The organism is Promicromonospora sp. NPDC050249 (genome assembly GCF_040656015.1).
Classification (GTDB): domain Bacteria; phylum Actinomycetota; class Actinomycetes; order Actinomycetales; family Cellulomonadaceae; genus Promicromonospora.
In genome coordinates this window covers 115,344-169,155 of the sequence record NZ_JBFAKY010000012.1, presented here as the reverse complement: position 1 = coordinate 169,155, position 53,812 = coordinate 115,344, and the positions used below count along the sequence as shown (strand labels likewise).

Genomic DNA, 53,812 nt, shown 5'->3' with positions numbered 1-53,812 from the left:
TACCCTGGACCGCCTGGTCCACCGCCTGCCCGTCACTCACTCGGACAGGCGCTCTACCTCGCGGTCCTGCTTCGGGGTCAGGCGGGGAAGAGTGCCACGAGGTCGTACCAGACGGCCATGGTGTCGAAGCCCATCTGGTCCAGCAGCGCCCAGACGATGCCGACGACCGCGTACAGCGACATCGGGATGAGCAGGATCCACTCGCGCACCGACCCGGCGCTGCCGAGGATCGGGATCGAGAGGTTGCCGCCGGTGCGCCACATCCAGTCGAGCTCGATGCCGCGCTTGTTGCGCATCCAGTACGGGGAGCGGAACTTCAGCGGCCACAGCAGCGGCACCCCGGCGGTCGTGATCAGGTCGCCCAGGATGTGCACGACGCAGCCGAGCGCCACGCTGAACGGCATCCAGTACCACTCCTCGGGCGCGAAGATCGCGATGAGGACCGCCAGCGTCACCGACATCGTCCACGGGAAGATCTTCGTGTCGCGCGTGATCTTCAGCGCCTTCAGGGCGAAGGCGACGAGCAGCACGCACATGATGCCCGGGCCGATCAGGATCGCCCCGAACTCCGCGGTGCCCGTGTCGATGCTCAGGAAGCTCAGCGCCCAGGCGATCGCCGTGAACACGGCGACGCCGAGGATCGAGTGGGTGCCCTTGCGGTGCCCGCCCGACACCGCCTCGATGCCCTTGACCACCACGTTCGACACGGGCTTCAGCGAGTTCGCGATGGTGCCGGAGTGATGGTCGGCGTCGGGCAGCAGCGCCGCGCCCGCGCAGACGAGGGCTCCGGTGAACACGCTCGCGTCCGACACGGGGTACCAGCCGAAGGCGATCGGCGTCGAGGCGGTCACAGCGATCCAGGCCGCGGCTCCCGACGCGGCGTGGTGGCCTCCCATCATGGTGGTGTGCGCTCCAGTTCCCGGGTCTCCCCGAATCGACAGATAGATGTGGCAGCGGGCCCGCCGGCACCCGGCCGGGCAGGCCGAAGTCCCTGGTGGCAGGGCCGAGCCAGGGCATTGAAGCAGGTGAGAGCGGTGGAGCGGGGGACGGCGCGCCGATCCGGCGGTCAGGCGCCCGTCACGTACGCGTAGTGGTGGAAGTGCTGGTCGCGGACGAAGCCCTCGGACTCGTACAGACCCTGTGCCGCGACGTTGTCCCACGCCGTGGCCAGGGAGACCCGGATGGCGCCGGCCTCCTTGGCCCGGCGACACGTCTCCCGCACGAGAGCACGGGCCGCGCCCGTCCCGCGGGCGTCGGGAGCGACGAACAGGTCGTTGAGGACCCAGGAGCGGCTCAGGCTCACGGACGACCAGGTGGGGTAGCTCTGGGTGAAGCCGACCACCTCTTCGGCGGCCGAGCCCTCCGGCCTCGCGCCCTCCGGCCCCGCGCCCTCCGGCCTCAGCACGGCGATCAGGAGCACGCAGTCGCCCGCGTCGCGGCGGGCGGTCAGATAGGCGCGCGCTTCGGCGTCGGGCACCTCCTGGTCGTAGAACCTGAGGTACTGACGGAATAGGTCGACCACGGCATCGACGTCGTCGTCGGTCGCGGGGCGCACATCAACAGACACCTCGCGATCATGTCAGGCCCAAGGGGGTGGGCGCCATGACCTTCGGCGATACCGCGACGATCCCGCGGGTGATAGATGCGCGCGGCGCGCGAGCCCGCCGCTGGCGAATACGGCGCCCCGCTCCGGAACACGCCGGACCCCCTGACGGTTGACAGAGGCGATGAATACCCAGCCACGCTTGTCCGTCCTTGACCTCGTGCCCGTCCGTTCGGGCCAGACCAGCGCCCAGGCCCTGTCGGCGTCCCTCGAGCTGGTGGCGCTCGCCGACCGCCTCGGTTACGAGCGCTACTGGTTCGCGGAGCACCACAACATGGCAGCCGTCGCGGCCTCGTCGCCGCCGGTCATGATCGCCGCAGCGGCCGCACGCACCTCCCGGATCAGGGTCGGGTCGGGCGGTGTGATGCTGCCGAACCACGCCCCGCTCGTGGTCGCCGAGCAGTTCGCGGCGCTGGAGGCCATCGCGCCCGGCCGGATCGACCTCGGCATCGGCCGCGCCCCGGGCAGCGACCCCGTGGTCACGTCCCTGCTGCGCGCCACGGGACCGACGGCGGACGTCGACCGGTTCCCGCAGCACGTCACCGACATCCTGAGCCTGATGGGGCCCGACGGCGCCCGCCTGCGCCTGGTCTCCGGCGACATCTACGACGTGCGGGCCACGCCCGCCGCCGGGAGCGTCCCGACCGTGTGGCTGCTGGGCTCCAGCGACTACTCCGCGCGGCTCGCCGCCGAGCTCGGCCTGCCCTACGTGTTCGCCAACCACTTCTCCGGCCAGGGCATGGACCAGATCCTCGCCCTGTACCGGGACGGCTACCGGCCGTCCGAGGAGCATCCGGAGCCGCGCACGTTCATCACGTCCAACGCGGTGGTCGCGCCGACGTCGGACGAGGCGCGCGACCGCGCCCTGCCGCAGCTGCGGCAGATGGCGAGGCTGCGGTCGGGTCAGAAGCTGGGCCCGCTGGAGACGGTCGAGGACGCGGTGCGCGCCACCGCCGACGAGCCCGCCGGCGGGCTGCTCGCCCAGTCGATCGAGGCGATGCGGGAGCGCTGGCTGATCGGCGACGCCGAGCACGTGGCCGCCGAGGTGCGCGGCCTGGCCGAACGGCACGGCGTCGAGGAGGTCATGCTCGTCCCGGTCGCCGGGTCGCGGGCCGACGAGCCACTGGACGCGACGCCCGGCCGGGCGCAGACCCTTGAGCTCCTGGCCGCCGCGCTGGCCTCCTGAGACACGACCCCCTGACACACGAGCAAAGGGTCAGGTGATCGGCACTTCGCAGTTGCCGATCACCTGACCCTTTGCCTACCTCACCGTGCCCGGGCTACGCCGCTCGGGCTGCCCGGTGCCGGATGGCGCGCGCGTACTCCGCCCGCGGGACGTGTGGCGTCACGTAGAGGACCATGCCGGCCTCGGCCGGCGTACGGTCCGCCTTGAGCGAGTTGCACTCGTAGCAGGCGGCCACGAGGTTCATCCACGTCGAGGGGCCCCCGCGCGACCGCGGCAGGATGTGGTCCACCGTCTCGGCAGGACCGCCGCAGTAGGCGCAGATGCCGTCGCGCCGCTTGACGCCCAGCTTGGTGCAGGCTGGCGCCCCGTCCGACTTGTAGAGCCACCGCATCGTGACGTACCGGACCAGCCGTAGCACGCGCGGTAAGGGGAACGGCCCGAAGGAGCGGCCGTCGACCGCCTCCTCCACTACCGCGACCTCGCGCACGAGCATGTGGATGGCGTGCCGGACCGATACCCGGTGCAGCGGCTCGTAGCCGGCATTGAGGACTAGGACGTCGGCCACGGGCCTGCTCCTTCCGGTGAGCTTGTCGTTCTCGTTCTTCTCGTTCTTCTCGTGATCGTCGGTGGTGCTGTTGTCTCGTGCCGTTCTTCCAACTGCCCCCGGGACGACAAGAGCCGCCCGGGAAAAGGCATCCCGAGGCGGCTCACGTTCGCTGGTCCGGCAGAACCGGATCAGCGGCGTATGGCGCCTCGTATGGCCTCACGGCCGTCTCGCAGGTGCGTCGCGGTGGTCGGGTAGGACGAAGCGGTGGTCGCACTGACCTTGCACAGGCCTGAGGCCTGGAGCGCGATGCTGATGCGGGCCATCGTGGGTTTCGTCCTTCCGTCTCGTTCTGATCTGACCGTATGAATTTGGCTTGAGCTGATACCCCGGCAGGTAGCAAAGGCACATGACCTGCCGCCACGGCGCGAGTCCGTGTGTGAAGAAAGGTACAACGAGGACTTGGTAGCGTCTATGGCTTTTCCGGAACTGCAACCCAAGGATGCATCAAGTCTTCGGCGTGGCGCCGCAGCACGGCGTGTCGTACCTACCAGCTCACGGGCTCCCGGATGATCGGGCACGTCATGCAGTGGCCGCCGCCTCGGCCGCGGCCCAGCTCGCCGCCCGCGATCTCGATGACCTCGACGCCCGCCTTGCGCAGGAGGTCGTTGGTGGTGGTGTTGCGGTCGTAGGTGAACACAACGCCCGGCTCGACGGCGACGGAGTTGTTGCCGCTGTCCCACTGCTGGCGCTCCGACTCGTAGACGTCGCCCCCGGTCTCGATGACCCGCAGCTCGCCCAGCCCGGACGCCTGACCCACGACGTCGAGGAAGGACGACCCACCGGCGTCCGTGACGGACACGCCGAGCGGTCCGGAGTCCGGGCGCAGCACGAACGGGTGCACCCGGTCGACGATCCGCGGGTAGACGGTGACGGTGTCGACGTCGACGAACGTCATGACCGTGTCCAGGTGCATGGCCGCGCGCAGGCGCGGCATGCCGGCCACCACTATCTGCTCGGCCGCGCCCTGCTCGAACAGCGACGCCGCGACCTGCGTGATCGCCTGGCGCGAGGTGCGCTCGCTCATGCCCATGAGGACCGTGCCGTTGCCGATCGGCATGATGTCGCCGCCCTCGAACGTCGCCTCGCCGTGGCTGGTCTCGGGGTCGCCCCACCACACGCGGCTGCCGACGAAGTCGGGGTGGAACGCGTAGACCGCCTTCATGAGCAGGGTCTCGTCGCGGCGGGCCTGCCAGTACAGCGGGTTGAGCGTGAGGCCGCCGTAGATCCAGCAGGTCGTGTCCCGCGTGAAGAGGGTGTTCGGCAGCGGCGGCATGAGGTACTCGCGGGCGTCCGGGCTCATGTCCGCGAGGGCGCGGAAGCCCGGCGGCAGCTCGGGCACGTCGGCGACCGCGAGGCCGCCGATGAGGTACCGGGCCAGCTCGTGCTCGGGCAGCGACTCCAGGTACTCCCGCGTCGCGTCGACCAGGCCGTTGCCCACGATCTCCGGGACGATCTTGCGGTCCAGGAGCCAGTCGCGCGCGCCGGGTACGCGCAGCGTCTCGGCGAGCAGGGCGTGCAGCTCGACGACGTCGACGTCGCGGCTGCGCAGCTCGCTCACGAAGTCGGCGTGGTCCTGCTGGGCGCGTTCCACCCACAGGACGTCGTCGAACAGCAGGCCCGCCGAGTTGGACGGGGTGAGGCGCTGGTGTGCCAGGCCCGGCGCGCAGACCAGGACCTTGCGCAGGCGGCCGACCTCGGAGTGGACGCCGTACGCCGACGAGGGTGAGCCGGCAGGGGGCGGTGTGATGTCGATGGTGTTCATCGGGCGCTAACGGTACGCTCACCGACCGGGACCTCGACGTCGAGCGTGTTGCCCGGCTGTGCGAGCGGGCACGTCCACGCCGGGTCGTAGGCGCAGGACGGGTTGTAGGCGAAGTTGAGGTCGAGCACCAGGTCGCCGACGCCGTCGTCGTCCGGCCCGCCGCCCGCGCCGCCGTCGGACCCGCCGGCGTGGCCGAGCCAGGCACCCTTGATCGTGTCCAGGAGGTAGCGGCCGCCGCCGTAGGTGCCGCCGGGTGGCCCGGCGAGGGCGTCCTTGATCGGCACGAACAGGCCGCCGCCGTACGAGGCGAGGCGCCAGACGTCGAGCGTGCCGAGGTCACCGAGGGTCTCGTGCCGGAGGGCGACCGTACCGAGCAGCTCGAACGGTACGACGCCGTCGGTACCGGTGGGGACGTCGAGGCGGCGCGGGGCGCCGTCTGGCCCGGGCTCGGCGGGCACCACCGGGGCGGTCAGGCGCCAGGCCGGGTCGTACGGGGTGACGGACAGGCCGGTGAAGCCGGGCTTGTCCTCGGGCAGGATGGGCGACGCCGGATGGGTCGCGAAGAGCTCGTCCCGGGCCGCGACCCACCCTGCGTGCGCGGCCGCCGGGTTCACCACGGCGCGGGCACGGACATCGGCGTACAGCGCGAAGACGCGCCGCCGCCAGTCCGCGGTCTGGAGGGCTGTGGTGACCGGGGACGTGGTGGCAGCGTGCGTCATGCCTCCGACACTACCCAGGCACACCGACATCCACCCGGGCGCACCGGCACTCACACGGGCACACGGAGCGTGGCCGTGTAGCCCTGGCCCACCGAGCCCGACGTCTTCGCCATCTGCAGCGCGAACCCGTCCGAGAACACCATGTCGGAGTCGAGGGTCACGCCCTGCAGGTTCGCGACGCTCTGCTCGTAGCCCGCCGTCGCGTACACGGCCTCGCTGACGGCCTGGGGGAGGGCGAGCTGCGACGTGCGCATCCGGTTCGTGGCGCTGGTGGCGTCCTCCAGCGAGGGGTAGACCTCGAAGTGGATGTGCGGCCAGCGGCCCGGGTAGCAGGCGGGGAAGATCGACGTGAAGGTGACCGTGCCGTCGGCGTCGGCCTCCTGGACCCCGCGCAGGTAGTTCTGGTCCGTGATGTCGTACATCGAGTACCTGCCCTCGCGGTCGCAGTGCCACGCGTAGACGGCGGCGCCCGCGACGGGGGTGCCGGCGTCGCCCTCGCCGGAGACGTCCACGACCGTCAGCGAGAAGGTGAGCGGGATGCCTTCCGCGGTGCCGGACGAGTCGCCGAAGCTGGTGGTGATGTCGCTGCGCACCACGCCCGTCGTCGTCAGGATGTTGGGGCCGTTGGTGCCGTCGGCGGGGAAGGGGCCGCCCGTCTCCTCGGGGATCTCGCCGGAGCCGACGTCGGCCTGGCTGTCGCCACGGTCGCCCGACGACGGGCCGCCGGTCGGCGCTCCGGTGGATGCGTCGCCGTTCACGCCGGAGGTGGGGGCGCATGCGGCGAGCGCCGCCACCAGACCGCCGACGCTCAGCAGGCCGATGGCGTGCCGCCGGTTCAAGAGGGTGGGCAGGTCGTGGGAGAGCCCGAGGTCGTGCGGCTCGGGGGCCTCGGGTGTGGGTTCGGTGCTGGATTCTGTGCCGGGCGACGTCATGGCCCGAACGTAGGTCGCACTGCTGGAGCGCGCCCGAGGGAAGGCTGGGAGTGTCCTGGGGCGGCCGGAGAGCTCAGCCGACCGAGCCCGGAGATGGTGACGGCGTGCGTCATGCGTTCGACACTTCCGACCGCGGCGGTGACCGGCGCTCGAACACCTCATAGACCCGCTCGAGGCGGTGATAGGCGTCGTCGAACCACTCGTCGGACACCGGCACGGCGGTCGTCACCTCGGTGAGCAGGCCCATCCGGTCGCGGACGGAGACGATGAGGAGGTCGTCGCCCTCCCAGCGGAGGTGCACCTCGTCCGCCCTCAGGTTCTCGCGCCAGGCGACGTCGTATCCCATGTCCAGTGAGTCGAGCACCTTCTGCCAGGCGTCCACGTCCTCGCTGCTGACGAAGGTCGGCAGAATGCCCCGGACGCCTCGCCCGGCGGACAGGCTCCCGCAGTCGATCTCGAACGTGCCCCGTGCCTGAACGGCGGTGCCGTCGTGCCGGTGGTCCAGCGAGTCGAGGCGGAGCGACACGGTGTTCCCGTCGCCCTCGAAACGGAAGAGCTCGCACGGGAGCTTCGCGAGCCGGACCGCATCCTGTGATGTCACGCGCGCGAGTCAACCACGGTCGGGCCGGACACGGTTCAGGTGGTGGGCGTCAGCTTGATGACGGGGAGCTTCCGGTCAGTGGTCTGCTCGTACTTGCGGAAGTTGTCCGCCGCGGCCTTGATCTGCTGCCAGGCCTGCTCGCGCTCGGCACCCTGCAGCTCCTCGGCGGTCACGGCCACCTTGCGGCCGGCCTGCTCGACGGTCACCTGGTCGGGGTGGGCGGCGAGGTTGAGGTACCAGGCGGGGTTGGCCGGTGCGCCGTTGGCCGACGCGACGACGAGCCAGCTGCCGTCGGGGCCCGGGAACCACGCGAGCGGCGTCTGGCGCTCCTGCCCGCTCTTGCGGCCGACGGTGGTCAGGACCAGGAGGTTCATCCCCATGGTCTTTCCCTCGGTGCGCCGGGCGCGGCCCATGATCAGCCGGTTCATCCAGCGGAACGAGCGGCCGGGCTGCTTGGCGCCGCGGGTGCCAGTGGGGTGCGTGAAGCTCATGGTGGGTGCCTTCCCGGCAGACGACTGTCGTGGCCACAGATGGTTCGCACCACCGACTATAGGGGCGTGCGCGGGGCCTGGGGTGCGGCACGGCCTAGGATCTTCGGGTGCTGCGACTCTCCGATGTCACCTACCTCGTCCTCGACCACGACGAGGCGATCACGTTCTTCGTCGACGCCCTCGGGTTCGCCGTCCGGGAGGACGCGACCAACGAGTCCGGCCGACGCCGGGTCGTCGTCGGCCCGGTGGACGGCGGGACCGGGTTCGTGCTCGCCGTGACGGACTCCGTTGACGCTGCGGGCGCCGTCGGGCGGCAGGCCGGCGGGAAGGTCGCGTTCTTCCTGGAGACCGACGACTTCGCCGCGCAGCACGCGCGGATGACGGCGGCCGGCGTGCGCTTCCGCGAGGAGCCCCGCCACGAGGTCTACGGGACGGTGGCGGTCTTCGAGGACCTGTACGGCATGCCGTGGGACCTGATCCAGCCGCCTGCGCAGGGCTGACGCGCGCCCTGCGCAGGCGGAAGGGTCGGTGCGGGCGGAGCGGGCGCAAGGATCAGTCGCAGTGCTCGAACGGGCTGGTGTAGCTGGTGCTGCCCACCGAGCCGCCCCACTTGACGCAGGTGCCGGGTGCGGACCGCTTGACCGGGCCCGCGTAGTACGAGTAGCTGCCGGAGTCGGTGGTGCGTGACGAGCCCTCCGGCTCCAGGAAGGCCGATACCGCGCTCGGTGTGCCGAGGTTCGTCGACTTCAGGGTGGCCACGCAGTTGGCGCCGGTGCCGGAGTTGTACAGCAGGTAGGTCCGGCCGACGGTGCCGAGCGCTGCCTGGTCGATCACCGAGAAGCCGCTGCCACAGACCTCGGTGGGGGTGTACGGGTTGGTCGCGCCGCCGCATGCGCTGGTGCTCGTGACCGCCTTCTTCTGGCCGACGGAGACGGTCACGCCCTCCACGGTCGGGGTGGTGTCGACGACGCCGGACGAGTTGCGCTGCTCGTAGTGCAGGTGCGGTGCCTCCGAGCCGCCGGTGGACCCGACCGTCCCGATGACCGTGCCCTGGCTGACCGACATGGTCTGGCCGGGGTTGCGGACCATCGTGGCCAGGTGCGCGTAGCGGGTGCGGGTGCCGTCGCCGTGCACGATCTGCACCCACTTGCCGTAGCTGGTGCTGCCCTCGTCGTCGAAGGTCGCGGTGCCTGCGGCGGTGGCCCGGACGGTCTCGCCGTTGATGGCGTCGCCGGCGTAGCTCTGCCAGTCGATGGAGCCGTTGGGGTTGTGGCCACCGCTCCAGTTGTTGGCGTAGAAGGTCTTGCCGCAGCTGAACGGTGACTTGTGCGCGGTCGCGAGCAGGCCGGCGTCGGATGCCGCCGGTGCCGCCGCTGCCGCGGGTGCGGTGACGAGTGTGAACGCGGCCAGGGCGGCGAGCGCCCAGCGCCTGGTACGTCCGAGGGAGGTGGTTCGGCGGAACGGGGAGGTGACTGACATGGTGCTCTCCATCCAGGTGGTCCGACTCTTGGTCTGACGCTGGAAGGCTGGCACGTCCGGTATGCGCTGCCCATGGGTAGGGCTCCCCTGGACGGCGCCCGTTCCGGTCTGCTGTGCGCGGCGGCGAGTCAGGCGGCGGTGACTCGCCCGGCCCCGCCGTCGACGGTGACGGTGGCGCCGTCGCGCAGGGTGGTCATGGCACCGGGGACCGCGAGCACCGCCGGGATGCCGTACTCGCGGGCCACTATCGCCGCGTGCGAGAGCACGCCGCCGGTCTCGGTGACGACGGCGGCGACGACGCCGAACAGGGCGGTCCAGGCCGGCTCCGTGAACCGGCACACGAGGACGTCGCCAGGCAGGACCCGCCCGAAGTCGTCAGGGCCGTGCACCACGCGTGCCGGGCCGGACGCGCGCCCCGGGCTACCCGGTGTCCCCGTGATGGTCGTGGGGGCGGAACTGTCCGACATGTCTTCCTCCCTGGGCGTACCTGCCTGCGTTGACATCGGCCACCAGGAGGATGCACGGTGAAAAATATGACGCACAACCCGGTGCTCGGCCGATCCTCTCAGCCCGAGCTGCTCGTCCTCCACTCGGTCCGGATCCAGGGCATGGCCGACGACGACGCCGTCGCCGTGCGGTTCGGCCTCGACGAGGCGGACACCCGCGAGACGCTGCTCGACGACGAGGCCTACGGCTGGATCAGGAAGGCCGCGTTCGGCGCCACCGCGGGCTGGTCCATGACCGACCGTGGCCGGGCCGAGGACGACCGCCGGCTGGCCGAGGAGCTCGCCGACTCGGGCGGCCGACCCGTCGTCGAGCAGGTGCACGAGGCGTTCGGGCCGCTGAACGCTCGCCTGCTGCAGGCATGCACGGACTGGCAGCTGCGCCCGGAGGACGGCGACCGGCTCAGCGTGAACACCCACACCGACCCGGCGTGGGACGCGGCGGTGCTCGCGGAGCTCGAGGCGCTGGACGACGAGCTGGCCCCGCTGGTGCGTGAGCTGAGCTCGCGGCTCGCGCGGTTCGAGGGGTACGACGAGCGCTTCTCCACGGCGCTCGCGCACGCCCGGTCCGGGCGCGGCGAGTGGGTGGCCGGGACCGGCATCGAGTCGTGCCACGTCGTGTGGATGGAGCTGCACGAGGACCTGATCTCGACCCTCGGGATCCAGCGGGACGCGTGACAGCATCGGCCGGGCGATAGGTTCGTGCGCATGGCGACCAGACATCTCTACCTGGCCAGGCACGGCGCGGCGGACGCGTTCGGCGAGCTCACCGACGTCGGGCGTCGGCAGGCAGGCCTCCTGGGCGAGCGGCTCGCCGGGCTGCCGGTCGACGCCGTCTGGCACTCGCCGCTGCCCCGGGCGGCGGCGAGCGCACGGGTGATCGGCGAGCACCTGCCGGGCGTTCCCGTCGCGGAGGCCGCTGAGCTCGTCGACCACGTCCCGTACGTCCCCGCCGCCGCCGACCTGCCGCCGGCCTGGGCCGGGTTCTTCGACGGGTTCGACGACGCCGAGCGCGCCCCGGGGGAGCGGCTCGCCGCGGCGCTCGTCGACCGGTTCGCGAGGCCCGCCGAGTCCGAGACGCACGAGGTGCTGGTGACCCACGCGTTCCAGGTGGCCTGGCTGCTGCGGCACGCGCTGGACGCGCCGCCCGCCCGGTGGCTCGGGCTGAACAGCGGCAACACGGCGCTGACGGTCATCGAGTACCGGGAGAGCCTGCCGCCGGGGGTGGTGCTGTTCAACGACATGGGTCACCTCCCGCAGGACCTGCGCTGGACGGGGTTCCCGCCGTCGGCCCGGCCCTGACGGGCAGGCCGCCTAGCTGATGAGGCCCGCCCAGCGGCGGGACAGGTCGACCAGCGGGACTCGGTCCAGCGCGTCGATCTCCTCGGGCGTGTGCCAGGCGACGCCGTCGGTGGAGCCGTCCTCCTCGACGCGCAGCTCGCCGCCGATGATGTGCGCGCGGTACACGATCCGCAGGGCCTGCACGGGGCGTTCCGACGGGCGCACGCGTTCTGCCGCAGGGATCACGAAGCTGTCGACGCCGAGCAGGCCGTCCAGCTCGACGTGGTAGCCGGTCTCCTCGAAGACCTCCCGGACGGCCGCGTCGGCGGGGTCCTCGCCCGGGTCGAGGCCGCCGCCGGGCATGGTCCAGCCGCTGTGCGCGTGCTCGCTCCAGTGGGGCAGGAGCATGCGGCCCTCGTTGTCGGTGATGACGGCATAGGCGGCGACCCGCAGGTCGATCGAGGCATCGATGCTGGTGAACATGCCCCCATCCTCCCGCCCGCCGCCCGTTGAGTGCTGGGTATCTGTCCTCCGAAACCGATTCAGCAGAACAAATATCCAGCACTCAGCGGGACGGGGGTGGGGGATGGGTGGGTCAGTCGATCTTTTCGCCGTTCAGGGCCTTCGCGGCCAGGCGTTCCTCCTCGCTGACCTCCCACACCTCGTGCGCCGCGTGCAGCGCCAGCAGGATGATCGCGCAGCCGAGGACCAGGTCGGGCCACCCGGAGCCGGTCCGGACGGTGACCAGGCCCATGGCGATCACCGCGACGTTGACCAGCACGTCGTTCCGGGCGGAGAGGAACGCCGCGCGCCCGAGCGCGCCGCCGCCGTGGTGCACCCGGGCCAGCAGCCAGGCGCTGGTCCCGTTGACGGCGATCGCCCCGAGGGAGGCCAGGACGAGCGGCACGACGTCGGGCGCCGTCGGACCCGCGAACCGCTGCGCCGCCTCCCAGGCCGCCACCGCGGCCGGGACCAGGATGATCAGCGCCATGGCCTTGCCCATCACCGCCCGCCGCGCCAGCGGCCAGCTGAGCGCGACGAGGATGAGCACGTTGATCGCCGTGTCCTCGAGGAAGTCGACGCTGTCGGCCAGCAGCGAGACCGATCCGGCGGCGAGCGCCACGGAGAACTCGACGAAGAAGTAGGCGAGGTTGAGCGCCGCGACGACGGCCACGGTCCGGCGCAGCCGGGCGGCGTGCGGATCTGTGGCGGGGCGGGCGTCCTGGCTGTCGGTCACGGTCACCCATTGTCCGTGCCGGAACACCCGCCCCGTGCGCTCAGTCCGCCGAGCGGATCATCGCGCGGACGCCCACCACCAGGCCCAGCGCGGCCGTCGCGAGCGCAGCCACCCAGCCCCAGGCGACCGTCGAGGACAGGAGGTCGCCGGCGAAGGCGGCCCGGCCCGAGTCGACGACGTAGCGCAGCGGGTTCAGGGCCGACGCCGCCCGCATCCACGCCGGGCCGTTCTCCAGGGGCAGCAGCATCCCCGACAGCATCATGACCGGGAACAGGAACGTCTGCTGCACGACCCAGAACATCCACTCCTGCTTGCGCACCGCGAGCGCCAGCGCGTATGACAGCGAGCCGACGCCGATGCCGAGCACCGCGAGCTGTACCAGCGTGAGCACCGTCCCGAGTCCGTCCGGGCGCAGGCCGAACGGCAGCATGACCAGCACGACGATCGCCGACTGGACGACGATCGGCACCATCTCCTTCAGGGCCCGCCCCACGAGCTGCGCCGGGCGGGACAGCGGGGTGACGAGCATGCGCTCGTGCACGCCCGACGAGAGGTCGAGCTGGAGGTTGGAGCCCGTCACCGACGTGCCGAACAGCGTGGTCATCGCCAGCACGGCGGGCACGAACCACAGCCAGACGTCGCCGCCGAGCGCCTCACCGGCCGACCCGGCAAGGAGCGGTCCGAACAGCCCGAGGAAGACCAGCGGCTGCACGAGGCCGAAGACCAGCGAGAACGGGTCGCGCACCACGGGCTGGAGCTCGCGGACCAGCACGATCCGGGTGTCGCGCAGGAAGCTGCGGCGGGGGAGCGGCCGGGCGGTGCCGGAGGCGGTGGTGCCGGGGGTCAGGGTCGCGGCGCTCATGCCAGGACCTCCTTCTTGTTGATGCTGGCCGAGGGGGTGGTTTCGACGGTCTCGGCCAGCGGGGTGTCGGCGGGCTCGCCCGTCGAGCTCTCCCGGAGGCTGCGGCCGGTGAGGTTCAGGAAGACGTCGTCGAGCGTGGGCCGTGTGACGTCCACGCGGCTGACCGAGACGCCAGCGGCGTCCGCCGCGCGGAGCAGACCCGGTGTGGCACCGGGTCCGTCGGCGGTGCGGATCTCGACCGTCCTCGCCCCGCCCGCCGCGCCGGCCTCGACCCGTACCGAACGTGTGCCGGGCGCCCGCTCCGCGATGGCGGCCAGCGCCGCCGCGTGCTCGGCCGCCACACCGAGGGTGACGAGGTCGCCCGCGAGCTCGGCCTTCAGCGCGTCGGCGGTCGCGTCAGCGATGACCTGCCCGTGGTCCACCACGATCACGCGCTCGGCGAACGTGTCCGCCTCGTCGAGATAGTGCGTGGTGAGCACGATGGTCATGGGCTCGGCCGCAGCGGTGCGCATGCGGAGGATGTGCTCCCACAGGTTCGCGCGGTTGTGCGGGTCCAGGCCCGTCGACGGCTCGTCGAGGAACAGCAGCGACGGCTGGTGGACCAGACCGACGGCCACGTCGAGGCGGCGCTTCTGCCCGCCCGACAGGCTCTCGATCTTGCGGTCCGCCTGCTCGGTCAGGTCCAGGGCCTCGACCAGCTCCGCGGCGCGGCTCCGGGCCGTCCGCCGGTCCAGGCCGTAGATCTCGCCCTGGGTGACCAGCTCGTCGCGGACGAGCTGGGACGCCCCGCCGGCACCGCCCTGACCGACGTAGCCGATGGCGGCGCGGACGCGGTCGGGCCGGGTGGCGACGTCGTACCCGGCGACCTGTGCGGTGCCCGACGTCGGCGGGATGAGCGTCGTCAGCATGCGCAGCGTGGTGGTCTTGCCCGCGCCGTTGGGGCCGAGCACGGCCACCAGCTCGCCGGGCTCGACGTCGAGCGAGATGCCGCGCACGGCGTGCACTGTGCGAGTACGGCTCACCACGAAGTCCTTGGTGAGCGCTTGGGTGCGGATCACGATGTCTCCTTCTTGCTCTCTGGCGTGCGGTCTGGTTCTTCCTGCCTGGCTACGTGTCCCACTCTCTCGGTAGTAGCGGTCAGGTTCTGACCTCTACCCCGTGCGATGCTGAACTCATGCTCGAGACCTCCGGACGCCTCCTCGCCCTCCTGTCGCTCCTCCAGGCCCGCCGGGACTGGCCGGGTGCGCTCCTGGCCGACCGGCTGAACGTGAGTCCGCGCACCGTGCGGCGCGACGTCGACCGCCTGCGCGAGCTGGGCTACCCCGTCAACGCCACCAAGGGGCCGGACGGCGGCTACCGCCTGGACGCGGGCGCCGAGCTCCCGCCGCTGCTCTTCGACGACGACCAGGCGGTCGCCGTCGCGATCGCGCTCCGCACCGGAACCATCCCCGGGGCCGAGGAGGGAGCGATGAGGGCCCTGGCCACCATCCGGCAGGTCATGCCCGCGCGGCTCCGGGCCCGGCTGGACGCGCTGGAGGTGACCACCGTGCGGCGTCGGCGGGCCGGAGCGGCCGGGGATGCCGAGCCGGTGGTCGACCCCGACCTGCTCCTCTCCCTGGGCTCGGCGTGCCAGGCCCGCGAGGTGGTGCGCTTCGACTACGAGGGCGGCACGATGGCCGCGATCGGTGAGGGGGACAACGCGTTCCGGCCCCCGCGCCGGGTCGAGCCGCACCACCTCGTGACGTCCGACGGGCGCTGGTACCTCGTGGCGTTCGACCTCGACCGCGACGACTGGCGCATGTTCCGGGTGGACCGGATGCGGCTCCGCACCGGGACCGGGCCGCGGTTCACGTTCCGGGAGGTGCCCGGCGGGGACGTGGCGACCTTCGTCGGCTCCCGGATCAGCGGGTCGCCGTCACCGATCCACGGCGAGGCGGTGCTCCACGCACGGGCCACCGACATCGCTCAGTGGGTGGGCGGCCAGGGCCTGTGCGAACCCCTGCCGGACGTCGACGGCGAGCCTCGCTGCCGCGTGGGACTGGGTTCGTGGTCGTGGGGCGGTCTGGCCGCGCGGTTCGGCGCCTTCGACGTGCCGTTCGAGGTGGAGGGTCCGCCCGAGCTGGTGGCGGCGACCCGCGAGCTGGCCGGCCGGTACCGCGCCTCGCTGCCGGACGACGTCCACAGCCAGTAGGTTGTGCGGGTTCCCAGAAACGGACACAGCAGACACAGACCAGCAGACAAGAGAGCGTGCGCATGACGAATCTGTCCGACTTCAGCGACGACGAGCTGGGCCAGATCCTGGACGCCCCCGGCGCGGTGCTGAAGGGTGCCACCCTGGCGGACGGCCGGCCCGGAGCGATCCGGTTCATCCGGGAGACCGCTACCGGCGCCAAGGTGTTCCGGGAGGCGCAGCAGCACGAGAACGACTTCATCCAGTCGGTGGCGCTCGCGCTGCGGGACAGGATCAAGGACGAGGAGGAGGCGGCCGAGCAGTCCCCGGCCGCCAAGGTGGGCACGCCGGAGGGCGTCGCCGTGCCGGAGGACCCGCGCCCGGACCCGGAGCGCGACACGGCGAAGGCCGTCGAGCTGACCGCGGCCTCGATAGCGGTGCTGCGGGAGCGGGCGGACCGCGAGGACCTCGTCGCGTACGGCGACTGGCTGCTCCGGATCGCCACGGAGGTCGTCAAGGCCACCAAGTCGAAGGAGGGCGGCTTCTTCAGCAAGCGCCTCGCGGTCAGCGAGGGCGAGCAGGACTACCTCGACCGGCTGACGGCGGCGATCGGCCGCTGAGCAGCGCCCGGGGCGGCGCCCGGCCGGCTCAGGCCGGGCGCTCCCGGGCGTACTCGAGCTCGGGCCGCCCGCGTGCCCCGTACCGGGGCGCCCGGGACGCGACACCGGCGTCGGCGAGGAACTCCAGGTAGCGACGTGCGGTGATGCGCGCGAGGTGGAGCTCGTCCGCCACCTCGCTCGCCGACAGCGCGCCGGGCCGCCGGGCCAGCAGGTCGGACACCGCGTCCAGGGTGTCCTGCGACAGCCCCTTCGGCAGCCCCGCGGCGTTGGAGGTCCGCAGTGCCGCGAACGCCGTGTCCACCTCACGCTGGCTGAGCGTGGAGACCGGCGAGCGCATCTGCTCGAAGTACTTGCGGTACGCGCCGAGCTTCTCGGCGAACAGCCCGAACACGAACGGCTTGATCAGGTACTGCACGACGCCGATGGCGACCGCCTCGCGCACCGTCTCGAGCTCGCGGGCCGCCGTCACCGCGATGACGTCCACGACGAGGCCCGCCGCGCGCAGCTGCCGGCACAGGACCAGGCCGTGCAGGTCCGGCAGGTTCATGTCGAGCAGGAGCAGGTGCACCTCCTCGCCCGTGGCCTGGGCGTCGCGCAGCGCGCGCACGGTCTCGCTCGCGGTGTGCACCACGCCGGCCAGCTCGAAGCCCTCGACCCGGCGCACGTACTCGCCGTGCGCCTCCGCCGTGCGGTGGTCGTCCTCCACCACCAGTACCCGGATCATGCGCCGCCCACCTGTGCCCCGGCGGTGCCCGTCGCCCGTACCCGCGGCGCGACGGCGGCCGGACGGGGCAGCGTGACCGTGAAGACCGCCCCGGCGCTCGTGCCGGTGCTGGTGCCAGTGCCCTGCGAGACCTCGATGTCGCCGCCGAGGCTCTCCACCACCTGGCGCACGAGCGCGAGCCCGTAGCCCCGCCCGCCCGCCGTCGTGTCCTTGGTGCTCCAGCCGCGCTCGAAGATGCGGTCGCGGTCCGCGTCGGCGATCCCGCTCCCGCTGTCGGAGACCTGGAAGACCAGCGAACCGTCGTCGCCGTTGGCGAGGTACACCTCGACCCACGCCTCGGGGGCCGGCTCCGTGGTGTCGTCCAGGGCGCGGGCCGCCGCGGCGTCTATGGCGTTGTCGATCAGGTTGCCCAGGATCGTGACGACGTCGACCGGCTCCAGCCAGTGCGTACCCGGTGCGAGGTGCGTCTCGAAGTGCATCTCCACCGCCCGTTCGCGCGCCTGCGCCGCCTTGCCCAGCACGAGCGCGGCGATGACGGGCTCCTCGATCGCCTGCACCACGCGGTCCGTGAGCCGCTGGCCGAGGTCGCGCTCGCTCGCGACGAAGCGCAGCGCCTCGTCGCTGCGGCCCAGCTCGATGAGGGTGGCGATGGTGTGCAGGCGGTTGCTGAAGTCGTGGGTCTGGGCGCGCAGCGCGTCCGAGATGGTGCGTACCGACGACAGCTCGCCGGTGATCCGCTGCAGCTCCGTGCGGTCGCGCAGGGAGATGACCTCGCCGACGTTCCGGCCCGACGCCGCCGCGGTGTCGCGGCCCACCAGCAGCACCCGGTCGCCCACCCGGACCGGCCCTTCCGGCGTGCCGCCGCAGAGCACGTCGCGGACGGCGGGGGACAGCCGGGGATCGGCGACGGCGAACGGGGCGGCGAGGTCGGGCACGCCGAGCAGGCGCAGCGCCTCGTCGTTGGCGAGCACCACCGTGCCGTCCTCGACGAGCAGCATGCCCTCCTCCACCGAGTGCAGCACCGCCTCGTGCGCGGTGAAGAGATGGGCCAGCTCGTCCGGGCCCTTGCTCTCCGTGATCCGGTCCAGGCGCCGCGCGAGCAGTGCCGCGGCGACGGCACCCGCGCCGAACGCCAGGAGCGTCCCGATACCGACGATCACCAGGCGCGGGACGATGCTGTCCCACAGCCGGTCGAGCGTCACCCCTGCCGACACCATGCCGACGACCTCGCCGTCGGCCGTCAGCACCGGGACGACCGCGCGGACCGACGGGCCGAGCGTGCCGTCGTAGACCTCCGTGAACGTCTTGCCGCGCAGGGCCGGAGCGGTGCTGCCCACGAACGCGCGGCCGATCTGCCACTCGTTGCGGTGGGTGTACCGGGTCCGGTCGGTGTCCATGACGGTGAGGTAGTCGATCTCCGTCGCCTCCATCACCCGTTCGGCATACGGCTGCAGCACGCCCGACGCCTCGGCCACCGAGCCCGCCCGGTCGGTGGCGGCGTCCGCGTGCGCCTCGGCGACCGTGTCGATCACCAGCGACTCCGCGGCCACCGTGGCCGCGAGGTCGGTGCTCTCCTTCGCCGCGTGCGTCTGCGCCGTGGACCGGGCGTCGAGCACCAGGAGCCCGAAGACGACTATCGCGCCGACGAACAGCAGCGTCGTGTGCACCGCGAGGAACCACCTCGCGATACTCGCACCCCGTCGCTGCGCCACGGACCCATTGTGGCCCCCGGGAGCCCCGAGCCCGACCAGGTGAGAACACTATGTACGCAATGGCGGGATTCACCGTTCCTCCCAGCACTCTTGCAGCTGACCACACAGCGTTGTGAGAGGAAAAACCATGGCGGTAACGAAGCCCGCCGGCACCGGGAGCACCCCGCGCCGCCGGCTCGACAAGAGTCACTACCTGTACATCGCGGTGATCGTCGCCGTCGTGGCCGGCGTCATCGTGGGCCTTGCGTCCCCCGACACCGGAGTGGCGCTGAAGCCGCTCGGCACCGGGTTCGTGTCCCTGATCAAGATGATGATCTCGCCGGTGATCTTCTGCACCATCGTGCTGGGCATCGGATCCATCGCGAAGGCCGCGACGGTCGGCCGGGTCGGCGGCCTCGCGCTCCTCTACTTCCTCGCCATGTCGACCTTCGCGCTCGTGATCGGCCTCGTCGTCGGCAACCTGCTGCACCCCGGCGAGGGCCTGTCCATCGCCGGCACCACCTACGAGGCGGAGGGCGAGGCGTCGACCCTCACCGAGTTCGTGCTCGGCATCATCCCCACCACGCTCGTCTCGCCGCTCAGCGGCGAGTCCGTGCTGCAGACCCTGTTCGTGGCGCTGCTCGTCGGGTTCGCCATCCAGCAGCTCGGCGCTCGCGGCAAGCCCGCCCTCGACGCGGTCCGGCTGATCCAGGGGATCGTCTTCCGGGTCCTGACGATGATCCTGTGGGTCGCGCCGGTCGGCGCGTTCGGCGCCATCGCGGCGGTCGTCGGCGAGACCGGCTGGGGCGCCGTCGTCCAGCTCGGCACGCTGATGCTCGGGTTCTACGTGACCTGCATCCTGTTCATCGTGCTCGTGCTCGGCACCGTGCTGCGGCTCGTGTCCGGCGTGAACATCTTCCTGCTCATGAAGTACCTGGCGCGCGAGTACCTGCTGATCGTCAGCACCTCCTCGTCCGAGGCGGCCCTGCCGCGCCTGATCTCCAAGATGGAGCACCTCGGCGTGTCCAAGCCGGTGGTCGGCATCACGGTGCCGACCGGGTACTCGTTCAACCTGGACGGCACCGCGATCTACCTGACCATGGCGTCGCTGTTCATCGCCTCCGCCATGGGGACGCCGCTGTCGATCCCCGAGCAGGTCGGCATGCTCGCCTTCATGATCATCGCGTCCAAGGGCGCCGCTGGTGTCACCGGCGCGGGTCTGGCGACCCTCGCCGGCGGTCTGCAGACCTACCGCCCCGACCTGGTCGACGGCGTGGGGATCATCGTCGGCATCGACCGCTTCATGTCCGAGGCCCGTGCCCTGACCAACTTCACCGGCAACGCCGTCGCGACGGTGGTCATCGGCACCTGGACCAAGGAGATCGACCGCGAGCGGGTTTCCCAGGTGCTCGCGGGCGACCTCCCGTTCGACGAGAGCGCCATGGACGACCCGCACGGCGCCCCGGCCGACAGCGACTCCGACAACGACTCCGCCGGCGACAACGCCGACGGGCGAGCGAACGGCTCCCGGCAGAAGGCGGTCGAGCCGGCCACGGTCTGAGACCGCGGACATGACCGACGGCGGTCCGGGCACTCTGGGGGTGCCTGGACCGCCGTCAGCTTTTTCGCACTGACGGCGGCGGCGGGGAGCAGCAGACTGGTCGCATGCCTCGGAACCTGCGACGGCCGGCGCTCCTGTTCGCCTCGGCCGCACTCGTCCTGACCGCCTGCACGCCTGGTGACGTCGAGCCCGCGGCGAGCCCGACGCCCTCTGGCCCGACCATGAGCGAGAAGACGGTCGCGCCGTCGCCTGTGGCCGACCCGGCCGGCGGACCGGACGTCGCCGCGGAGATCGGCCGCCTCGAGAAGAAGTACGACGCGGTGGTGGGGCTGTACGCGGTGGACACCGGCAACGGCGCGGAGGTGGCCCACCGCGCGGACGACCGGTTCGCGTACGCCTCGACGTTCAAGGCGCTGGCGGCGGCCGCTGTGCTGGAGCGCAGCAGCCCTGAAGAGCTCGAGCAGGTCGTCATGTACGACGCCGACGACCTCCAGGCGCACTCGCCGGTGGCGGAGCGGCACCTCGGCGAGGGCATGACGATGCACCAGATCATCGACGCAGCGATACGGGAGAGCGACAACACGGCGGGCAACCTGCTCCTCGACGCGCTGGGCGGTCCGCCCGGCCTCGCGGACGCGCTGCGCGCGATCGGCGACGAGACCACGAAGCCTGCGCGCTACGAGCCCGAGCTCAACGACGTCGCCCCCGGGGAGGAGCGCGACACCAGCACGGCCCGGGCGCTCGCCCACGACCTGCGTGCCTACGGCCTGGGCGACGTGCTCGACGACGACGCCAGGGCGATCCTCGTCGAGGCGCTGCGCGGCAGCGTCACCGGCCCCGGGACCATCCGCGCCGGGGTGTCGGACGGCTGGGCGGTCGGCAACAAGACCGGCACCTCGGGGCGCGGCGGCCGGAACGACATCGGCCTGCTCTGGCCGCCCGATCGCGAGCCGGTGGTGCTCGCGGTCCTGACCCGGACCGAGGACCCCGAGGCGGAGCCCGACGACGCCCTCCTGGCGGAGGTGACGACGGTGGCCGTCGAGGCCCTCGGCGGCTGAGCCCTCGGGCGGTCTGTGGTCTGCGCCACACTCTGCGCACAGATATGGACGCGGCGTACACATCTGTGGTTATATGAACGCACAGTCCACATCGGAACCTCAGGAGGATGCCATGAGCACCACCAGCACCACTCGGGTCGCCCTCGTCACCGGCGGCTCCGGCGGCATCGGCCGCGCCGTCGTCGAGCGGCTCGCTGCGGACGGCTTCGCCGTCGCCGTCCACTACGCGGGCAACCAGGCCAGGGCCGAGGAGGTCGTCGCGGGCGTCACCGCGTCGGGCGGGCAGGCGATCGCCGTCGGCGGCGACGTCGCGGACGAGGAGGCCATGGCCGCCGCGTTCGACGCGACGGAGGTGGCGTTCGGCGGGATCGACGTGGTGGTGAACACCGCCGGGATCATGATCCTCGGCCCGGTCGCGAGCTTCGACCTGGCCGACCTCGACCGGATGCACCGCACCAACATCCGCGGCTCGTTCGTCGTCGCGCAGCAGGCGGCCCGCCGGGTCCGGCCGGGCGGCGCGATCATCGGCTTCTCCACGAGCCAGACCCGCCTGCAGCACCCCACCTACGCGCCGTACGCGGCGTCCAAGGCTGCCGTCGAGGCCCTGACCCTGGTGCTCGCGCGCGAGCTGCGGGGCAAGGACATCACCGTGAACGCCGTCGCCCCCGGGCCGACCGCCACGCCGCTGTTCCTCGACGGCAAGGACGAGGAGACCATCGGCAGGCTCGCGGGCCTCGCGCCCCTGGAGCGGCTCGGCACCCCGTACGACGTCGCCGAGACCGTCGCATTCCTGGCCGGCCCCGCCCGCTGGGTCAACGGGCAGACCGTCTACGTCAACGGAGGCATCGCATGAGCAACGTCGTCAGCAACGTCATCGTCATCACCGGGGCGTCCTCCGGATTCGGCGCCCTCACCGCCCGCGCGCTGGCGGACGCGGGCGACACCGTCTACGCGGGCATGCGCCAGACCGAGGGCCGTAACGCGCCGCAGGCCGAAGCCGCGCAGGCCTACGCCGCCGAGCACGGGGTGGACCTGCGGGCCGTCGAGCTCGACGTGAACTCCCAGGACTCCATCGACCGCGCTGTGGAGCGGATCCAGGCGGAGCACGGCCGCATCGACGTGCTGGTCCACAACGCGGGGCACATGGTCGTCGGGCCGGCCGAGGCGTTCACGCCCGAGCAGCTCGCGGAGCTGTACGACATCAACGTGCTCTCCACCCAGCGCGTGAACCGGGCGGTCCTGCCCGGCATGCGCAACCGCGGGCAGGGGCTCGTGGTCTGGGTGTCGAGCTCCAGCGTCAAGGGCGGCACCCCGCCCTACCTCGCCCCGTACTTCGCCGCGAAGGCGGGTATGGACTCCCTCGCGGTCTCGTACGCCGCCGAGCTGGCCCGCTGGGGCGTCGAGACGTCGATAGTGGTGCCCGGCTCGTTCACCAGCGGCACCAACCACTTCGCGCACGCCGGCCACCCGGCCGACGCCGACGTCGAGGCCGCGTACGAGACCCGGTACGCCGGCCTCATGGACCAGGTGGCCGAGAAGCTCGCGGCCCTGGCGCCCGAGGGTGCGGACGCCTCGCTGGTCTCCGACGAGATCGCCCGCATCGTCGCCCTGCCCGTCGGGCAGCGGCCGTACCGGGTGCACATCGACCCGGTCGACGACGGCTCGGAGGCCGTCTCCGACCTCGCCGACCGCACCCGCCGCGACTTCCTCGGCCGGGTCGGCCTGGACGACCTGCTCACGGTCGGCGCCGGGCCGGGCAGCGAGCGCCCGTAGTGGTCGCCAGACCTAGACTGGCTGGCGCTGACCAGGACCCGGTCGTCCAGCCAGGAGGAGCACACGTGGAGAACGAGGCGACGGCGACCGCCGTCGAGGAGCCTGGTGCACGCAGCCGGCGGCGGGGGCGGCGGCCGGCCGACGAGGTACGGGGCGACGTGCTGCGGACCGTGGGGGAGCTGCTGCTCAGCGAGGGCATCGCCGACCTGACGTTCGAGCGGGTCGCGCGGCTGTCCGGCGTCAGCAAGACCACGCTGTACAAGTGGTGGCCCTCCAGGGGGGCGCTGGCGCTCGACGGATACTTCCACGCGGTCCAGGAGACGCTCGCCTTCCCGGACACGGGCGACATCCGCGCCGACCTCCTGGACCAGCTCCACGCGTTCGTCCGCCTGATGACCACGACGCCGGGGGGCCGGATCCTCGCGGAGCTGGTCGGCGAGTCCCAGACGGACAAGGACCTCGCGACCGCGTACCGGACCCTCTACTCCTCCGGGCGGCGCACGCTGGCGGGGGAGCGGCTGGCGCGGGCCCAGGAGCAGGGGCAGCTGCGGGACGACGTCGACGTGCAGGTGGTCGTCGACCAGCTCTGGGGCGCCGTCTACCACCGCCTCCTGATCCCGGACGAGCCGATCACGGACAGCTTCGTCGAGGCGCTGGTCAGCAACCTGCTGGGCGGGATCGCCACGAGGTAGCGATCCCGCCCAGCCGGTTACCGCCGTCCGGACAGCAGCACGACCAGGGACGTGGCCAGCACGCGGTCGACCGGCTCGGGCACGGCGGACACCCCCGCCGGCCCGGCCTGTCCGGCCACGATCGCGGCCAGGCTGCGGGCCTGGAGCGCGAAGCCGAGGTCCATCGCCTGGATCGGGTTGCCCGACGCCGCGGTGAGGTTGAGCATGTGCGTGTCGTGCAGGAGCACGATCTCGCGCCCGTCCCGCAGGCGGTACAGGACGCGGGCGTCCCGGTCCTGTCCGGCGGCGGAGAGCCGGGCGGTCTCGGCCGTCGCGGCGGCCAGCGCCGCTCGGTCGATCTCCCGGCCCTCGTGGCCGACGCCGGCCAGCACCGCGCCGTCGCGCAGGTGCTCGAGCTCCGCGGTGCCGATCACGTCGCGCGCGCCGGTCGCGAGGAACACGATGTCGCAGGCTGCGAGCAGGTCCGGCAGGTCCGCGACCTCGTGACCCCGCAGGAGGGCGTCGAGCGCGCGGAACGGGTCGAGCTCGGCGACCGTGACCCGGGCGCCGAGTGCGCGGAGCGTGTCCGCGACACCCTTGCCGCACGGACCGTAGCCGACGACGCCGGCGCGGGCGCCGGGCACCATGAGGTTGGTGGCGTTCATGAAGCCCTGCACGATGCTCTGGCCTACGCCGAACTCGTTCTCGACCAGCAGCTTGAGCCTGCTGTCGTTGATGACGACCACCGGGAAGCCGGGCGGTGAGGGGAGCTGCCGCAGGCGGAGGCCGCCCGTCGTCGTCTCCTCCGTGGCCCCGAGGAACCGGGGCGAGCGCGGGGCGCCCTGGGTCAGGCGGGTGATGAGGTCGCCGCCGTTGTCGAGGATCAGGTCAGGTTCTGCCGCGAGGATCTGCTCCAGGTGCCCGGCGCGCTGGGCCGGGGTGTCGTCCCGGGCGCCCAGGACGGTGGCGCCGAGGTCCCGGAGCGCCTCGACGGTGTCCGGCACGGTGGTGCCGATGTTGCCCGTGATCGTGACGCGTGCACCCGCAGCGAGCAGCCGACGGCACAGCACGGCGGTCTTGGGCTCCACGTGGATGGAGACGCCCAGATGGAGGCCGTCGAACAGGTGCCCGACGTCGGCGAAGCTCGCGTCGAGCAGCGGCATGTGCCGCGCGGCCCAGTCGATCGCCGGGTGGCCGGTCTGGGGCAGGACAGATGGCAGGACGGAGGACAGGTCGGAAGAGCGCATGGTGGTTCCCTGGTGGTCGTGACGGGCGGACGGCGGTGCGCCGGCACGACGATGTGCGGGCGCGGGCGTTCCGTCACTCAGGGATGCAGCTCGCGGCGGTCCTCGTCCGCGCCGTACAGCGGGGCGCGACGACGCGAGCACGTCGTCTCCATGCTGTCGCTCTCGGCTGCGGTCCGGGGCACCCCTCGAATCTAGCAGTGCTGAGTGCTGGGTACTTGTGGGTCTCGGGCCCGAAAGTGCACAAATACCCAGCACTCAACGGGGCAGTCAACGGACCAGGCACGGGCGTTTCGGGTCGAACTCCCATCCTGGGACCAGGTACTGCATGGCCAGCGCGTCGTCGCGGGCGCCCAAGCCGTGCTCCAGGTACAGCTCGTGCGCGGCGGCCAGGCGCTCGCGGTCGAGCTCGACGCCGAGGCCCGGCGTCGTCGGCACCGCGATGGCGCCGTCGCGGATCTGGGGCGGCGCCGTCGTCAGGCCCTGCCCGTCCTGCCAGATCCAGTGGGTGTCCAGCGCGGTGATCGTGCCGGGCGCGGCCGCGCCGACGTGCGTGAACATCGCCAGCGACACGTCGAAGTGGTTGTTCGAGTGCGACCCCCAGGTCAGGCCGAACTCGTGGCAGAGCTGCGCTACGCGCACGGAGCCGGCCATGGTCCAGAAGTGTGGGTCGGCCAGCGGGATGTCGACGGCGCCCGCGCGCACGGCGTGCGCCATCTCGCGCCAGTCCGTCGCGATCATGTTGGTCGCGGTCGGCAGGCCGGTGGCCCGGCGGAACTCCGCCATGACCTCCCGGCCGGAGAACCGGCCCTCGGCGCCGCACGGGTCCTCCGCGTAGGCGACGACGCCGCGCATGCGCCTGCCCAGCCGGATCGCCTCGGCGAGCGGCCAGCCGCCGTTCGGGTCGAGCGTGATCCGGGCGTCGGGGAACCGCTCCTTGAGCGCCACGACGGCGTCGACCTCCAGGTCGCCCGCCTGCACGCCGCCCTTGAGCTTGAAGTCGGTGAAGCCGTACCGCTCCTGGGCAGCCTCGGCCAGCCGCACGACGGCGTCGGGCGTCAGGGCCTGCTCCCGGCGCAGCCGGCCCCACGCGTCCAACTCGTCGTCCCCGCGCAGGTACGGCAGGTCGGTGGCACCCGGGTCGCCCACGTAGAAGAGGTAGCCGAGCATCGGCACGTTATCGCGCTGGACGCCGTCACCCAGCAGCTCGGCGACCGGCACACCGAGGTCCTGGCCGTGCAGGTCCAGCAGCGCGGACTCCAGGGCCGTGACGGCGTGCACGGTGGTGCGCAGGTCGAACGTCTGCAGGCCGCGCCCGCTCGCGTCGCGGTCGGCGAACGCGGCGGAGACGGTGCGCAGCAGGCTGCGGTACCGGGCCACCGGCTGCCCGGCGACGAGCCGCCCCGCCTCCTCGATGGTCGCCCGGATCTTCTCCCCGCCGGGCACCTCGCCCAGCCCGGTGCGGCCGTCGGAGTCGGTGACGATCGCGAGGTTCCGCGTGAAGAACGGGGCGTGTGCGCCGGACAGGTTGAGCAGCATCGAGTCGTGGCCCGCGACGGGCACCACCTCGACGCGGGCGATGGTGGGGTGGGCGCTCACTGCGCAGCCTCCAGCACGCCGTCGACCCGCCGCGTCAGGTGCCACGGGTTGTCCGGCCGGACCGGCTCGGGCAGCAGGTACTCCGGCAGGTTCTGGTAGGCGACGGGGCGCAGGAACCGTTCGATCGCGAGCGTCCCCACGGACGTGCTGCGGGAGTCCGACGTCGCGGGGAACGGCCCGCCGTGCACCATCGCGTGCCCCACCTCGACGCCGGTCGGCCAGCCGTTGGCGAGGATGCGGCCCGCCTTCCGCTCCAGGACGGGCAGCAGCGCCGTGGCGGTCTCCCGGTCGTCCTCGGTCAGGTGCAGCGTCACGGTGAGCTGACCCTCCAGCCGCTCGACGGCGGCGAGCAGCTCGCCGGCGTCGGCGTACCGGACCACCAGCGACGCGGCGCCGAAGATCTCGGCCTGCAGCACCGGGTTGCTCAGCAGCGTCGGGACGGCGCTCGCGAACACGGCCGGTGCGGGCGCGTTCTGGGTGCCGCCCGGAGAGCCCGCCCCGACCAGGCGTACGCCGTCCTGCGCGGCCAGCGTGTCCACGCCCTGCTGCCAGGCCTCGGCGATGCCGGCCGTCAGCATGGTCTGCCCGGCGGCAGCGGCGGCGGCGCGCCCCGCGGCCTCGACGAACGCGTCGCCGCGCTCGCCGTCCGGCACGAAGACGAGCCCGGGCGCGGTGCAGAGCTGGCCCGACGAACCCGTCACCGACGTGAGGTACGCGGCGGCGAGAGAGTCGACGTCGCCGGCCAGGGCGCCGTCGAGCAGGATCGTCGGGTTGATCGAGCTCATCTCGGCGTAGACGGGGATCGGCACGGGTCGGGCCGCGGCCGCCGCGACGAGCGCGAGGCCGCCGCCGCGGGAGCCGGTGAAGCCGACGGCCTGGATCGCGGGGTCCGTCACGAGAGCCTTGCCCACGGCGTTGCCCGGCCCGTAGACCAGCGAGAACACGCCCGGGTGCAGGCCGCACGCCGCGACGGCGTCGGCCACCGCGCGGCCCACGAGCTCCGCGGTGCCGGGGTGCGCGTTGTGCGCCTTGACGACCACCGGGCAGCCCGCGGCGAGCGCCGAGGCGGTGTCGCCGCCCGCGGTCGAGAAGGCGAGCGGGAAGTTGCTCGCGCCGAACACGGCGACGGGGCCGAGCGGCACCTTGCGCTGCCGGATGTCGGCGCGGGGCAGGGGAGTGCGGTCGGGCAGGGCCGGGTCGATCCGCACGCCTCGGTGGTCGCCCTGGCGCACCACCTGCGCGAACAGGCGGAGCTGGCCGGTGGTCCGGGCGACCTCCCCGGTCAGGCGGGCCGCCGGGAGGCCGGTCTCCTGCATGGCGCGCGCGACGACGTCGGGCCCGACGGCGTCGATGTTGTCCGCGATCTGCTCCAGGAACCGGGCGTGCGGCTCCGGGGCGAGCGTGGAGAAGGAGGCGAAGGCCTCCTGCGCGGCGGCGGTCGCCCGGGCGACCTGGGCGTCGTCGAGCAGCGAGTAGGCGGGCTCGAGGGCCTGCGCCGTCGCCGGGTCCTGGCCGGCGAAGGTGCCGGCAGCGCCCGCCAGGGGTGCGCCGGCGACTATCGAGTGTCCGGTGAGCTCGGTGGTGGTCATGGTTTCTCTCCCGTGCTGTTTCAGCTGACTGTGCGTCAGCGGACGCCGGCGTCGTCGATCAGGGTGCCCAGGTCCTTCAGGTCCCGGTCGGTCAGGTCCTGCAGGGGCGGGCGGACGCTGCCCATGTCCCGGCCGACCGCCTTCAGGCCACCCTTGACTATCGATACCCCGTACCCCTTGGCGCGGTCGCGGATGTCGAGGTAGGGCAGCACGAACCGGCGCAGCTTCTCGGTCACGGCCGCGTGGTCCTGGGCCCGCACGTCCCGGTAGAAGTCCAGGGCGAACTCGGGCACGAAGTTGTACATCGCCGAGGAGTAGGTGCTCATGCCGAGCTGGAGCAGCGGCAGCGCGAAGGTCTCCGCGGTGGGCAGCCCGCCGAGGTAGAAGAGCCGGTCACCGTTCGTGGCGTAGACACGGGTGAGCTGCTCGATGTCGCCGATCGCATCCTTGAAACCGATGAAGTTGGGGTGCCGCTCGGCCAGCCGGGCGACGGTCTGCGCGGAGTACACGGCGTTGCCGCGGTTGTAGACGATCACGCCGAGGCTCGTCGAGGCGCACACCGCGGAGGCATGCTCCAGGAGCCCGTCCTGGTCGCACTCGGTCAGGTACGGCGGCAGGAGCAGGATCCCCTCCGCGCCGGCGGCCTCGGCGGCCCGCGAGTTCTGGATCGCCTGGGCGGTGTTGCCGCCCGCGCTGCCGAGCACGGGGGTGCGTCCGGCCGCGGTCTCGACGGCGAGCCGCACCACGCGGGCCGTCTCCTCGGGGGTCAGGCTGAAGCCCTCACCCGTGCCGCCGGCGGCGAACAGGCCGCCGATCTCGAAGCTCGACTGCCAGTCGATGTGCTCGCGGTACCGCTCCTCGTCGATCTCCCCGGACCCGGTGAACGGGGTGACGGGGAACGAGAGCAGCCCGTCCTTGAGGGCGACGGCGAGCTCCTGGGGTGCGTACGTGGCCAAGGGGGCCCCTCCTGATGACAGACGTCGGCGATGGCGTGCTGGTCGCCAACCTAGGAATCTCGAACGATGCCTGTCCAAGCCCCATCGTGCATCGGCTGATACCCCAACAACATCACTCACCCTCTCAGCACTGGGCGAGGGGTCAGTCGTGGGGCGGGTGGAGGAAGGTCAGGAAGCTGTGGAGGGCCGGGTTCTTCGAGGTTCGGTTCCAGATGGCGTGCAGCTCGACGACGCCGTGCGGCACGTCGCCCAGCTCGACGAACGTGACCCCCGACAGGCCGAGGAGCCGGGCCGACTCGGGGACGAAGGCGACCCCGCGGCCCGCGGCGACCAGGGAGCACATGGTCAGGATCTGGCTGACGACGTGCACGACGTTCGCGTGCTCGACGTCGATGTACCGCACCACCATGTCGTAGAAGTAGCGGGCCTTGGTGGGGTGGTGCCCGATCAGCGCCTGGTCGCGCAGGTCGCCGACGACGACGGGCCGGTCCAGCCGGGTGAACGGGTGCCCGTGCGGCACGGCCAGGACGAGGTCCTCCGAGAGGAGCAGGCGCGAGTCGAAGCTCTCCTGGTCGAACGGTGGCCGGCCGAGGGCGAGGTCCAGCTCGCCGCGCCGGATCGCCTCGATCTGCTCGATCGTGACCAGCTCCTGGAGGTCGAGGTCGACGTCGGGCATGAACTCGGCGATCTCCTGGACGAGGGTGCCGAGCAGGCTGAACCCGGACGCCGCGGTGAATCCAAGGCGCAGCACGCCCGCCCTGCCCGCGGCGATCTTCCGGGCGAGCGCGGGGGCGGCGTCGGCGGCGGTGAGGAGGCGGCGGGCCTCCTCCAGGAAGACGGCGCCCGCCGTCGTCAGCTCGACGTGCCGGTTGTCCCGCTCCAGGAGCGGCACCCCCACCGCGCGTTCGAGCTTCTGGATCTGGCGGCTCAGCGGGGGCTGGGTCATGTTCAGCCGCTCCGCGGCGCGGCCGAAGTGGAGCTCCTCCGCGACGGCCTGGAAGCAGCGGACCTGATCGAGGGTGTACACGATGCCTTCCGAGAATCAAGCAATGCAGTAAGAGGCTTAGACAGGCATCGTAGGGCGTTCCTATGCTCGACGACCGACCGGGATATGCCTTTTCGATCTGATCCCTGTACCCATCTCAATGAGGAGAGAGCTGCGATGACAACTCCTGCCCACAGGACCCCGCGCACCCGCAGGGCCGTCCTCGGAGCCGGCGCGGCGTTCGCCGCCCTGACCCTCGCCGCCTGCGGCGGGAACGTGGGCGGCGGGGGAGACGCCGACGGCGCCGACTTCCCGACCGGGCCCGTGACCATCACCGTGGGCCAGGATGCCGGGGGCTCGACCGACCTGATCGCCCGCGCCGTGGCCGAGGGCATGGCCGAGGACCTCGGCGTCTCCGTGCCCGTGGTCAACCGGGCCGGCGCCAACGGCGCGCTCGCGACCGAGGAGGTCGCGGCCAAGCCTGCCGACGGCCACGAGCTGATCCTGCTCAACGCCTCCCTCATCACGATCACGCCGCTGGCGGTGTCCGAGGACGAGGCGGTGAGCCTGGACGACCTCGAGGTGCTCAAGGGCCTGTCGCAGGACGACTACGTGCTGCTCGCCAGTGCCGAGTCCGGCTTCGAGACCTTCGACGACCTGAAGGAGGCCTCCGGCGACGTCACCTACGGCACCACGGGTGTGGGCACCGGCTCGCAGCTCGCGCAGGCGGTCCTGTTCGCGCAGGCCGAGGTCGAAGGCACCGCCGTCCCGTTCGACTCCGGCTCGCCCGCGCTGACCGCCGTCGTCGGAGACCAGGTCCAGGTGGCCACCGTGCAGCTCGGCGAGGCCAAGCCGCAGATCGACGCCGGCAAGGTGGTGCCGCTGCTGGCCTTCTCGGCCGAGCGCAACCAGTTCCTCCCGGACGTGCCCACCGCCGTCGAGGAGGGGTACGACGTGCCCGTCTCGCAGTACCGTGCCGTCGCCGCCCCGAAGGGCCTGCCCGAGGACGTCAAGACCCGGCTCGTGGAGTCGATAGACGCCGCCATCGCGACCGACACATACCAGGAGTTCAACGAGAACAACCTGCTCACGCCGCACGAGATCTCGGGCGAAGAGGTCACCGCGGAGTGGACGGAGCTCGCCGAGAAGTACAAGGCGCTCACCGACGAGTACGACATCAGCCTCGCGGAAGGCTGACCGGTCGTGGAGAGTCCAGCCGTGACGGCCGCCGAGCCGGTCGAGCCCTTCGAGCCCGTGGACGACGTCGCGCCGCCCGCTGCCGGCCCGGTCGCCAACCTGGCCGCGTGCCTGGTGACCGCCGGCGTCGGCGTGGCGGGAGCCGTGGCGGCGGTGGCCCTGGGACTCGGCACGCCGTCGCGGCCCGGTGCCGGGCTCTGGCCGCTCGCGGTCAGTGTCGCGATCGTCGTGCTGTCTCTCGCCCAGATCGTCGTCGGACGGCGGGGCGGCGACGGCGAGAAGTTCTCCCGGTACTCGTGGCTCTCGCTGGCCGGCCTCGCGACGCTCCTGGGGCTCGTGGCCCTGCTGCCGGTGATCGGGTTCGAGATCCCCGCGCTGCTGCTGAGCCTCGTCTGGATGAAGTTCCTCGGCGGCGAGTCCTGGCGCTCCGCCGTCCTGTACTCGGTGCTCGTCGTCGGCGCGCTCTACGCGGTCTTCGTCGGCGCGCTCGGCACGAACGTCCCGCACCTCTTCTGACCTGACTGCCCACTCGATCTGACTGCCCACAAGGGACTCACGTGGAATCGCTGCAGAACGTCCTGGCCGGCTTCGCCGTCGTGCTGGAACCGACCAACCTCCTGTACTGCCTCATCGGGGTGGTCATCGGCATGCTCATCGGAGTGCTGCCGGGCCTCGGCCCGGCGGCCACCATCGCCATCCTGCTGCCGCTGACCTACGGCGTGGAGCCGGTGACCGCGATCATCATGCTCGCCGGGATCTTCTACGGCGCCCAGTACGGCGGCACCATCACCTCGGTGCTGCTGCGCCTGCCGGGCGAGGCCAGCTCGGTGGTCACCGTCCTGGACGGGCACGCGCTCGCCAGGCAGGGCCGCGCGGGGACGGCGCTCGGTGTCGCCGCCATCGGCTCGTTCGTGGGTGGCACGGTCGCCATCATCGGGCTGACGTTCCTCGCGCCGGTCGTGGCGGGCTTCGCCCTCGACTTCGGGCCGCCCGAGTACACGGCGCTCGCGCTGCTGGGCATCCTGCTGGTCTCGACCATCGCGTCCGGTGCCAAGCTCAAGGCGCTGATCGCCGCGGCGATCGGGCTGCTGCTCGCCACCATCGGCCGTGACGCCTTCACCGGCGCGGAACGGTTCACGTTCGACAGCCTCAGCATGGCCGACGGCATCGACTTCGTGCCCGTCGCCATGGGCCTGTTCGGCCTCGGCGAGATCCTCTACAACCTGGAGGAGCGGCACCGCGCCGTGCACGCGCCCGGCAAGATCGCGAACGTCTGGCCCTCGCGGAAGGATCTGCGGGAGTCGTCGGGGGCCGTGACCCGCGGGTCCGTGCTCGGGTTCTTCCTCGGCATCCTGCCCGGCGGCGGCGCGACCATCGCCTCGATGGCTGCCTACGCCGCCGAGAAGAAGCGCGCCAAGGACCCCAGCCGGTTCGGGAAGGGCGCCATCGAGGGTGTCGCGGGCCCGGAGACGGCGAACAACGCCGCCGCGACCAGCTCCTTCATCCCGCTGCTCACCCTCGGCATCCCCGCCAACGCCACCATGGCGCTCATGTTCGGCGCGCTGCTGATCCAGGGCATCACGCCGGGCCCGCAGCTCGTCACCGAGCACCCCGAGCTGTTCTGGGGCGTCGTCAACTCGATGTACATCGGCAACGTGCTGCTGCTGATCATGTCCATACCGCTGGTGGGCGTCTTCGTCCGCATCCTGCGGGTGCGGTCGGCGATCCTCGCGCCGGTCACCGCGCTGATCACGATGATCGGCGCGTACACGATCAACAACTCCGTGTTCGACGTGCTCCTGGTCGTCGTCTTCGGAGCCATCGGCTACCTGATGAAGAAGTTCGGCTTCGAGCCCGGGCCACTCGTGCTCGCGTTCGTGCTCGGCTCGCTGCTCGAGTCGAGCCTGCGGCGCTCGCTGCTGATGTTCGACGGGTCGGCCGCCGGCTTCTTCACCCGGCCCATCTCCGCGACGCTGCTGGTCGTGTTCGTGGTGGTCGCCGTGCTGCCCCTGGTCCGGTCCGTCCGCAACCGGCGGGCGGCCCAGGTGCCGGCCCAGAACCGAGAGGAAGAGTCAGTATGACCATCGTCGTTGGCTACGTGCCCACGCCCGCCGGGGAGGCCGCCGTGCGGGCGGCGATCACCGAGGCCCGGCTCCGGGACGAGGACCTGCTCGTCGTGAACTCGGCGCGCGAGGGGTCGGTGGTGGAGACCACCGTCGCGACGACGGAGGACCTCTCCCGGGTGCTCACTTTGGCGGACGACGCCGGGGTGCGGGCCGAGGTGGTGCGCGGCACCCACCGGGACGACTTCACCGACGAGATCCTCGACCTCGCCGAGAAGCACGACGCGTCGCTCATCGTGATCGGCCTGCGCCGCCGCAGCACGGTGGGGAAGTTCATCATGGGGTCGGTGGCGCAGCGCATCCTGCTGCAGGCGGACCACCCGGTACTGGCGGTCAAGCCGCCGCGCTAGGCCCGGACCCCAAACGGTTGACCATGCAGTTCCTGCCAGGCCACGGTCCGGTCTGACAGGAACTGCATGGTCAATTTGCGCCGTCTGCCTGGGCCGCGCCCGATTCGGCAAGAAGGCGGCGGCGCGAGCCCGCCAGGTGGACCCGCATGGCCGCCGCGGCCGCCAGCGGGTCCTGCGACTCCAGCGCCGCGAGTACTGCCCGGTGCTCCTGCACGACGGCGGTGAAGCGGCCGCCGTCGTGCCGGTCGAGGCGGCCGCGCGGCATGGCGATCATCTGCGGCCCGAGCCGGTCCAGGGCCTCCAGCAGGAACCTGTTCCCCGCGGCCTCGGCCACGAGCCGGTGGAAGGCGAAGTCGTGCTGCATCGCGGTCGCCGGGTGGCCGTCCGACGACGCGAGGGCGTCCAGCCGGTCGGTCAGCGCCGCGAGCTGTGCCGCCGTACGCCGGGTCGCGGCCAGCGCGGCGGCCTCGGCCTCCAGCGCGAGGCGGTACTCGACCAGGGCGAGCCGGTCGGCCAGGGAGCGGGCCAGCGGCGGGGCGCCGTCGGCGTCGTCGGCCGGGGGAGTGAGCGCGTAGCTGCCGCTGCCCCGCCGCGTGTGGACCAGACCCTCGAGGTTCAGGCGCGCGATCGCCTCGCGGACGACGGTGCGGCTGACGCCGTGCTCGGTCGCCAGCCGTGGCTCGCTGGGCAGCTTCTCGCCCGGGGCGATGTCGCCGTTGACGATGCGGGTCCGCAGCGACTCCACGAGGGTGCCGCTCAGTGTCTGGGCCATGTGCTCATGCTTCCATCACAGTGGGCCGAACAGCGCCGTGTCCGTCGTCCATGCGCGCGCCTGCTCGCTGAACGTGACGCCCAGTCCGGGGCGGTCCGGGACGAGCATGCGGCCGTCCTTCGTCTCCAGGCGCTCGTTGAACAGCGGGTCCAGCCAGTCGAAGTGCTCCACCCACGGCTCGCGCGGGTAGGTGGCGGCCAGGTGGAGGTGGATCTCCATGGCGAAGTGCGGCGCGAGGTCCAGGCCGGCCTGGTCCGCGAGCGTGAGCAGACGCAGGAACTGCGTGATCCCGCCGACGCGCGGGGCGTCGGGCTGGATGATGTCGCACGCGCGCGTCGCGATGAGGCGCTCGTGCTCCGCGACCGAGGCGAGCATCTCGCCCGTGGCGATCGGAGTGTCCAGGGCGGCGGCGAGCGCGGCGTGGCCCTCGGCGTCGTACGCGTCCAGCGGTTCCTCGATCCAGTCGAGGTCGAACTGCTCCAGCCGGCGCCCCATGCGCAGGGCGGCGGTGCGGTCCCACTGCTGGTTGGCGTCGACCATGAGCGGCACGTCCGGGCCGATGTGCTCGCGGACGGCGGCGACGCGCGCCAGGTCCGTGGCGCAGTCGGGCAGACCCACCTTGATCTTGATGCCGCCGATGCCCTCGGCGATCGACCGGCTCGCGCGCTCCTTGACCTCCTCGATGCTCGCGTTGAGGAAGCCGCCGGAGGTGTTGTAGGTGCGCACCGAGTCGCGGTGCGCGCCGAGCAGCTTGGCCAGCGGCAGGCCCGCGCGCTTGGCCTTGAGGTCGTACAGCGCGATGTCGATGGCGGCCAGCGCCTGCGTGGCGACCCCCGATCGGCCCACGGACGCTCCCGCCCAGAGCAGCTTCGTGTACAGCCTGGCGATGTCGTTCGGGTCCTCGCCGACGGCGGTCTGCGCCACCTCCTTCGCGTGCGCGTACTGCGCGGGGCCGCCCGCCCGCTTGGAGTACGAGAAGCCAAGGCCCTCGAAACCCTGCTCCGTGGTGATCTCCGCGAGCAGGAAGACGACCTCGGTCATCGGCTTCTGGCGGCCGGTGAAGACCTTGGCGTCGGAGATGGCGGTGGCCAGCGGCAGCGTGAGGGTCGAGAGCTGCACGGTCCGGATGGCGTCGGGCTGATACGTCATGGCGCTCCTTTGCGGCGAGTGGTCAGGCAATCATACAAGTCGCGAACCTGTATGACGAATATGGATGGCACCCTGAGCCCATGACCACGCATCTCGTCGTCGGCGCCGGACCCGTCGGCGCCGCTCTCGCGCACCGGCTGTCCCAGGCCGGACGCACCGTCCGGGTGGTGACCCGCTCCGGTGGCGGCCCCAACCTTCCTCGTGTCCAGCGGATCGCCCTCGACGCCACGAACGCCACGGCGCTCGCCGACGCCGCCCGCGGGGTCGGTGTCGTCTACAACTGCGCGAACCCCGGGCCGTACCCGGCATGGGAGCGCGGCTGGCCGCTGCTCGCGAAGTCGGTGCTGCACGCCGCCGAGAGCTCGGGCGCGGTGCTCGTCAGTCTCGGGAACCTCTACGGCTACGGGCCGGTCGACGGGCCGATGACCCGCAACCGACCGCTCGCGCCGTCGAGCACCCTCGGCGAGGTCCGGGCACGGGTCTGGCAGGAAGCGCTCGCGGCGCACCAGGCCGGGCGCGTGCGCGTCACGGAGGCGCGTGCCTCCGACTACATCGGGCCGACCGTCCCCGAGCAGCACGGGCTGCTGCCGACGTACGCGGCCGCGACGCTCGTGGGCAAGTCGGCGTCCGTCCTGGCCGACCCGGACCAGCCGCACACGTGGACCGCCGTCGACGACGTGGTCTCCACTCTCATCGCGCTCGGCGCCGACGACCGGGCCTGGGGTTCACCGTGGCTCGTGCCGTCCAACCCGCCCGCGACCGTCCGTGAGGTGCTGCGTGAGCTCGGGACGCGGGCCGGGTCGGGTGAGCCGCGACTGCGGCGCGTGCCGCGCATCGCGGTGCGGGCCGGAGGCCTTGCGGTGCCGCTGGTGCGGGAGGCGCTGGGCGTGCTCTATCAGTTCGACCAGCCGTTCGTCGTCGACGCCGCCGAGACCAGCAGCGTGCTCGGCGTCCGCCCGACGCCGTGGCCGGCAGTCCTGGACGCGACCGCTGCGGCTTGGCGTGCGCGGGCGGGCGCGTAGCTGCTGCCCGCCCTCGAAGGGGGCCGGTGCGGCTGATAGCATCGCCGAATGGCGATGATAGAGACGGTCGGCGATCGTCCCCCGGACGGGCCTGCGGCGATGGCCGTGGCGGCGTGTCTGTTCCACGGGTTCTCGGACCCGTCGCGGCTGGCGATCCTGCGGCATCTTGCCCTCGGTGAGCATCGCGTGGTCGACCTGACCCGGCACCTGGACCTCGCGCAGTCGACGGTCTCCAAGCACCTGGCGTGTCTGCGGGACTGCGGGCTCGTCGAGTCCCGGCCGGAGGGTCGGGCCTCCGTGTTCTCGCTGACCCACCCGGAGGCGACGCTCGCGGTGCTCGAGTCCGCGGAGCGGCTGCTCGCGCTGACCGGCGACGCCGTGGCGCTGTGCCCGGTCTACGGGGTCGACGGTTCCGCCGCGCACGCGTCCGCGCCGGAAGCGGTGGCGTCATGAGCGCGCAGCCGGGCACGGAGGCGCCGGAGCGGACGACGGAGCAGCTGACGCGGCGCGGCCTGCGGCTCGCCAAGTTCACCGTCGCGTACAACGTCGTCGAGGGTGTTGTCGCGATCACCGCCGGTATCGCGGCGGGGCTCGTCTCGGTGATCGGGTTCGGCATCGACTCCGGCATCGAGTCGATCTCGGCAGTGCTCGTGGGTCTTCGGCTCTCCGCCCGTCTGCGGCACGGCGAGGCGGACGAGCGCAAGGAGCTGATCACGCTCCGGCTCGTCGCGATCACGTTCTTCCTGCTCGCGGGCTACGTCACCGTCGAGGGTGTGCGCAGCCTCGTGGTGGGTGCGACCCCGGAGAGCTCGCCGGTCGCGATCGGGCTCCTGGTCGCGTCGCTCGTCGTCATGCCGCTCCTGGCCGAGGCCAAGCGCCGCGTCGGGGTGGCCCTGGCCGATCCGCTGATCCTGGCCGACGCCGCCGAGACGCGGATCTGCGTGCTGCTCTCCGTGTCGACGCTCGTCGGTCTCGTGGTGTTCGCGCTGACCGGCGCGGGCTGGGTGGACGCCGTCGCCGGGTTCGTGATCGCCGCGTTCGCCATCCACGAGGGCCGCGAGGCGTGGGAGGGCGAGCTGGCGCACGACCACGGTCATGGCGACCACGACGAGCACGACGAGCACGACGAGCACGACGAGCACGACGAGCACGACCACGATGGCGACCAGCGAAAGGCTGCAGTCGATGGGTGACCACCAGCACCACCACGGCGCCCACGGCGCCGCCGGTGACGAGAGCAACCGGCGGCGCCTTGCGGTCGCCTTCGGGATCACGGCGGCTGTGTTCGTGGCGCAGGCGGTCGGAGCCGTGCTCACGGGCAGCCTCGCGCTCCTGGTCGACACCGCGCACATGCTGACCGACGTCGCGGGCCTGGCCATCGCGCTGTTCGCCGCGTCGCTCGCGCTGCGGCCGCCGTCGCCGCGCCGGACGTGGGGGTTCCGGCGGGCCGAGATCCTGGCCGCACTGGCCCAGGCCGCCGTGCTGCTCGCCGTCGGCGTCTACGCGCTGGTCGAGGGGGTGAGCCGCCTGGCCGGACCGGCACAGGCGCCCGGACCGGGACTGCTGGTGTTCGGCATCGTGGGCCTGGTCGGGAACGTCGTGGCGCTGCTGGTGCTGGCAGGCGGACGGTCGGCGTCGCTCAACCTGCGCGCCGCCTTCCTGGAGGTGGTGAACGACGCGCTCGGGTCGGTCGCGGTGATCGCGGCGGCCATCGTGATCGCGACCACCGGGTGGCAGCGCGCCGACGCCGTCGCCGGGCTCGTCATCGCGGTGCTGATCCTGCCCCGCGCGGCCAAGCTCCTGACCGACTCGGCGAACGTGCTGCTGGAGGCCACACCGGCCGGGATCGACCTGGACCAGGTGCGGGCCCGGCTGCTGGAGGTGGAGAACGTCGAGTCGGTGCACGACCTGCACGCCTCTCTCGTCGCCACCGGCCTGCCGACCATCAGTGCGCACGTCGTGGTGCGGGACGCCTGCTTCCGCGACGGGCAGGCGCCCCCGGTCCTCGATGCCCTGCAGCGCTGCGTCGCCACCGAGTTCGATGTGTCCGTCGAACACTCGACCTTCCAGCTCGAGCCCGCCGAGCACGCACGCCACGAGGCGGCGACGCACGCGTGACGGTGTCTGACGCCAGGCGTGCGGCGCCGGGCGCCTGGCGTCGGGTGGTCGCTGGTCAGCGAGGCGCCGGTCAGGCCGCCGGGGCGCAGACGCGCTCGACCAGGTAGCGCCAGCCGGCCTCGAAGCGGTCGGTGAGCTCTGACCGGTCTGGCTCGGGACCGTCGAAGAGCCGGAGCAGGATCGGACCCTCCAGAGCGGACGTGAGCTGCCCGGCGAGCAGGTCGACGTCGGCGCCGGGCAGGTCGAGCTCGCGGAGCAGGACCCGGATGTGGATCTGGGACAGCGGCGGACGGCGGCCGTTCGTCGGGCGGCCTTCGATCGCGGACCGGGCGATCTCGTGGTTCTCCGCGAGGAAGCGGATGCGGGCCGATCCGTAGGCGACGAGGCGGTCGACCGCCGGGGCGCCCGGGCCGAGCGGCGGCGCCCCGGAGAGGATCTCCTGCTGCAGGGCGCGCTCGTTGTCGTCGAGCAGTGCCTGGAAGATTCCTGCCCGGGTGCCGAACCGCCGGAACACGGTGCCCTTGCCGAGCCCTGAGCGTTCGGCGAGCCGGTCCATCGTGAGGCAGTCAGGCCCGTCCGCGGCGATGAGCTCGCGGGCGGTGGTGAGCAGCAGCTGACGGTTCCGGGCGGCGTCGGCCCGTTCGGGGTGCGGTGCGCCCCAGGTCAGCGGTGTACTCATCCGTGGATGCTACCGGGAATCGCGTAAGCGGGGTAAAGTCCGGTTAGTCGACCGGAGCGGCCGACCAGGACTGTGGAGGACAACATGGCAGACATGAACGAGGGCGTCATCGAGGCGTTCCGGGCCAATGCGGGCGTCGTGGGTGACGACGTCATGGGCGGGCACTTCACCGGCAAGCGCCTGGTGCTGCTGCACCACGTGGGGCGGGTCAGCGGCAAGGAGTACGTGACGCCGCTCGTGGCCGCGGCCGACGGGGACGCCTACGTCATCTGCGGCTCGCTCGGTGGCGCCCCGAAGGACCCGGCCTGGGTCGCGAACGTCGAGGACGGTCCCGGCGAGGTCACGATCGAGCTCGGCGACAAGACGCTCCGCGCGAGCACCACCGTGGTCCGGCCGGGGCAGCCCGACTGGGAGCGGCTCTACGGCATCTGGGCCGAGTACTGGCCCGACGCCAAGGAGTACGAGAAGAACACCGACCGCAAGTTCCCGGTGATCCGGCTCGAACCGAAGGCCTGAGCTCCGGTTCAGGCTCTACGCGTATCGGCTGAGTCTGCGGTTCCGCTTCGGGCGCGTGCCTCGTTCCTCGGCCCGCACCCTGCGCTGCACCTCCGGCTCAGCCGACCGAGCGGACGAACCTCCGGATGCGCGCCGCCATCTCGGCGGGCACCTCGGCCACCGTGAAGTGACCGCCTTCCTCGAGGCGGTCGAACTCGCGAAGGTCGAGGTAGTGGCGGCGCGCGAGCGCCTCGGGGTACGAGGCCTCGTGGCGCTGGATGAACACCGCTGCGGGCACGGTCGTGGGCGGGATGGGGTCCGGCTGGTCGGCGCCCTCGTAGTAGGGGCGGAACGACGACCCGATCGTCTGGGTCGCCCAGTAGATGGTCGCCTCCGTGAGGATGCGGTCCCGTGAGATGCGGCGCTCCACCGCGCGGGGGTCGCCCGGCGGTGTGTCGCTCCACTCGACCAGCTTCTCGGTGAGCCATGCCAGCAGGCCGGCGGGGGAGTCGTTGAGGGCGGTCGCGAGGGTGTCGGGCCGGGTGGCCTGGACGTGCCCGTAGGCGCCGTCGGTCTGGTGCTTCGCGGCGATGCCGTCGAAGAACTCCTTGACCTCGGGGTCGTCGAGGGCGGCGCGTTCGTCGCTGGTGGGGAAGTGCGCGTGGGTAGCCACGATCCCCGCCACCTGCTCCGGGTAGCGGGCGGCGATGAGGTCGCTGACGTTCGCCGTGACGTCCTCGCCGTACGTGAAGTACCGGTCGTAGCCGAGCACCTCCGTCATCAGCGCGTGCATCGTGGAGGCCAGCCGCTTCTCCGACATCGGCCCCTCGGCGTACGGCGAGGAGAACCCGAATCCGGGCAGGCTCGCGACCACCACGTCGAAGTCGGGGAGCAGGTCGGCGAAGTCGAGCTGCAGCGCGAACGTGTGCGGCCAGCCGTGCTGCACCAGGAGCGCCGGCGCGTCGGGCCGGTCCGAGCGCAGGTGGACGAAGTGCAGGTCGACGTCGTCGAGCTCCGCGATGAACTGCGGATGCTCGTTGAGCCAGGCCTCCCGGGCGCGCCAGTCCCAGCTGATCCAGTGGTCGACCAGCTCGCGCAGGTACGCGGCGGTCATGCCCGACGCCGGACGCCGGGGCGAGTCGTCCGGGATCCGGCTGCGCGCCAGTCGCTCGCGCAGATCGGTGAGGACCTGGTCGGGGACGTGGACCGTGAAGGGGCGTGGCTCGGTCAGCGGCTTGTTCATGAGGACGACCCTAGGTCGAGCCACTGACACCTTCCGGATCTACGCCGGCGGTGACGAACGTCGATCGAGGAGCGCCTGGGTGGCTGCGTCGACGTTCTTCACCAGCTTGTGCACCCCGTCGAGGAACACGACGAGGCCGACCAGGAACGCCGCGATCCCGATGATCGAGGCCGTGGACCCGATGGAGAAGAGCCCGGCCCCCAGGATCAGTCCGCCCAGGCCCAAGGTGATCGGTCCAGCGGACTTGTAGGCCGTCGTGGGCCACCTGCGTGCGGCCTCTGTTGCTGGCGTCTCGGTCGCTCGGGTCATGCGTGACATCGTCCTGGCGCACGACCGTCCTCGCCAGGAATGCGGAGGGTGAAGTTCGCACGCTCACGACACATCGGTCAGCCGGCCGGCGGGAGCTCAAGGGTTCGTATCGGCTCCTCGTTGCCTGCCCGGTCGGTGGCGGTGAACTCGATGACCTGCGGCTCGTCGCCCAGGGCACGCGTGAACGGCTCGCGGAAGGTCGCCCAGAACGTGTCCGGCCCCTTCCACCGGATGCTGTCCACGCCGGAGACGTCGTCCGTGGCGGCGAGGTTGATCTCGACGCCGCGCGGGCCGAGGCGCCGGGCCGTCGCGGTGGTCACGGGCGCCGTGGTGTCGACGCTGACCTCGCTGACGACGTGGCGCTCCCGCCCCTCGGAGTCGACGGCGCGCACGGCGACGGTGTGGACGCCGTCGCCGAGCCGCAGCGGTTCGGCTCGTGCCGGCTGCCACGGCCCGTCGTCGACCCGGAGCTCGACGGTCGGCTCGCCGGCGTCGGCCCGCGCGTGCACGGTGAGCTCGGCCGGCTGGTGGTACCAGCCGGTGACGCTCGGCGCCGCGGCCGGCACCACCTCGAGGCGGGGTGCCGAGCCGGTCAGGGCGGCTGTGGGCGCCTCGGCCAGGAGAGCGGCTTCCTCACGTGCGCTCTCCGTACGCGCTATCTCCTCGGGCAGGGCCTCCGCCTCGTTCGCAGTCCCGCCGCCTCCCGTGTCCCGCCCGACGCCGGAGCGCGCGGCAGCCCGCAGGACGTCACGCGCCTCGGCGGCGCTGAGCAGCTCCAGCCCGACGAACTCGTGCGCGGCGCGCAGGACGGCCCGGAGGAACTCGGGCCGGGAGGCGAAGCCGCCGTCCGACCAGAGGACGTCGAGGAACGTGCCGCCGTCCCGCCGGGCGACGTTGGGCACACCCGAGTCGGCGCCCGCTCCCGCCCCGGTCCCGGCGAAGGCGATCCGCACATCAGCCCGCCGCAGATACATGTGGTACCGCGCGTCCGCCCCGGACCACGCGGGCTCCAGGACGAGGTCGCCGAGCCGCCACGTGCCGTCGTCGGCGGGAGCGATCGGCGCGTCGAGCGTCCCGTCGAGGCGCCGCCAGGTCGCCGCGGCGACCGGGAGCCAGGTCGTGGCGGTGCTGCGGGCCAGCAGCACGGTCGGCCCGAGCTCGAGCGTCACCAGGGACGCGTCGTCGGGCGCAGGCACCTCGCGCAGCGCCAGCGGCATGCTGATCTCGACCACCGTGCCCGGCACCCAGTCCCGCCGCAGGGAGACGTACTGCCCGGGGGTGGCGTCCACGGCCACGGGCGAACCGTCGACAGTCACGGTGAACCCACCCGTGACCCAGCCCGGAACCCGCAGCCGGAGGTCCAGGTTGCCGGCGGCGTCGACGAGCAGACGGCTGCCGCCCTCCAGCGGGTACGCGGTCTCCTGGACGAGGCGCACGTCCTGTTCGGCCCACCGCAGGGTGGAGGCCACATAGAGGTTCACCCAGAGCGCGCGCTCGCCGCCCCGCACCGACCGGAAGTAGACGGAGTCCTGGTACTTGACGTGGTTCTCGAGCCCGGTGCCGCCGCAGCAGGTGCCCACGTTGTCGTACTCACGCAGCGCCCCCGGATTGACCGGGAACATGTACGTGACCTCCGGCGAGTCGTCCGAGTCGACGTCGTGCCGCGAGCCCAGGACCTGGTTGGTGACCGCCCGCTCGTAGTAGTCGGCGTACCGCGGGTCGCCGGTGCGTCCGAACAGGGCGCGGGCGAGCTTGAGCATGTTGTAGGTCACGCAGGTCTCGGCGTTCCGGTTGCCGATGTCGCCCGCGACAGCGCCCGCCGGACCCCACAGCTCGTTCTCGCCGGAACCCCCGTGCGCGTACGTGCGCCCCGGGACGAGCATGTCCCAGATGTTGATTACGGCGTCCAGGTAGCGGGCCTCGCCCGTCAGGTCGTGCAGCGCGAGGTAGCCCAGCAGCGTCGCGGCGTGCTGGTTGGCGTGCATGCCGTCCAGCACGTCCCGGCCCGACGCCGTCGCGTCCAGCAGCGAGTCCAGGTCGAAGAGCCGGGCCGTCTCGACGAACTGCGTGTCGCCGGTGAGCACCGCGAGGTCGCACAGCACCTCGTTCATGCCGCCGGCCTCACCCGCGATGTACAGGGACCACATGTCTCTGCGCTGGTCCGCGGACAGGACGGACAGCCGGCCATGGACCCAGCGCCCCATCCCGGCGGCGATCTCCAGCGCCGTCCGCGACCCCGCGTGCCGGTACGCGTCGAGCAGGCCCGCCATGATCTTGTGGCACGTGTAGTACGGCGCCCAGATCTCGCCGTACGGGGCGAGGCCCTCCAGCCGGGAGAACTGCCACTCGCCGTACGCCGCGAGGAACCCTGGATGGCTGTAGCGGCCCGACGCCGCGAGCGCCTCCCGGACCTCCCGCAGGCCCTCGACCATCTCGTCGACCTTGGCCTTCAGCTCGGCCCGCAGGGCACCGTCGCCCGTCCCGGCGTGGGCCAGGGCGAGCATGGACAGGAAGTGCCCCGCGTAGTGGCCGCGCAGCAGGTTCGCCGTGGGCGCCGCCTCGCGCCCCGGGTACTCGTCGGGTCCCCAGGCTTGTTCGTCGGGATGGCCGAAGTCCTCCCACCCGCCGGGTGGCAGCGCCCCGCGCGTGTCCAGGCCGGCGTTCGCGCGGAAGACGGCGAGCAGCCGGTCGACGGGGTAGGTGTGCGCCAGGTGCAGCATCTGGTCCCTGGCGCGCGTGAAGATGCCGTCGTGCAGCGAGACGGCGTCCAGCGGGAACGGCTCGGCGATCGGCTCAGGCATCCGGCATCCGCTCCCTGGTCCAGCGCTCGATGCCCGCTGCGTCGATCGGCAGGGCGTCGGACAGCACCTCGGCGCCGTCGGCGGTGACCAGCAGGTCGTCCTCCAGGCGGACGCCGATCCCGCGCAGCTCGGGCGGCACCGTCTCGTCGTGCGCGTGGAAGTACAGGCCGGGCTCGACGGTCATGACGACGCCCGGCTCGAGGGGCGCCGCCTGGTACGTCGGGTAGTCGGAGTGGGCGCAGTCGTGCACGTCCAGGCCCAGGTGGTGGCCGATGCCGCAGACCAGCCACCGCCGGTGCTGCTGCCCGCCGGGGGACAGCGCCTCGTCGACCGACACGTCCAGCAGCCCCCAGTCGTGCAGGCCCTGCGCGATGACCTCCATGGAGGCGAAGTGGAAGTCGAGGTACTCGACGCCCGGCCGGATCTGCGCCATGCCCGCGCGGTGCGCCTTCTCGACCAGGTCGTGCACGTCCCGCTGCAGCGCACCGAAGCTGCCCGACGGCGGGATGGTCCGCGTCACGTCGGCCGTGTACAGGGAGTTCGCCTCGACGCCCATGTCCAGCAGCAGCGGCATGTCGGGCAGCACGGGGCCGTCGCAGCGCACCCAGTGCAGGGTCGGCGCGTGCGGGCCCGAGCCCACGATCGTCGTGTAGCCGGGCCCGTTCCCGAACGTGCGCGCGTGTCGGTCGAACGTGCCCTGCAGCCAGCGCTCGCCCAGCCCGCCGATCGCGCGCGGCAGCTCCGCGACGACCGCCTCGAACCCGGTGACCGTGTGGTCGACCGCCTCGCGCAGCTGCGCGATCTCCCAGTCGTCCTTGATCATCCGCAGGTCCGACAGCGCCCGGGCGAGATCCTCGGACGGCTTCAGGCCGTACCGGCGCACCAGCTCCTCGTCGACGGACGGCGACGCGAGCGCCCCGGCCAGGGTGTCCAGCACCGCGTCGAGCGCGGACAGCGGTTCGACGGCGATGCCGAACGCCTCCGCCCAGTCGCCCAGGTCCGGCGACGGCCCGACCCAGAGCTCGCCGTACGCCGCGTTGCCGAAGAACGCGCTGTCGCCCGGTTTGGCCGGCGGCGGCAGGTAGAGCGTCGCGTCGTGGCTCCCGCCGCTCGCCCGCAGCACGAGCACGCCGTCCTCGGCCTGCGCGCCGGTGAGCCAGACGAAGTCGCTGTCCGCGCGGAAGCCGTACTGCACGTCGCCGTTGCGCAGGCTCGCACGCCCAGCGCCCACCACGACGTCGCCCGCGCCGATCCGCTCCGACAGCCGGCGGCGGTGCTCGGCAGCCGCGGCGGGCGCCCCGGGCGTCATCGGTACGACGACGGCGGGCGTGCCCCACCCGCGTGCCATGTGGGCGTTGAACGCGTCGCTCTCGACGAGCCGGGGGGCGCGGGTGCCCGCATACGGCGGGCGACTCGTGCTGCTGACGGGCGGGGTGGTGTTCGGGTTCATCGAATCTCTCCTCCTCGGTCGCGGACCAGCTCACGGAGGCGCTCCAGCACGCGCCCGTCGCCGATCCCGTCGTGCTCGTACTCGTTGGTCACCCACGCCTGGGACGACCCGACGCGCGAGAGCGTGTCGAGCTGCAGGCCCGAGTCGACGAACATGTCGTCGTGATAGACCACCGCGGCGACCGGCACCTCGTTGGCGGCCAGGCGGTCCAGGTCGTACAGCGGCGACCACTCGGTGCGCGCCGCCAGCTCGTGCACGGCCGGCGCGAACGGCCGCAGCAGGCGGATCTCCTCGAACATCCAGGGAAACGCCATCTCGCCCGTGAACAGCAGCGGACGGCGGTCCGGGCCGAACTCCGGACGCCGGTCCCGTTCGGCCTGCGCCGCCCAGGCGAGCGGGCCGTTGCTCCCGTGGCCGTAGATCGACTCCTGCAGCGTCCAGAACAGCGGGCCGTCCGCCTGCGACGTGCGCACCACCGCCTCCTGCAGGAACCCCGCCGACAGCCGCCCCGGCCGCGCGAACGCCTTCTCGACGAACCAGTGCATCCGTTCCGGGCCGGGCTTCATGCCCAGGTCGATGCCCATGGACTGGAAGCGGCGCACGGTCAGCACGTCGCCGTCCGGCAGCAGGACGTCGCCCTCGGCGAGCCGGTCCGCTATCGCCGCCACCGCGCCGACGTCGGCCGGGTAGCGCTCGTAGTACTCGCCCGTGCGGCCGGCCACCCGGCCGAATGTCCGGCGATACACCTCGGCGGCGTCGGGCGGCGTGCCCGGCACCCCGCCCGCGATGTAGCAGGCACGCAGCGCCGTGGGCGCGACCGACAGGTAGGTCAGCGTGATCCAGCCGCCGAAGCTCTGCGCGAGCGTGGTCCACAGCCGCCCGCCGTAGATCTGGGTTCGCACGTCCTCCAGGTCGGCGACCAGCGAGTCCGCGCGGAAGCACGCCAGCAGGTCCGCCCCCGCGCGGGCGTCCAGCCCCGCCAGCACCTCGCCGTCCAGCGGCGTGCTGCCACCCGTGCCGCGCTGGTCCACCAGCACCACGCGATAGTCGCGCAGCGCCACGTCCAGCCAGCCGTCCCGACGCAGCGGACGCGGGTTCGCACCACCCGGGCCGCCCTGCAGATACACCAGCAGCGGCAGGTCGTCGTCCCGCCGCGTCGGGTCCACCAGCTCGCGGACCAGCAGCTCCACCTCCCCGGCCAGCCGGCCCGACCGGTCCAGCGGCACGGAGACACGGCGCTCGCGGACGCCGACACCGGGCAGCAGGTACGACGTCCAGCCGGATCCGCTGCCTGCGCTCGTACCGGAGACCGCGCTCATGCCTGCGCTCCCGACCGGGTCTCGGCCGCCCGGGCGGTGTTCGCCCGCCGCTGCCGCTCCCACTCGGGGCGGATCCGCGGGACGGCGTCGAGCAGCTTGCGGGTGTACTCGTGCCGGGGCGCGCCGAACACCGCGTCACGGTCGCCCTCCTCGACGATCTGCCCCTGTGTCATCACCGCGACCCGGGTGGCGATCTGCCGCACCACCGCCAGGTCGTGCGCGATGAACAGGTACGTCAGCCCCTCCTCGCGCTGCAGGTCCCGCAGCAGGTTGATGACCTGCGCCTGGACCGACACGTCGAGCGCCGAGACCGCCTCGTCGCACACCACCACGCGCGGGCCGACCGCCAGCGCGCGGGCGATCCCGATGCGCTGCGCCTGCCCGCCGGAGAACTGCGCCGGATACTTCTGCGAGTGGTCCGGGTCGAGCCCGACCCGCTCCATGAGGGAGCGCGTGAACGCGCGGGCGCCGCCCGGGACCTGCCGCCCCTGGTAGACCAGGGGAGCCGTGACGATCCGCTCGACGGTGTGCCGCGGGTTGAGCGACGAGAACGGGTCCTGGAAGACGACCTGCACCTCGCTGCGGAAGCGGTTCAGCGCGGACCGTCTGAGCGTCGTGACGTCCTCACCGTCGAGCTCCACGGTGCCGGACGTCACGTCGAGCAGGCGCGCGGCGAGCCGTGCCGTCGTCGACTTGCCCGAGCCGGACTCGCCGACCAGGGCGAGCGTCTCGCCCGCGCGGAGCTCGAAGCTGACGTCGTCGATGGCACGGAACCGCTGCGGGGGGCGTACCAGGCCGCCGGTGCCCAGCACCGGGAACTCCTTGACCAGGTTGGTGGCTCGCAGGAGCGGCTCGCTCATGCGGCACCTCCGTTCTCTTCTGCGACGGCATCCGCGACGACGGCGCCCGGCGTCACCGCACGCAGCTCGCCGATCTCGTCGTCGATGCGCGGGACGGCGTCGAGCAGCGCCTGGGTATAGGGGTGCTGCGGGCTGGTGAAGATCTGCTCGACGGCGCCCCGCTCGACGCACACGCCGTCCTTCATGACGACGATGTGCTCGGTGATCTCGCTGACCACCGCCAGGTCGTGCGTGATGAGCACCAGGCCGGTGCCGGTCTCGCGCCGGATCTCCTGCAGCAGGTCGAGGATCTGGGCCTGGACCGTGACGTCGAGCGCGGTGGTCGGCTCGTCCGCGATCAGCAGCTCCGGCTCCGTGCTCAGCGCCATCGCGATCATGACGCGCTGGCGCATACCGCCGGAGAACTGGTGCGGGTAGTGGTGCACGCGCACCGCGGCGTCCCGGATGTGCACCCGTTCCAGGGCCGCGATCGCGACCTTGCGCGCCTCCCGGCGGGTCACCCCGGGTCGGTGGGCCCGGTAGGCCTCCTCGATCTGCAGCCCGACCGTGTAGTACGGGTTCAGCGAGGACAGCGGATCCTGGAACACCATGGCGATGCGGTCGCCGCGCACGCGGCGCAGGTCGGCCTCGGACATGCCGACGAGCTCGCGCCCGCGCAGCTTCACGCTCCCGGTGCGCCGCGCGGCCCTGGGCTGCAGGCCCATGATCGCGAGGCTGGTCATGGACTTCCCGGAGCCGGACTCGCCGACGATGCCCAGCGCGCCGCCCGGCTCCAGGTCCAGGTCGAGCGAGCGGACGGCGTCGAGCGGGCCGCGCGGCGTGGCGAAGGTGACCGTGAGGTCGCGCACCTGTAGCAGCGCTTCGGAGCGTGTCTCGGTCGTCATGCGTTCACCCGCACTCTCGGGTCGATGGCGCTGTACACGACGTCGACCACGATGTTTCCGACGACGACGAGGAACCCGGCCAGCAGCGTCACGCCCATGATCACCGGCTGGTCGTTGCGGGCGATGGAGTCGGCGGCCATCTTGCCGACGCCGTTGATCCCGAAGACCGTCTCGGTGATCAGCGCCCCGCCCAGCAGGCCGGCGAAGTCCATGCCGAAGATGGTCACCACCGGCGTCAGGGCCGGCCGCAGGGCGTGCCGCCGCCAGATGAGCGACTGCGGCAGCCCCTTCGCGTAGGCGGTCCGCACGTAGTTCTCGCGCAGCACGTCGAGGACGTTCGCCCGGGTGAGGCGCGTGTAGGCGGCCGCGTACCCGATCGCGAGGACTATCCACGGCATCACGAAGTTGAGGAACCACTGCACGGGGTCGTCCGCGAAGGCGACCGCCTGGGGGAACGGCAGCCACTGGAGCTGGACCACGAGCACGTACTGCAGCACCAGGGCGAGCACGTAGTTGGGGATCGACATGCTGGTCAGCGTCAGGCCGGTGGTGAACCGGTCGAGGAACGTGCCCTCCTTGACGGCGCTGAGCAGGCCGCCGACCACTCCGGCGAGCAGCCACAGCACGGCGGCGCCGATGGCGATCGTCGCGGAGACGGGCAGCCGCTGCACGATCATGTCCCAGACCGCCTGGCTGGACTGGAACGAGTAGCCGAGGCACGGCGCCGCGCAGTCGATGGCGCTCACGCCGTCGCCGTAGGTGCGGCCCGCGAAGATGCCCGCGACGAACAGGAAGAACTGGGTACTGAAGGGCTGGTCCAGCCCGAGGTTGCCGCGGATCTGGTCGATCACCTCGGGCGTGCAGTTCTTGCCGCAGATCTGCACCGCCGGGTCCGGCGAGAGCGCGAAGAAGACCAGATAGGTGAACAGGCACACCAGCAGCAGGACCACGAGGCCCGACGCGATGCGCGTGACGAGGAACCGGAGCATCAGCGACCCTCCTGGGCGTCGACGACGGCGCGCAGCCGGTCGCCGAGCACGGTGAACGAGAGCACGAGCAGGAACAGGCACACGCCAGGCACCACGAAGTACGCGGGGTCGACGGCGTACCACTTCACGGAGGCCGCGATCATCTGCCCCCAGCTCGGGGCGGGCGGCACGACGCCGACGCCGAGGAACGACAGGCCGGCCTCGGTGCCGATGTACCCGGGCACCGCGAGCGTCGCCATCACGATGATCGTCGAGCGCAGGTTCGGCAGGATCTCGCGGAACACGATGCGCGTGCCGCTGGCCCCGGCCGCCCGGGCCGCCTCGACGAACTCCCGCTGCGCGAGCGACATGGTCTGCCCGCGCACGATGCGCGCCAGGTAGGGCCAGCCGAAGACCGAGATCACGACCACGAGCAGCGCCGACCGGTTGCCCGCCGGCAGGGCGGAGAGCACGGCGATCATGAAGATGAGCGCCGGGAACGCCATGAGGAAGTCCATGATCCGCGAGATGACGACGTCCACCCGCCCGCCGAAGTAGCCCGCCAGGAGCCCGAGCGAGACGCCGAGCACCGTGGTCAGCGCCGTCGCGGACAGCGCGATGCTCATGGACACCCGCGCGCCGTAGACGATGCGCGCGAAGATGTCGCGTCCGCTGCCCGGCTCGACGCCGAGCCAGTGCTCGGCGCCCATGCCGCCCCACGCGCCGATCGGCATGCCACCGAGGTTGGGGTCGATGGCGCTCTGGTCGAACTCGTACGGCGTCCAGCCGCTGATCGAGGTGAGCACAGGGGCGAAGACCGCGACGAGGGTGACCAGGGCGATGTAGCCGAGGCCGAGCATGGCTCCGACGTCGTGGCGCAGGGCCTGCCAGGTCCCGCCGGCACCGCCGCTCTGCGCGACGGTGCCGGCCGTGAGGTCCGTCTGGGACGGCATCATCGGGTCAGCCCTTCTCGGGGTCCTTGAGACCGACGCCGACGTAGTCGATGCCGCCGGTCGCGGCGTTCGCCGAGGAGAACAGGCCGGTGACGTTCTCGCCCGGCAGCATGACGCCCTTGGCGACCATGAGCGGGACGACCGGGGCCAGCTCGAGGATCTGCTCGTCGAGGTCGCCCCACTGCTCGTTCGCGGCCTCGATGTCCGTCATCGCCCCGATCTCGTCGATCCTCTTGTTGATCTCCGGGTCGTTGATCTGGGCGAGGTTGCCGTTGCCCTTCTCGTAGATGTTGCGGCCGTCGAACAGCGGCGGGATGAACGTCGCGGCCGACGAGGCCCAGTCCGGGCACCAGCCGGTGATGGCGGCGTCGTGCTGCTGGGACGGGGTGCCGATGGTCTCGTAGTAGGTGGAGGTGTCGATCAGGTTGAGCTCGACGGTGATCCCCACGCGCTCGAGCGCCTGCTGGACCGCCTCGGCCTGCGCCTGCATGGACTCTTGGGCGCGGATGTCGAGGGTCATGGTGAACCCGTCGGACAGGCCCGCATCGGAGAGCAGCTTCTTCGCGGCCTCGACGTCGCCGGTGCCGTCCTCCGAGGGGTACAGGTCGAAGTCCTTGTGGCCTGCGACCGACGGCGGCAGGATCGTCGTGGCCGGGTCACCGAGCTGCGTGCCGCCGCTCGCGTTCACGATGGTGGTGCGGTCGATCGCGTAGCTGATCGCCTGCCGGACGCGGACGTCGTCGAGCGGCTTCTTCGTGGTGTTCAGGCCCATGTAGGTGGTGCAGATGCCCGGGAACTCCAGGACACGCTCCTTGAGCTGCGGCGTCTGCAGGCGCGGGAGCGTGGCCGGCTGGATGTTGCCCGCTATCGCGTTGACGTCGGCGCCCTGCCCGGCGATGAGCCGCTCGTCGATGGTGGCCGGGTCCAGGCCGATGGTGAACTCCCAGCCGTCCGGCTTGGCGGCGCGTACCTCGTCCGTCGCCGGGTCCCAGTTCTCGTTGCGGGTCAGCTTGATCGTGCTGCCCGGCACGTACTCGGCCAGCTTGTACGGACCCGAGGCGATGATCTGGTGGATGAACTCGTCGCCCGCGCCGCTGTCCACGGGGAACGGCGTCGCGTTCACCTGGGAGAGCACGGCGTCGAACTCGGGGAACGGCTTGATGAGGTGGAAGACGATCGTCTTGTCGTCGGGCGTCTCGATGGTCGGCATGTCGCCGCTCTCGTACGGGCCCTCGTAGCCCTTCGGGGCGTCGATGACCTGCTTGAGGTACGGCGAGCCGATGCCGATCTGCGGGTCCCAGGCCCGGGAGATGCCGAACTTGACCTCGGCCGAGGTGATCGGGTCCCCGTTGTCGAACTTCAGCCCGTCCTTGAGCGTGTAGGTCCAGGTCAGGCCGTCGTCAGACGCCTTGCCGAGGCTCTCGGCCAGGTCCGGGACGATCTCCGTCGGGTTGTCGGACGAGCCCGGCGCGGAGGTGGTGAGCTGCCGGAAGACGAGCCGGTAGAAGTTGTTCACGCCGCCGTCCCAGCCGCGGGCCGGGTCGAGGTACGAGAAGTCGGCGTTCTGCAGGACGTGGACGGTGCCGCCTACCGCGGGCTCTGCGGTGAACCCACCACCTCCGGAGGAGTCGCCCGGGGCGCCGCCGCATGCGGCGAGGGCGAGCGTCGTGGCGGCAGCGAGGACGGCTGTCGTTATCCGATGGAGCTTCACGATGTGGCCTCTCGGTTGATGACGCCGGAGCGTCGAGGGTCGTACGGGTAGGGGCCTGAGGGGACGAGCCCTCTGGCGGGTCGGTCCGGTCAGGTGTGCCGGAGCCAGACCCGCATCGCCCCGGGTTCGCGGTTCGCCCAGAGGTGGTAGGGCACCAGCGGTACCTGCGTCGTCGTCGACGAGGGAGGTGGTTCGGTCCGGTTCGCGGCCGGGTACGGGTCGTCCGACGGCGCGGGTCGCCGGCTCACGTGCGCGGTCAGGGCGTGCCGGAGCACGGGGACGTCCGGCGGCAGGTCGTCGGACGGCGGCGGCGCCTCGCCGACGGCGTGCACGACGAGCTCGTCGACCGGCGCGGGGGAGTCGGCCTGCTCCAGGCAGTGCACGACCGGTCCGCGGACGGCGGCGACGGCCTCGCGGGTCGCGTCGACGGCGGGGTGCGAGACGACGAGCACCGGACGCATCGGCAGGTCGAGCACTATCTCCTGGCCGGGTCGCCACACGTTGGTCAGGTGCAGCCAGCCGTCGGGGGCCGTGCCGTCGACCACGTCGCTGTCGACCGGCTCGCGATCGACGGTGACCCGCGGCGTCGTCGCCCAGCCCGGGATGCGGAGGGTCAGCGTCGACGGCTCGTCGCGGGCGGCGAGCACGCGGACCGTGACGCGACCGTCCCAGGGGTAGTCGGTGACGACGTCGACCGAGAGCGAGGCGGAACGCACGTGGCACGCGGTGAGCAGCGCGATGGTCAGGCCGTCCGGTGTCTCGACCGCCACGTGGTCCTGGAGCGCGCTGATCCAGCGTGCCGCGTTCGGCGGGCAGCAGGCACAGCCGAACCACCGGCGGCGCAGCGGCTCCGCCGGATCGACCTGCCGCCCGTCGGTATGGTCGGGACGGCGCTGCAGCGGGTTGTCGTAGAAGAAGCGGGTGCCGTCCAGCGAGACGCCCGCGGCGAACCCGTTGTAGAGGACGCGCTCCACATGGTCCAGGACCGCGGCGCTCCCGGTGGCGAGGAACAGCTGCCAGCCCCACCGCATGGTGCCGATGGCGGCGCAGGTCTCGGCGTAGGCGCGTTCGGAGGGCAGCTCGTACCGGTCGCCGAACGCCTCGTCCGAGTGCCGCGACCCGATCCCGCCCGTGACGTAGGACTTGGTGCGCACCATGTCGTCCCACAGGCGCAGCAGGTGGTCGATCCGGGCCGCGTCGCCGCGCTCGATGGCGACGTCGGTGGCGCCGGCCGCCAGGTAGACCATGCGTACGGCGTGCCCGGTCACCGTGTCCAGGTCGCGCAGCGGCGCGTGGTCCGCGTAGTACGCGGGCCCGAACGGCGCCGTGGCGAAGAGGCCGGATCCGCGTCGCTCGACGAACAGCTCGGCCTGGCGCAGGTAGGGCTCGTGGCCCGTCTCGCGGTACAGCTCGACGAGCGCCGTCTCGATCTGCGGGTGGCCGCAGTACTCCGCGCGGCCGTGCTCGCCGAACCGGTCCACGACGAGGTCCGCGAACCGGCGGGC

55 protein-coding genes (1 of these 55 running past the window's edge) are annotated in these 53,812 nt (G+C 72.1%); 20 read left to right on the top strand and 35 right to left on the bottom strand.

Going from position 1 to position 53,812, the window contains the following annotated elements; translation table 11 throughout:
- Positions 1–77: 77 nt before the first annotated feature.
- Positions 78–899, bottom strand: coding sequence for a metal-dependent hydrolase (locus AB0I32_RS12455; RefSeq protein ID WP_357506289.1), 822 nt, complete (start codon positions 897–899; stop codon positions 78–80).
- A gap of 167 nt (positions 900–1,066) precedes the next feature.
- Complete coding sequence (locus AB0I32_RS12450) at positions 1,067–1,567, bottom strand: GNAT family N-acetyltransferase (protein WP_357506287.1); 501 nt, start codon at positions 1,565–1,567, stop codon at positions 1,067–1,069.
- Between the two features lie 160 nt (positions 1,568–1,727).
- On the opposite strand from AB0I32_RS12450, the gene AB0I32_RS12445 reads away from it, so the two are divergent.
- Complete coding sequence (locus AB0I32_RS12445; protein ID WP_357506285.1) at positions 1,728–2,789, top strand: LLM class flavin-dependent oxidoreductase; 1,062 nt, start codon at positions 1,728–1,730, stop codon at positions 2,787–2,789.
- A 94-nt stretch (positions 2,790–2,883) separates the two neighbouring features.
- Here AB0I32_RS12445 and AB0I32_RS12440 read toward each other — a convergent pair whose 3' ends face one another.
- The 6 genes from AB0I32_RS12440 to AB0I32_RS12415 form a co-directional block, all read right to left on the bottom strand.
- Complete coding sequence (locus AB0I32_RS12440) at positions 2,884–3,354, bottom strand: HNH endonuclease (protein WP_357506283.1); 471 nt, start codon at positions 3,352–3,354, stop codon at positions 2,884–2,886.
- Between the two features lie 526 nt (positions 3,355–3,880).
- The gene (locus tag AB0I32_RS12435) at positions 3,881–5,158 is read right to left on the bottom strand and encodes an arginine deiminase (protein WP_357506281.1); all 1,278 of its coding nucleotides are present in this window, start codon (positions 5,156–5,158) and stop codon (positions 3,881–3,883) included.
- Positions 5,155–5,877 carry a DUF1684 domain-containing protein gene (locus AB0I32_RS12430; protein WP_357506279.1) on the bottom strand — a complete coding sequence of 241 codons (723 nt, stop codon included), beginning with the start codon at positions 5,875–5,877 and terminating at the stop codon, positions 5,155–5,157. The genes AB0I32_RS12435 and AB0I32_RS12430 overlap by 4 nt, the downstream gene beginning before the upstream one ends.
- A gap of 50 nt (positions 5,878–5,927) precedes the next feature.
- Positions 5,928–6,809 carry an intradiol ring-cleavage dioxygenase gene (locus tag AB0I32_RS12425; RefSeq protein WP_357506277.1) on the bottom strand — a complete coding sequence of 294 codons (882 nt, stop codon included), beginning with the start codon at positions 6,807–6,809 and terminating at the stop codon, positions 5,928–5,930.
- 109 nt (positions 6,810–6,918) lie between these two features.
- The gene (locus AB0I32_RS12420; protein ID WP_357506275.1) at positions 6,919–7,410 is read right to left on the bottom strand and encodes a DUF5959 family protein; all 492 of its coding nucleotides are present in this window, start codon (positions 7,408–7,410) and stop codon (positions 6,919–6,921) included.
- Positions 7,411–7,445: 35 nt separating this feature from the next.
- Positions 7,446–7,901, bottom strand: a complete 456-nt coding sequence (locus AB0I32_RS12415) for a nitroreductase/quinone reductase family protein (protein WP_357506273.1) — start codon at positions 7,899–7,901, stop codon at positions 7,446–7,448.
- A 107-nt stretch (positions 7,902–8,008) separates the two neighbouring features.
- Between AB0I32_RS12415 and AB0I32_RS12410 the strand changes: the two genes are divergently transcribed.
- Entirely contained in the window at positions 8,009–8,401 is a 393-nt protein-coding gene (locus tag AB0I32_RS12410) for a VOC family protein (RefSeq protein WP_357506271.1), read from the top strand.
- Between the two features lie 52 nt (positions 8,402–8,453).
- On the opposite strand, the gene AB0I32_RS12405 is transcribed toward AB0I32_RS12410, so the two are convergent.
- A complete protein-coding gene (locus AB0I32_RS12405) occupies positions 8,454–9,380 on the bottom strand; it encodes a M23 family metallopeptidase (protein ID WP_357506269.1) in 927 nt (308 codons plus the stop codon).
- 128 nt (positions 9,381–9,508) lie between these two features.
- On the bottom strand, positions 9,509–9,847 hold the full coding sequence (locus AB0I32_RS12400) for a PEP-utilizing enzyme (protein ID WP_357506267.1): 339 nt from the start codon (positions 9,845–9,847) through the stop codon (positions 9,509–9,511).
- Between the two features lie 66 nt (positions 9,848–9,913).
- Here AB0I32_RS12400 and AB0I32_RS12395 point away from each other — a divergent pair, with 66 nt between their 5' ends.
- Positions 9,914–10,561 (top strand): transcriptional regulator, encoded by a 648-nt coding sequence (locus AB0I32_RS12395; RefSeq protein WP_357506265.1) that lies wholly within the window; start codon positions 9,914–9,916, stop codon positions 10,559–10,561.
- A gap of 30 nt (positions 10,562–10,591) precedes the next feature.
- Positions 10,592–11,185 (top strand): histidine phosphatase family protein, encoded by a 594-nt coding sequence (locus AB0I32_RS12390; protein WP_357506263.1) that lies wholly within the window; start codon positions 10,592–10,594, stop codon positions 11,183–11,185.
- A gap of 12 nt (positions 11,186–11,197) precedes the next feature.
- On the opposite strand, the gene AB0I32_RS12385 is transcribed toward AB0I32_RS12390, so the two are convergent.
- From AB0I32_RS12385 to AB0I32_RS12370, 4 genes are all read right to left on the bottom strand, one after another.
- Positions 11,198–11,647 carry an NUDIX domain-containing protein gene (locus AB0I32_RS12385; protein ID WP_357506261.1) on the bottom strand — a complete coding sequence of 150 codons (450 nt, stop codon included), beginning with the start codon at positions 11,645–11,647 and terminating at the stop codon, positions 11,198–11,200.
- Between the two features lie 112 nt (positions 11,648–11,759).
- Entirely contained in the window at positions 11,760–12,401 is a 642-nt protein-coding gene (locus AB0I32_RS12380) for a cation transporter (RefSeq protein ID WP_357506259.1), read from the bottom strand.
- A 40-nt stretch (positions 12,402–12,441) separates the two neighbouring features.
- The gene (locus AB0I32_RS12375) at positions 12,442–13,263 is read right to left on the bottom strand and encodes an ABC transporter permease (RefSeq protein WP_357506257.1); all 822 of its coding nucleotides are present in this window, start codon (positions 13,261–13,263) and stop codon (positions 12,442–12,444) included.
- Complete coding sequence (locus AB0I32_RS12370) at positions 13,260–14,321, bottom strand: ATP-binding cassette domain-containing protein (protein WP_357506255.1); 1,062 nt, start codon at positions 14,319–14,321, stop codon at positions 13,260–13,262. The genes AB0I32_RS12375 and AB0I32_RS12370 overlap by 4 nt, the downstream gene beginning before the upstream one ends.
- Before the next feature lie 116 nt (positions 14,322–14,437).
- Here AB0I32_RS12370 and AB0I32_RS12365 point away from each other — a divergent pair, with 116 nt between their 5' ends.
- Positions 14,438–15,454 carry a WYL domain-containing protein gene (locus tag AB0I32_RS12365; protein ID WP_357506253.1) on the top strand — a complete coding sequence of 339 codons (1,017 nt, stop codon included), beginning with the start codon at positions 14,438–14,440 and terminating at the stop codon, positions 15,452–15,454.
- Between the two features lie 62 nt (positions 15,455–15,516).
- Complete coding sequence (locus AB0I32_RS12360; RefSeq protein WP_357506251.1) at positions 15,517–16,053, top strand: hypothetical protein; 537 nt, start codon at positions 15,517–15,519, stop codon at positions 16,051–16,053.
- Positions 16,054–16,081: 28 nt separating this feature from the next.
- Here the strand turns inward: AB0I32_RS12360 and AB0I32_RS12355 are convergent, their stop codons facing one another.
- Both AB0I32_RS12355 and AB0I32_RS12350 read right to left on the bottom strand, forming a co-directional pair.
- On the bottom strand, positions 16,082–16,777 hold the full coding sequence (locus AB0I32_RS12355) for a response regulator (RefSeq protein WP_116675017.1): 696 nt from the start codon (positions 16,775–16,777) through the stop codon (positions 16,082–16,084).
- On the bottom strand, positions 16,774–18,489 hold the full coding sequence (locus AB0I32_RS12350) for an ATP-binding protein (protein WP_357506249.1): 1,716 nt from the start codon (positions 18,487–18,489) through the stop codon (positions 16,774–16,776). The genes AB0I32_RS12355 and AB0I32_RS12350 overlap by 4 nt, the downstream gene beginning before the upstream one ends.
- A 127-nt stretch (positions 18,490–18,616) precedes the next feature.
- Between AB0I32_RS12350 and AB0I32_RS12345 the strand changes: the two genes are divergently transcribed.
- The 5 genes from AB0I32_RS12345 (at position 18,617) to AB0I32_RS12325 (ending at position 23,552) form a co-directional block, all read left to right on the top strand.
- On the top strand, positions 18,617–20,029 hold the full coding sequence (locus tag AB0I32_RS12345; protein WP_357506247.1) for a cation:dicarboxylase symporter family transporter: 1,413 nt from the start codon (positions 18,617–18,619) through the stop codon (positions 20,027–20,029).
- 104 nt (positions 20,030–20,133) lie between these two features.
- A complete protein-coding gene (gene bla, locus AB0I32_RS12340) occupies positions 20,134–21,087 on the top strand; it encodes a class A beta-lactamase (protein WP_357506245.1) in 954 nt (317 codons plus the stop codon).
- Positions 21,088–21,199: 112 nt separating this feature from the next.
- A complete protein-coding gene (locus AB0I32_RS12335) occupies positions 21,200–21,940 on the top strand; it encodes an SDR family oxidoreductase (protein ID WP_357506243.1) in 741 nt (246 codons plus the stop codon).
- Positions 21,937–22,860 carry an SDR family oxidoreductase gene (locus AB0I32_RS12330; protein WP_357506241.1) on the top strand — a complete coding sequence of 308 codons (924 nt, stop codon included), beginning with the start codon at positions 21,937–21,939 and terminating at the stop codon, positions 22,858–22,860. The genes AB0I32_RS12335 and AB0I32_RS12330 overlap by 4 nt, the downstream gene beginning before the upstream one ends.
- A 65-nt stretch (positions 22,861–22,925) precedes the next feature.
- Positions 22,926–23,552, top strand: coding sequence for a TetR/AcrR family transcriptional regulator C-terminal ligand-binding domain-containing protein (locus tag AB0I32_RS12325; protein WP_357506240.1), 627 nt, complete (start codon positions 22,926–22,928; stop codon positions 23,550–23,552).
- A 17-nt stretch (positions 23,553–23,569) separates the two neighbouring features.
- Here AB0I32_RS12325 and AB0I32_RS12320 read toward each other — a convergent pair whose 3' ends face one another.
- The 5 genes from AB0I32_RS12320 to AB0I32_RS12300 form a co-directional block, all read right to left on the bottom strand.
- Positions 23,570–24,778 carry an adenosylhomocysteinase gene (locus tag AB0I32_RS12320; RefSeq protein WP_357506238.1) on the bottom strand — a complete coding sequence of 403 codons (1,209 nt, stop codon included), beginning with the start codon at positions 24,776–24,778 and terminating at the stop codon, positions 23,570–23,572.
- A 267-nt stretch (positions 24,779–25,045) separates the two neighbouring features.
- Positions 25,046–26,374 carry an enolase C-terminal domain-like protein gene (locus tag AB0I32_RS12315; RefSeq protein WP_357506236.1) on the bottom strand — a complete coding sequence of 443 codons (1,329 nt, stop codon included), beginning with the start codon at positions 26,372–26,374 and terminating at the stop codon, positions 25,046–25,048.
- Positions 26,371–27,963, bottom strand: a complete 1,593-nt coding sequence (locus AB0I32_RS12310; protein WP_357506234.1) for an aldehyde dehydrogenase (NADP(+)) — start codon at positions 27,961–27,963, stop codon at positions 26,371–26,373. The genes AB0I32_RS12315 and AB0I32_RS12310 overlap by 4 nt, the downstream gene beginning before the upstream one ends.
- Positions 27,964–27,998: 35 nt before the next feature.
- Entirely contained in the window at positions 27,999–28,919 is a 921-nt protein-coding gene (gene kdgD / locus AB0I32_RS12305) for a 5-dehydro-4-deoxyglucarate dehydratase (RefSeq protein ID WP_357506232.1), read from the bottom strand.
- Positions 28,920–29,061: 142 nt separating this feature from the next.
- Positions 29,062–29,946 (bottom strand): LysR family transcriptional regulator, encoded by an 885-nt coding sequence (locus AB0I32_RS12300; protein WP_357506230.1) that lies wholly within the window; start codon positions 29,944–29,946, stop codon positions 29,062–29,064.
- Between the two features lie 135 nt (positions 29,947–30,081).
- Here AB0I32_RS12300 and AB0I32_RS12295 point away from each other — a divergent pair, with 135 nt between their 5' ends.
- Genes AB0I32_RS12295 through AB0I32_RS12280 form a run of 4 tightly spaced genes read left to right on the top strand, consistent with a single transcriptional unit; the run spans position 30,082 to position 33,574 of the window.
- Positions 30,082–31,101, top strand: a complete 1,020-nt coding sequence (locus AB0I32_RS12295; RefSeq protein ID WP_357506228.1) for a tripartite tricarboxylate transporter substrate binding protein — start codon at positions 30,082–30,084, stop codon at positions 31,099–31,101.
- Positions 31,102–31,107: 6 nt separating this feature from the next.
- Positions 31,108–31,617, top strand: a complete 510-nt coding sequence (locus tag AB0I32_RS12290) for a tripartite tricarboxylate transporter TctB family protein (RefSeq protein WP_357506226.1) — start codon at positions 31,108–31,110, stop codon at positions 31,615–31,617.
- A 41-nt stretch (positions 31,618–31,658) separates the two neighbouring features.
- Positions 31,659–33,182, top strand: a complete 1,524-nt coding sequence (locus AB0I32_RS12285) for a tripartite tricarboxylate transporter permease (protein WP_357506224.1) — start codon at positions 31,659–31,661, stop codon at positions 33,180–33,182.
- Positions 33,179–33,574, top strand: a complete 396-nt coding sequence (locus AB0I32_RS12280) for a universal stress protein (RefSeq protein ID WP_357506222.1) — start codon at positions 33,179–33,181, stop codon at positions 33,572–33,574. Before AB0I32_RS12285 ends, AB0I32_RS12280 begins: the two co-directional genes overlap by 4 nt.
- A gap of 70 nt (positions 33,575–33,644) precedes the next feature.
- Here the strand turns inward: AB0I32_RS12280 and AB0I32_RS12275 are convergent, their stop codons facing one another.
- Together AB0I32_RS12275 and AB0I32_RS12270 are read right to left on the bottom strand one after the other, a co-directional pair.
- Positions 33,645–34,346, bottom strand: coding sequence for an FCD domain-containing protein (locus AB0I32_RS12275; protein ID WP_357506220.1), 702 nt, complete (start codon positions 34,344–34,346; stop codon positions 33,645–33,647).
- Positions 34,347–34,361: 15 nt separating this feature from the next.
- Positions 34,362–35,495, bottom strand: coding sequence for a mandelate racemase/muconate lactonizing enzyme family protein (locus AB0I32_RS12270; RefSeq protein WP_357506218.1), 1,134 nt, complete (start codon positions 35,493–35,495; stop codon positions 34,362–34,364).
- 80 nt (positions 35,496–35,575) lie between these two features.
- Here AB0I32_RS12270 and AB0I32_RS12265 point away from each other — a divergent pair, with 80 nt between their 5' ends.
- From AB0I32_RS12265 to AB0I32_RS12250, 4 genes are read left to right on the top strand one after another with little or no spacing between them, the layout of a single operon-like run.
- The gene (locus tag AB0I32_RS12265; RefSeq protein WP_357506216.1) at positions 35,576–36,517 is read left to right on the top strand and encodes an NAD-dependent epimerase/dehydratase family protein; all 942 of its coding nucleotides are present in this window, start codon (positions 35,576–35,578) and stop codon (positions 36,515–36,517) included.
- A gap of 48 nt (positions 36,518–36,565) precedes the next feature.
- A complete protein-coding gene (locus AB0I32_RS12260) occupies positions 36,566–36,970 on the top strand; it encodes a metalloregulator ArsR/SmtB family transcription factor (protein ID WP_357506214.1) in 405 nt (134 codons plus the stop codon).
- Positions 36,967–37,710, top strand: coding sequence for a cation transporter (locus AB0I32_RS12255; protein WP_357506212.1), 744 nt, complete (start codon positions 36,967–36,969; stop codon positions 37,708–37,710). The genes AB0I32_RS12260 and AB0I32_RS12255 overlap by 4 nt, the downstream gene beginning before the upstream one ends.
- Positions 37,703–38,635, top strand: a complete 933-nt coding sequence (locus AB0I32_RS12250) for a cation diffusion facilitator family transporter (protein ID WP_357506298.1) — start codon at positions 37,703–37,705, stop codon at positions 38,633–38,635. The genes AB0I32_RS12255 and AB0I32_RS12250 overlap by 8 nt, the downstream gene beginning before the upstream one ends.
- 70 nt (positions 38,636–38,705) lie before the next feature.
- Here AB0I32_RS12250 and AB0I32_RS12245 read toward each other — a convergent pair whose 3' ends face one another.
- Entirely contained in the window at positions 38,706–39,314 is a 609-nt protein-coding gene (locus AB0I32_RS12245; RefSeq protein ID WP_357506210.1) for a TetR/AcrR family transcriptional regulator, read from the bottom strand.
- Between the two features lie 84 nt (positions 39,315–39,398).
- Here AB0I32_RS12245 and AB0I32_RS12240 point away from each other — a divergent pair, with 84 nt between their 5' ends.
- Positions 39,399–39,830: a nitroreductase/quinone reductase family protein gene (locus AB0I32_RS12240; protein WP_357506207.1), complete on the top strand. Its 432-nt coding sequence runs from the start codon at positions 39,399–39,401 to the stop codon at positions 39,828–39,830.
- A 97-nt stretch (positions 39,831–39,927) separates the two neighbouring features.
- On the opposite strand, the gene AB0I32_RS12235 is transcribed toward AB0I32_RS12240, so the two are convergent.
- The 11 genes from AB0I32_RS12235 to AB0I32_RS12185 all read right to left on the bottom strand — a co-directional run.
- A complete protein-coding gene (locus tag AB0I32_RS12235) occupies positions 39,928–41,052 on the bottom strand; it encodes an epoxide hydrolase family protein (RefSeq protein WP_357506205.1) in 1,125 nt (374 codons plus the stop codon).
- Positions 41,053–41,091: 39 nt separating this feature from the next.
- Entirely contained in the window at positions 41,092–41,361 is a 270-nt protein-coding gene (locus AB0I32_RS12230; protein WP_357506203.1) for a hypothetical protein, read from the bottom strand.
- Between the two features lie 77 nt (positions 41,362–41,438).
- Positions 41,439–44,162 carry a beta-L-arabinofuranosidase domain-containing protein gene (locus AB0I32_RS12225; protein WP_357506202.1) on the bottom strand — a complete coding sequence of 908 codons (2,724 nt, stop codon included), beginning with the start codon at positions 44,160–44,162 and terminating at the stop codon, positions 41,439–41,441.
- Entirely contained in the window at positions 44,155–45,612 is a 1,458-nt protein-coding gene (locus tag AB0I32_RS12220; protein WP_357506200.1) for an aminopeptidase P family protein, read from the bottom strand. Before AB0I32_RS12220 ends, AB0I32_RS12225 begins: the two co-directional genes overlap by 8 nt.
- The gene (locus AB0I32_RS12215) at positions 45,609–46,931 is read right to left on the bottom strand and encodes an alpha/beta fold hydrolase (RefSeq protein ID WP_357506198.1); all 1,323 of its coding nucleotides are present in this window, start codon (positions 46,929–46,931) and stop codon (positions 45,609–45,611) included. Before AB0I32_RS12215 ends, AB0I32_RS12220 begins: the two co-directional genes overlap by 4 nt.
- On the bottom strand, positions 46,928–47,791 hold the full coding sequence (locus AB0I32_RS12210) for an ATP-binding cassette domain-containing protein (RefSeq protein ID WP_357506196.1): 864 nt from the start codon (positions 47,789–47,791) through the stop codon (positions 46,928–46,930). The genes AB0I32_RS12215 and AB0I32_RS12210 overlap by 4 nt, the downstream gene beginning before the upstream one ends.
- Positions 47,788–48,675 (bottom strand): ABC transporter ATP-binding protein, encoded by an 888-nt coding sequence (locus tag AB0I32_RS12205; protein ID WP_357506194.1) that lies wholly within the window; start codon positions 48,673–48,675, stop codon positions 47,788–47,790. The genes AB0I32_RS12210 and AB0I32_RS12205 overlap by 4 nt, the downstream gene beginning before the upstream one ends.
- Positions 48,672–49,664 carry an ABC transporter permease gene (locus tag AB0I32_RS12200; RefSeq protein WP_357506192.1) on the bottom strand — a complete coding sequence of 331 codons (993 nt, stop codon included), beginning with the start codon at positions 49,662–49,664 and terminating at the stop codon, positions 48,672–48,674. The genes AB0I32_RS12205 and AB0I32_RS12200 overlap by 4 nt, the downstream gene beginning before the upstream one ends.
- A complete protein-coding gene (locus tag AB0I32_RS12195) occupies positions 49,664–50,599 on the bottom strand; it encodes an ABC transporter permease (RefSeq protein ID WP_357506190.1) in 936 nt (311 codons plus the stop codon). Before AB0I32_RS12195 ends, AB0I32_RS12200 begins: the two co-directional genes overlap by 1 nt.
- 4 nt (positions 50,600–50,603) lie before the next feature.
- On the bottom strand, positions 50,604–52,307 hold the full coding sequence (locus AB0I32_RS12190) for an ABC transporter substrate-binding protein (RefSeq protein ID WP_357506188.1): 1,704 nt from the start codon (positions 52,305–52,307) through the stop codon (positions 50,604–50,606).
- An 89-nt stretch (positions 52,308–52,396) separates the two neighbouring features.
- On the bottom strand, positions 52,397–53,812 hold the 3' portion of the coding sequence (locus tag AB0I32_RS12185; RefSeq protein ID WP_357506187.1) for a beta-L-arabinofuranosidase domain-containing protein. It continues 495 nt past the right edge of the window; 1,416 of the gene's 1,911 nt are visible here — the last part of the coding sequence; its start codon lies off the right edge, out of view — the gene reads right to left on this strand; the stop codon is at positions 52,397–52,399.

What these genes read in the sequence shown, in the direction of transcription:
- AB0I32_RS12455 (WP_357506289.1), bottom strand. Translation starts at nt 899, where the DNA reads ATGATGGGAGGCCACCACGCCGCGTCGGGAGCCGCGGCCTGGATCGCT.
- AB0I32_RS12445 (WP_357506285.1), top strand. Translation starts at nt 1,728, where the DNA reads ATGAATACCCAGCCACGCTTGTCCGTCCTTGACCTCGTGCCCGTCCGT.
- AB0I32_RS12435 (WP_357506281.1), bottom strand. Translation starts at nt 5,158, where the DNA reads ATGAACACCATCGACATCACACCGCCCCCTGCCGGCTCACCCTCGTCG.
- AB0I32_RS12430 (WP_357506279.1), bottom strand. Translation starts at nt 5,877, where the DNA reads ATGACGCACGCTGCCACCACGTCCCCGGTCACCACAGCCCTCCAGACC.
- AB0I32_RS12425 (WP_357506277.1), bottom strand. Translation starts at nt 6,809, where the DNA reads ATGACGTCGCCCGGCACAGAATCCAGCACCGAACCCACACCCGAGGCC.
- AB0I32_RS12415 (WP_357506273.1), bottom strand. Translation starts at nt 7,901, where the DNA reads ATGAGCTTCACGCACCCCACTGGCACCCGCGGCGCCAAGCAGCCCGGC.
- AB0I32_RS12405 (WP_357506269.1), bottom strand. Translation starts at nt 9,380, where the DNA reads ATGTCAGTCACCTCCCCGTTCCGCCGAACCACCTCCCTCGGACGTACC.
- AB0I32_RS12400 (WP_357506267.1), bottom strand. Translation starts at nt 9,847, where the DNA reads ATGTCGGACAGTTCCGCCCCCACGACCATCACGGGGACACCGGGTAGC.
- AB0I32_RS12395 (WP_357506265.1), top strand. Translation starts at nt 9,914, where the DNA reads ATGACGCACAACCCGGTGCTCGGCCGATCCTCTCAGCCCGAGCTGCTC.
- AB0I32_RS12390 (WP_357506263.1), top strand. Translation starts at nt 10,592, where the DNA reads ATGGCGACCAGACATCTCTACCTGGCCAGGCACGGCGCGGCGGACGCG.
- AB0I32_RS12385 (WP_357506261.1), bottom strand. Translation starts at nt 11,647, where the DNA reads ATGTTCACCAGCATCGATGCCTCGATCGACCTGCGGGTCGCCGCCTAT.
- AB0I32_RS12375 (WP_357506257.1), bottom strand. Translation starts at nt 13,263, where the DNA reads ATGAGCGCCGCGACCCTGACCCCCGGCACCACCGCCTCCGGCACCGCC.
- AB0I32_RS12365 (WP_357506253.1), top strand. Translation starts at nt 14,438, where the DNA reads ATGCTCGAGACCTCCGGACGCCTCCTCGCCCTCCTGTCGCTCCTCCAG.
- AB0I32_RS12360 (WP_357506251.1), top strand. Translation starts at nt 15,517, where the DNA reads ATGACGAATCTGTCCGACTTCAGCGACGACGAGCTGGGCCAGATCCTG.
- AB0I32_RS12355 (WP_116675017.1), bottom strand. Translation starts at nt 16,777, where the DNA reads ATGATCCGGGTACTGGTGGTGGAGGACGACCACCGCACGGCGGAGGCG.
- AB0I32_RS12345 (WP_357506247.1), top strand. Translation starts at nt 18,617, where the DNA reads ATGGCGGTAACGAAGCCCGCCGGCACCGGGAGCACCCCGCGCCGCCGG.
- bla (WP_357506245.1), top strand. Translation starts at nt 20,134, where the DNA reads ATGCCTCGGAACCTGCGACGGCCGGCGCTCCTGTTCGCCTCGGCCGCA.
- AB0I32_RS12335 (WP_357506243.1), top strand. Translation starts at nt 21,200, where the DNA reads ATGAGCACCACCAGCACCACTCGGGTCGCCCTCGTCACCGGCGGCTCC.
- AB0I32_RS12330 (WP_357506241.1), top strand. Translation starts at nt 21,937, where the DNA reads ATGAGCAACGTCGTCAGCAACGTCATCGTCATCACCGGGGCGTCCTCC.
- AB0I32_RS12320 (WP_357506238.1), bottom strand. Translation starts at nt 24,778, where the DNA reads ATGCGCTCTTCCGACCTGTCCTCCGTCCTGCCATCTGTCCTGCCCCAG.
- AB0I32_RS12310 (WP_357506234.1), bottom strand. Translation starts at nt 27,963, where the DNA reads ATGACCACCACCGAGCTCACCGGACACTCGATAGTCGCCGGCGCACCC.
- AB0I32_RS12295 (WP_357506228.1), top strand. Translation starts at nt 30,082, where the DNA reads ATGACAACTCCTGCCCACAGGACCCCGCGCACCCGCAGGGCCGTCCTC.
- AB0I32_RS12280 (WP_357506222.1), top strand. Translation starts at nt 33,179, where the DNA reads ATGACCATCGTCGTTGGCTACGTGCCCACGCCCGCCGGGGAGGCCGCC.
- AB0I32_RS12275 (WP_357506220.1), bottom strand. Translation starts at nt 34,346, where the DNA reads ATGGCCCAGACACTGAGCGGCACCCTCGTGGAGTCGCTGCGGACCCGC.
- AB0I32_RS12270 (WP_357506218.1), bottom strand. Translation starts at nt 35,495, where the DNA reads ATGACGTATCAGCCCGACGCCATCCGGACCGTGCAGCTCTCGACCCTC.
- AB0I32_RS12265 (WP_357506216.1), top strand. Translation starts at nt 35,576, where the DNA reads ATGACCACGCATCTCGTCGTCGGCGCCGGACCCGTCGGCGCCGCTCTC.
- AB0I32_RS12260 (WP_357506214.1), top strand. Translation starts at nt 36,566, where the DNA reads ATGGCGATGATAGAGACGGTCGGCGATCGTCCCCCGGACGGGCCTGCG.
- AB0I32_RS12255 (WP_357506212.1), top strand. Translation starts at nt 36,967, where the DNA reads ATGAGCGCGCAGCCGGGCACGGAGGCGCCGGAGCGGACGACGGAGCAG.
- AB0I32_RS12250 (WP_357506298.1), top strand. Translation starts at nt 37,703, where the DNA reads ATGGGTGACCACCAGCACCACCACGGCGCCCACGGCGCCGCCGGTGAC.
- AB0I32_RS12245 (WP_357506210.1), bottom strand. Translation starts at nt 39,314, where the DNA reads ATGAGTACACCGCTGACCTGGGGCGCACCGCACCCCGAACGGGCCGAC.
- AB0I32_RS12240 (WP_357506207.1), top strand. Translation starts at nt 39,399, where the DNA reads ATGGCAGACATGAACGAGGGCGTCATCGAGGCGTTCCGGGCCAATGCG.
- AB0I32_RS12235 (WP_357506205.1), bottom strand. Translation starts at nt 41,052, where the DNA reads ATGAACAAGCCGCTGACCGAGCCACGCCCCTTCACGGTCCACGTCCCC.
- AB0I32_RS12230 (WP_357506203.1), bottom strand. Translation starts at nt 41,361, where the DNA reads ATGACCCGAGCGACCGAGACGCCAGCAACAGAGGCCGCACGCAGGTGG.
- AB0I32_RS12225 (WP_357506202.1), bottom strand. Translation starts at nt 44,162, where the DNA reads ATGCCTGAGCCGATCGCCGAGCCGTTCCCGCTGGACGCCGTCTCGCTG.
- AB0I32_RS12220 (WP_357506200.1), bottom strand. Translation starts at nt 45,612, where the DNA reads ATGAACCCGAACACCACCCCGCCCGTCAGCAGCACGAGTCGCCCGCCG.
- AB0I32_RS12215 (WP_357506198.1), bottom strand. Translation starts at nt 46,931, where the DNA reads ATGAGCGCGGTCTCCGGTACGAGCGCAGGCAGCGGATCCGGCTGGACG.
- AB0I32_RS12210 (WP_357506196.1), bottom strand. Translation starts at nt 47,791, where the DNA reads ATGAGCGAGCCGCTCCTGCGAGCCACCAACCTGGTCAAGGAGTTCCCG.
- AB0I32_RS12205 (WP_357506194.1), bottom strand. Translation starts at nt 48,675, where the DNA reads ATGACGACCGAGACACGCTCCGAAGCGCTGCTACAGGTGCGCGACCTC.
- AB0I32_RS12200 (WP_357506192.1), bottom strand. Translation starts at nt 49,664, where the DNA reads ATGCTCCGGTTCCTCGTCACGCGCATCGCGTCGGGCCTCGTGGTCCTG.
- AB0I32_RS12195 (WP_357506190.1), bottom strand. Translation starts at nt 50,599, where the DNA reads ATGATGCCGTCCCAGACGGACCTCACGGCCGGCACCGTCGCGCAGAGC.